Raw genomic sequence first — 57,671 nt, 5'->3', positions numbered from 1 at the left:
GATCCTCTTCGAGCTCGGCTACCGAATCAATTTGCGCTGGCTGCGCGTCAATCCATGGCTGGGAGCAAGCGGCGTACTCGAAGCGCTGAGTACCTTTCTGGCTGTGTTTGCGCTGGCGCGCGCGTTCTCCATCGCGCCGGTGCCGGCGCTGTTGCTGTCGGCGCTGGCCATGTCGACTTCGCCGGCGGCCGTGCTGCGAGTGGCCAACGAAGTCGGCAGTTCCGGTCAGGTGACCGAGCGCGCCTTGCACCTGACCGCAGTCAACTGCGTCCTGTCGGTCCTCACCTTCAAGGCAGTCGTCGGCTATTGGCTGCTGGCGAGCATCGACAGCGCCTTCGGAGCGATATGGAACAGCCTCGGCGAGTTCGTCGTTTCGGTGGCCATCGGCGGGCTTTTCGGCGTTGCCGTGCCGGCCCTGCTGCGCCAGATCGGCGACGTCGAGCGGCACGCAACGGCCGCCTTCGCCGTCGCTACCTTGCTGCTCACCGCTCTGACGCACGCCCTGGCCTTCTCGCCAATGCTGGCGGCGCTGGCTTTCGGGCTGGTCGCCCGGCACCGGCGGGTGATTCTGTCGAAGGCGCAGAGCAACTTCGGCACGCTCGGCGACCTGCTGACGGTTCTGCTGTTCGTTTTCGTCGCCGCCTCGCTCGACTGGCGACCTGCGCCGACGGCCATCGGCATGGTGCTGGCCATCGTTCTCGTACGCCTGACCGTCAAGACCGCGGCGGTGACGCTCTTCGCGCGGCTCAGCGGCACCACCTGGCGCAAAGGCGCGCTGACCGGACTGGCGATGACGCCGATGTCGGTACTGGTCATCGTGCTGCTCGAACCGACACGTCATCTTCATCTCTACGCGCTCGACCAGGTCACCGGCCTGGTCGCCATCGCCCTGCTGCTCGAGGTATTCGGCCCGCTGGTCAGCCAGCGCGCCTTGATCTGGGCCGGCGAAACGCGTCACCTGGACGCTCCCTGACGATGGCGCTCACCGCCTTCAAGGCCGGCGAAGCTCTGACCATGGGCGTCGAACTCGAACTGCAGCTGGTCAACTGGACCGATTTCGACCTTTCGGGCTCGGCCAGCGACATCCTCCACCTGCTGCAGGCGAAGAAATTTCCCGGCGAGGTGAAGCTCGAGATCACCGAAAGCATGATCGAGGTCGCAACCGACGTGCATCGCCACCACGAGCAGCTCCTGGAGCAACTTCGCCGCATCCGTGACCAACTGGTGGTCGCCAGCGACCGCCTCAACGTCGCCGTCTGCGGTGGCGGCACGCACCCGTTTCAGCGCTGGTCCGAGCGGCGCATCTCGGCAAAGCCTCGCTTCCTGCAGCTATCGAGCTTGTACGGCTATCTGGCCAAACAATTCACCGTCTTTGGTCAGCATGTACACATCGGCTGCGCCAGTGCCGACCAGAGCCTTTACCTGCTACATGCCCTGAATCGCTACCTGCCGCACTTCATCGCCTTGTCGGCCTCGTCGCCATTCTTTCAGGGCGTCGACACGCGCTTCGACTCGGCGCGCCTGAACTCGGTTTTCGCTTTTCCGCTCAGCGGCCGCGCGCCCTTGATCTTCGACTGGCACGAATTCGAGCACGACTATTTCGCCAAGATGGAGAAGACGGGCGTCGTCAAGAACATGAAGGATTTCTATTGGGATATTCGCCCGCAGCCCGAGTACGGCACCATCGAGCTGCGCGTCTGTGATACGCCACTGACCGTCGAACGCGCCGCAGCCCTGGCCGCCTACTTGCAGGCCCTGTGCCGGATGCTCCTGCAAGGCGACGAAGCCGCGCCAATCGAGGACGATTATCTGGTCTATAACTACAACCGCTTTCAAGCGTGCCGCTTCGGACTCGACGGCGTCCTGGTCCATCCAAGAAACCACCAGAGTTTGCCGCTGCGTGACGACATTGTCGCTACCTTGCGCCGCGTGGCGCCACACGCGCGAGTCCTCGGTAGCCAGGCCGCGCTCGACGAGTTGCAGCAGGCGATCTCTTCCGAAGGCAACCACGCCAGCTTTCTCCGGCAACAGTTCGACGCCGCCGGCAGTGTGCAGGGCATGGTCGCGGCAGCGGTGACGCTGTTCCGGAAAGGCCGCATCAGAGCTCGCTGAGACGATCACGCGCTTCTGCTGCTAGAATCGCCGGTTTCCGCAAGGGAACGCTCCCGCTGCCGCCATGCCAACGGACTACCTCGAAAAAATCCTCAATGCGCAGGTCTACGACGTTGCGATCGAAACGCCTCTGGACTTCGCGCCAAGCCTGTCGGCGCGCACCGGCAACCGTATCCTTCTGAAGCGCGAGGACCTGCAGCCGGTTTTTTCCTTCAAGTTGCGCGGCGCGTACAACAAGATCATTCATCTGCCGGCCGAAAAGCTCAAACGCGGGGTGATTTGCGCGTCGGCCGGCAACCACGCCCAAGGTGTCGCGCTGGCGGCGGCCAAGGTCGGCTGCCGCGCCGTGATCGTCATGCCGACGACGACGCCGCAGATCAAGATCCAGGCGGTGCGCGCACGCGGTGGCGAGGTGGTGCTCGCCGGCGATTCCTTCGACGACGCCTACGCGCATGCACTGGAGCTCGAGAAAGCCGAAAAGCTGAGCTTCGTGCACCCCTTCGATGACCCCGACGTCATCGCCGGGCAAGGGACCATCGGCATGGAAATCCTCCGCCAGCACGCGCAGCCGATTCATGCCGTATTCTGCTGCGTCGGTGGCGGCGGACTGATTTCCGGCGTTGCCGCCTACATCAAGCGGCTCCGGCCGGAAACCCGAATCATCGGTGTCGAAGCCAACGACGCCGACGCCATGGCCCGTTCGCTGAAAGCTGGCCAGCGCGTCCGGCTCGATCACGTCGGTCTGTTCGCCGATGGTGCGGCGGTCAAATTCGTGGGCGAGGAAACGTTCCGGCTCTGTCAGATGTACGTCGATGAGATGGTCCTGGTCAGTAACGACGCCATTTGCGCGGCCATCAAGGACGTTTTCGAGGACACCCGGGCGGTGCTCGAACCCGCTGGTGCGCTGGCGCTGGCCGGTGCCAAGGAGTACGCCAGAGCGCACAAGCTGAAAGACAAGACTCTGGTGGTCATCGCCTCCGGCGCCAACCTCAACTTCGACCGCCTGCGCTTTGTCGCCGAGCGCGCCGAGCTTGGCGAACAGCGTGAAGCCGTCTTTGCCGTCACCTTGCCCGAGCGTCCCGGCGCCTACAAGAAGTTCGTCGCGCTGATCGGTTCGCGCAACATCACCGAGTTCAACTATCGCTACAACGACCCGCAAGAGGCGCACGTCTTCGTCGGCATTCAGGTCGCGTCGCGCGCCGAGTCGATGAAGCTGCTCGAGCAGCTGCACAAGCACCATTACGCGGCGCTCGATCTGACCGATGACGAAATGGCCAAGGGTCATATCCGCCACCTGGTTGGCGGCCACTCGCCGCGGGTCGACCACGAAATCCTCTATCGCTTCGAGTTTCCCGAGCGCCCCGGTGCGCTGATGAACTTCCTCAACAGCATGAGCGCCGGCTGGAACATCAGCCTCTTTCATTACCGCAACCACGGTGCCGACTACGGTCGCGTGCTGGTCGGCATGCAGGTACCGCCGAGTGACATGGGAGCCTTTGAGGAATTCCTGAAGAAGCTCGGTTACGCGCATTGGAACGAGAGCCACAATCAGGCCTACAAACTGTTCCTCGCTTGATGTGCCCTGCGCCAGCGCGCTCTGGCTGGCGACGCAGCGAGCACTCGGAACGCCACTTTTCGTGACTAAACCAGCCTGCCCAGACGGCTTTAGAGGAGACCTTCAAGATGACCATGAACATCGCCAACAGCGTCACCGAGCTGATCGGTAATACCCCACTCGTCAGATTGCACCGGATCGCAGCAGACATCGACGGGACCATCGTCGCCAAGCTGGAGTTCTGCAATCCGGCGCATAGCGTCAAGGATCGCATCGCTCTGGCGATGATCGACGCGGCGCAGGGCGCCGGCCAGATCGGCCCGGAAACGATCGTTCTCGAACCGACCTCGGGGAACACCGGCATCGGTCTGGCGATGGTTTGCGCGGCGCGCGGCATCAAGTGTTGCTTCGTCATGCCGGAAACGATGAGCCGTGAACGCCGCCTGCTGCTCAAGGCTTACGGCGCCGAACTGGTGCTCACGCCGGGGCCCGACGGCATGGCCGGAGCGATCCGCCGCGCCGAAGAAATGGCCGCCGCCGACGCACGCTATTTCATCCCGCAGCAGTTCGAGAACCCGGCCAATCCGGCGATTCACCGGGCAACGACCGCCGAAGAGATCTGGCGCGACACGCATGGTCAGGTCGACATCTTTGTCGCGGGGGTCGGCACCGGCGGCACCATTACCGGCGTCGGCGAAGTCCTCAAGGACAAGAAGCCCGGCGTGCAGGTGATCGCCGTCGAACCCGACGCGTCACCGGTGCTGTCAGGCGGCGCCAAAGGGCCACATCCGATTCAGGGGATTGGCGCCGGCTTCGTCCCGCAGGTGCTGAACACCGGCATCTACGACGAGGTGTTGCGAGTCACCGCCGACGATGCCTTCGCCATCGCCCGCCGGCTGGCGACCGAAGAGGGCCTGTTGGTAGGAATTTCGTCCGGGGCGGCGGTCTGGGCGGCGATGGAAGTTGCGCGTCGGCCGCAGAACGCCGGCAAGCTGACGGTCGTCGTCATCCCTTCGTTCGGCGAGCGCTACCTGTCTACACCGCTGTACGCGCATCTCGAGGTGTAAGGGGAGCGCGGCGATGGACGGCTTTGACTTCGAGCAGGTGATCGAGCGTCGCGGCGGTGATTCGCTCAAGTGGAACAAGTACGCTGGCCGCGACGTGCTGCCGCTGTGGGTCGCCGACATGGATTTTGTCGCGCCGCCAGCGATCATCAGCGCGCTCGAGAAGCGCGTCGCGCAGGGCTGTTTCGGCTACGCCGAGCCGTCGCCATCGCTCTACGAGGCGGTCCTCGGCCACCTGCGCCGCACTTACGGCTGGCGCGTCGAGGCCGACTGGCTGGTGTGGTTGCCGGGGATGGTCAGCGGTCTCAATATTGCCTGTCGAGCAGTCGATGGCGATGTGCTGACCGCGACGCCGATCTATCCCCCTTTTCTGTCGGCCCCGCGCTACTCCGGCCGGCAGCTGGCGACGGCGCCGCTGCGGCTGTCTGGCGGTCGCTGGGGCTGGGACCTGGCGGCGCTGGCGGCGGCGGCGACCCCGAGCAGCCGCCTACTGCTGCTTTGTCACCCGCACAACCCGGTCGGCCGCGCCTGGGACGAGGCCGAGCTGGCAGCCATCGCCGCCTTCTGCAAACGCCAGCAGCTGCTCGTCTGCTCGGACGAAATCCACTGCGGCCTGGTGCTCGACGAGCACCGCCGGCACATCCCGCTGGCGATGATCGACGCCGACCTCGCGCAGCGCAGCATCACCCTGATGGCGCCCTCGAAAACCTGGAACATTCCGGCGCTCGGTTGCGCCTTTGCGATCATTCCCGAGGTGGCGCTGCGGCGGCGCTTCAGCGCCGCCATGCGCGGCATCGTGCCACACGTGAATGTCCTCGGTCTGGTGGCCACGGAAGCCGCCTATCGTGACTGCGACGACTGGCAGCAGGCGCTGATCAAGGTTCTGCGAGGCCATCGCGATCGCCTCACGGCGGCGATCGGCGGCATGCCTGGCCTGCGCATGAGCCACGTCGAAGCGACCTACCTGGCGTGGATCGATGCGCGTTCTCTGGGCGTCGCCGACCCGACCGCCTTTTTCGAGGCCGCTGGCGTTGGTCTTTCCAACGGCCTTGATTTCGGTCTGCCCGGTTGGCTCAGGCTCAATTTCGGCTGCCCGCGCGCAACGCTTGAAGCGGCACTGGCGCGGATGCTGTCGGCGTGCGCACAATTGCCGCAGTGAAGTTCATGAGCGGCGAGCACGTTGCTTTCGGTCGGTAGCGCGCCTAGCATGCAAGACTTTGAATGCCGACACGGGCGAGCTCGAACAAATGGCGCCGTTTCCCTTTTTGCATAGGCTGTGGTCCGGTCGCTGGGCGATCCTGTTGGGCGTCGCGCTGGTGTCCCTGTCGATTACCGGCTGGGTCAGCAAATCGCTGGCGGATGCGGCCCGGGAACGGCTTGAGCAACGCTTTCGGCAGGAAGCGGGCGTCCGCAGCGACCTCATCCGCCAGCGTATTGTCGATCAACTCGACAACCTGACGACGCTGCAACGCCTGTTCAGCAGCGTCGAGACCGTCGACTGGGACACTTTTCGGAAATTCGCCGGGCCGATGGTCGGCGACCAGGGCATGCGCGGCTTTGGCTGGTTACCGCTGGTCGAGGCCGCCGATCGCGCCGCCTTCGAAGAGCGTTCCCGGCGAATATGGGGCGAGACTTTCGCGATCAGCGAACTCGACGCCGATGGCTCCCCGCAGGTCGCGCCGGTGGGGCAGCGCCAGCGCTATTTCCCGGTCCTCTACGCGGTACCGCTGGAGCCCAACCAGTCGGCCATCGGCGTCAATCTGCATGCCGCGGCCAATCGCGGGCCGCTGATCGAGCAGGCGATCGATACCGGCCTACAGGTGAGCAGTGATGTCGGCCCGCTGCTGATCGACCAGCGGCAGACCGATATCGTCGTCGTCGTCGCAGCGGTCTATCGCGGCGGCGACATCCCGCCAACCCGCGATCAGCGGCGCGCGGCGATTCGTGGCATCACGATGGCCGTGTTGAACCTGGCGCAGCTTTTCGACGCGGCGAATGCCGATCACTCCGAGACCGGCTTGAAAGTCTCGCTGCTTGACTACACCCAGCCCGAGGATCACCAGGTGATTCGCCGCTGGCCTCCCGGTTCGGCTGGCGCGGACCTTCCCGAACAGACTTCTGTCGAGGTGTACCGTACCGATCTGGAGGTCGGCCGGCGGCTGTGGTCGATACAGGTCGAAGCGACGCAGGCGTGGCTCGCCGACAACGAGTCGCCGACCGTCCGCTATCTACCGCTGGCCGGAGCGCTGATCAGCGCGCTGCTGTTGATCTATCTGCACGCCCTGCTGAGCCGCCGGGCGATGGCCGAAGATCTTGTTCGCCAGCGCACCAGCGATCTCAGCAAGCGGCAGCAATCGTACGAAACGCTGGTCGACAACCTGCCGGCGATCATCAGTCGCCACGATGCCGAATACCACCACCTGTTCACCAACCGCGCCTTTCAGCAATCGTTGGGATTGCCGACCGGCAGCGTTCTCGGCAAGACCGTACGGCAGGTCTTCGAGGCTTACCCGGGCCTGGACCCGGCCTTGATCGATCAATGGGAAGCCGCCCTCGCTGCGGTCCATCAAAGCGGCCGCTCGCGGCACCTCGAGTTCGGCTTTCCGACCCGGCAAGGACCGCGCTTCTTCGACGGCATCGTCGTCGCCGAAGCCGCGGCGCACAGCGGCGGCGAAACGGTGCTGAGTATCTTTCACGAGATCACCGAGCGCCACACGGCCGAAGCCTGGGCACGCAAATTGTCGCTGGTGGTCGAGCAAAACCCGGCGACGATCGTCATCACCGACACCGAAGGCCGTATCGAGTACGTCAACGCCAAGTTCGTCGACACCACCGGCTACGCCAAAGACGAGGTAATTGGCCAGAAGCCGAGCCTCCTCAAGTCGGGACGAACGTCGCTGAGCACCTATGCCACGCTGTGGGCGACAATCAAGGCCGGTGGCAGCTGGCACGGCGAGTTCGAGAACCGTCGCCGTGACGGTTCGCTGTACCTGGAGCGCGCCCTGATCGCCCCGGTGCAGGATGCGCACGGCCGAACCACCAACTATGTGGCGATCAAGGAAGACATTACCGAACTGCGGCAGATGATCGACCGCCTGCACGAAAGCGAAAGTCGCTTCCGTGGCGTCGTGGCCGCAATGGCCGAGGGCTTGATGCTGTGGTCGGAAGGAGGCGAACTGCTGTTCGCCAACCCGGCGGCCGAAGAGATCTTTGCGGCCTCGCCAACAGACTTGCCGGATGACGCGGCGGGCCAAGCCGGCGCCGAGCGACTGCGCGAAGACGACACGCCCTTCCCGCCCGAGGACCTGCCCTGGGTGGTCACCATCCGCGAAGCGCGCGAGCTGCGCGAAGTGGTGATGGGCTTGCGCTCGGCCGACGGCAGCGTGCGCTGGCTGCTGATCAATGCCTCGCCGTTGAGCACCGGCAATGCGACGCCGCCGAACGCCGCCGTGGCGACGTTTACCGACATTACCGAGCGCAAGGCCGCGCAGCAGCGTGCCGAGTTCCTGGCCCACCACGACGCGCTGACCGGCTTGCCGAACCGCCTGCTGCTGCGCGACCGCGCCGAGCAGGCGATGACCCTGGCCAGGCGATCGCAGGGCCGCGTGGCCTTGATGTTCCTCGACCTCGACCGCTTCAAGACGATCAACGATTCGCTCGGACACCCGGTCGGCGACAAGCTGCTCAAGGCGGTCGTCGAGCGGCTGCGACGCTGTGTTCGCGAGTCCGATACGATTAGCCGTCAGGGCGGCGACGAGTTCGTCGTCGTTCTCCGCGACGCACGCGACGGCGAGGCCGTTTCGCGGCTGGCCGACAAGATTCAACAGCGCATGGCCGAACCTTTCCTGATCGACAAGCATGCTTTGTCGTCGTCATTTTCGATCGGCATCGCTCTTTTCCCCGACGACGGCGAAGACTTCGACGTCCTGACGCAAAAAGCCGACACGGCGATGTATCACGCCAAGCACGCAGGTCGCAACGCGCACCGCTTCTTCACCGAACAGATGAACGTCCAGGCCGTCGAGCACATGCATCTGGAAACGCGCCTGCGACAAGCGCTGGACCGCGGCGAGTTCGTACTCCACTACCAGCCGCAGGCCGACCTGAATTCGCTACAGATCACCGGCGTCGAAGCGCTGGTGCGCTGGCAAACCGACGACCAGGGCTTGGTCCCGCCGGCCAAGTTCATCCCGATTGCCGAAGAAACAGGCCTCATCGTGCCGCTCGGCAAGTGGGTCATGGCCGAGGCCTGCCGGCAGGCGCGCGCCTGGCAGGATGCCGGCTTGCCGCCATTTCCGGTGGCGGTGAATCTTTCCGGCGTGCAGTTCCGCCGTAGCGATCTGGTCGAAACGGTGATCAATTCGCTGGTCCTCGCCGACCTCGATTCGGAATGGCTGGAACTCGAGCTGACCGAGTCGATCATGATCCAGGACGCCGAGGTGACGCTCGATACCGCCCGCCGCCTGAAAGCGCTCGGCGTCAAGCTATCGGTCGACGATTTCGGTACCGGCTACTCCAGCCTCGCCTACCTGAAGCGCTTTGCCGTCGATAAGCTGAAGATCGCCCGCCCCTTCGTCCGCGACCTGCTCAGCGATCAGGGCGACGCCGCGATAGTGGGCGCGATCATCCAGATGGCGCACGGTCTCAAGCTGCGGACGATTGCCGAGGGCGTCGAGGACGCTGACATCGCCGAGGAGCTGCGCCGTGCCGGCTGCGATGAAATACAGGGCTTCTGGCTGGCGCGGCCGATGCCGCCTGACGAGCTGGCGGCCTTCGTTCGTGGCCGCCACCCTCTCTAGCGCAAGGGTCGAAAAATACCCGCTTCGGTGACCATCGCGTCGAGCGGCTGATCGTGCGCCTGTGGCGCGATCGACGGCAAACGTGCCAGTTCGAAACCGACGCCGACGACCAGCGGTCGCGGCGACAGCCCGGGCAGCGTGCGGTCGAAATAACCGCCGCCGTAACCGATGCGGTAGCCGGCGGCGTCGAAGCCGTTCACCGGTAGCAGCAGCGCTTGTGGCAGCAGGAAGTCGCCACCGACCGGCGTCGGAATCCCATAGCGATCGGCACGCATCGCGGTGCCCGGCGACCAGGCGCGAAAAGCCAACGGGCGGTTCTCGTCGATGACCACTGGCAGCAGCGCCGTGAAGCCCTGCCGCCCTTCGCTGGCCCACTGTTCGAGCAATGGCCGGAGGTCCGGTTCCTGCTTCACCGGCCAGCAGAAAGCCACGCGCATTCGCGAAAGTTGCCGAAAGCCGTCGTGCAAATGCGCACGGATGGCTCCCGAGAGGTGCTGCCATTCGCTCTCCGGCAAGGCCAGGCGGCGCGCGAGTAGTGTTTTGCGCAGCGCGCGCCGGTCGGCCAGGTGGCTGCCAACCAGGCCTTCAGCAGTGATTCCCGGGGTCGTCCGGGTGGCCATGTGATATGCTCAAAACAAGTTTTTTCAGAAAGTCCAGCTTATCATGAAGTTCCGCGACAGCGTCTTTATTGTCCTCGTCAGCTACCTTCTGGTGCCGTTCGGCGCCGCTGCCGTGACCGCCGACGAGCAGTTTCTCGCCGCGCGCGACGCCGCCCGCGCTGGCGACAAGGCCAAGCTGGAGCGCCTGGCGCCAACGCTGCAAGACTACGAACTCGCCGCTTATGTCGACTACTGGCAGCTGCTGCTCGACCTGAAGGACGCCGACCCAGCAAACGTTGGCGCCTTCCTCGAGCGTCAGCAGGGCACCTACGTCGCCGAGAAGTTGCGTATCGACTGGCTCCGACAGCTCGCCAAGCAGCAGCAGTGGGCGGCGTTTGATGTCGACTATCCACGTCTGGCACAACCCGACCAGAGCCTCAGCTGCTACGCCCTGCAGAGCCGACTGGCGCGGGCTGATCCGCGCGCGCTCGACGACGCCTTGCCACTGTGGCTGACGCTGCTCGAACCGCCTGAGCCGTGCTACCCGGTGCTCGAAGCGTTGATCGTCGGCAAGCGCGTCCTCGCCGACGCCGTCTGGGCGCGCATCCGCAGGCAGTTCGAGGCCAACAAGATAGCCGCCGCCCTGTACACCATGAACTACCTGCCACCCAGTCAAACGCCAGACAAGAAACTGGCGCAAACGATCACCGACAAGCCAATGCCCTGGCTGATCAGACTGCCGGGTGACTTCTCCGGCAATCGCCTGCAGCGCGAACTGGCGGTGCTGGCAATTCAGCGCATTGCGCGCAACGACCCGCGCATGGCCGCCGAACAACTGCAGCGGATTTCTGCTTCGCTGCTGGCCGCTGAAAAAGGCTGGGCGTGGACGCAAATCGGCCGCCAGGCCGCGCAGCAACACCTGCCGGAGGCGATGGCCTGGTACCAGCAGGCCGGCGACGCGCCGCTCTCCGACGACGCCGCCGAGTGGAAGGTGCGTGCCGCCCTGCGTACCCAGGACTGGGGAGCTGTCCGCTCGACCATTGAAAAGATGCCCCCGGAACTCGCCGCACAGTCGGCCTGGGTCTATTGGCTGGGGCGCGCGTATCGTGCTGGCGGCAGACTGGGCGACGCCGACGCGCTGTTCGCGACGATCGCCGGGCAGCCGGACTTTTACGGCAACCTGGCGAGCGATGAGCTGGGGCGGGCAATCACGACGCCGCCGAAGGCCGCGCCGCCAAGCCAGGAGCAGTTGGCTCAGGTCCAGGCCAACCCCGGCGTGCGCCGCGCGCTGGCCTTCTTTCGCCTCTCACTGCGTTCGGAAGGCGTCAGGGAATGGAACTTCGCCTTGCGGACAATGAGCGACCGCGACCTGCTGACGGCGTCCGAAATCGCCGTGCGCGCCGACATCTTCGACCGCGCGATTGCCGCCGCCGACCGCACCCGTTCCGAGCACGACTACTCCTTGCGCTACCTGGCGCCGTTTGCTGATCAGGTGCGCTCGGCAGCGCGCCAACAGGCGCTTGACGACGCCTGGGTCTACGGCCTGATGCGCCAGGAGAGCCGCTTTGTTGCTGGCGCCCGATCGCCTGTCGGCGCTTCCGGGCTGATGCAACTGATGCCGGCCACCGCCAAATGGGTAGCCGGCAAGATTGGCCTCAAGGATTACCAGCAGAGCCGGGTCAACGACACCGAAGTCAATTTGCTACTCGGTACCAGTTACATGCGCCTGGTCCTCGAGAGCCTCGACAATCACCCGGTATTGGCCTCCGCGGCGTATAACGCTGGCCCCGGTCGAGCGCGCAAGTGGCGCGCCGACGCGCCTCTGGAAGGCGCCATCTACACTGAAACGATCCCCTTCAGCGAAACTCGCGACTACGTCAAGAAGGTGATGAGCAATTCGGTGTATTACTCGGCGCTGTTTGATGGCCGGGCACAAACGCTCAAGAGCCGACTCGGAGTCATCGCGCCGCGCACCGGCGGCGAGGCCAAGGGCGAGGATTTGCCTTAAAATGTCGCTTTCCAGACACTCATTTCACCGGTAGGACGCTATGGAACTCAAGAACGTGCTGTTGATCGGCGGCAGCGGTTTTGTCGGCGGCTGGATTGCCAGCAGCCTCTCGCAACGTGGCGTCGCGGTGACCATACCGACCCGCCATCGTGACAACACCAAGAAACTGATCATGCTGCCGACGGTCAGGATGGTCGAAGCCAACGCTCATGATCCGCAGGTTCTTGGCGAATTGATGCAGGGCCAGGACGCTGTCATCAACCTGGTTGGCGTTCTCCACGACAACGATTCGCGCTTGCCATACGGCAAGGGTTTCGCCGCCGCGCACGTCGATCTGCCGCGGACGATCATCGACGCCATGAAGGCCAGCGGCGTCCGTCGCCTGGTGCACATGAGTGCGCTCAACGCGGCCCTCAATGGACCATCCGAATACCTGTGTTCGAAAGGCGAAGGCGAAGCGATCGTTCGCGCCGCCATGGGTCAGCTGGAGATCACGATATTTCGCCCGTCGGTGATCTTTGGACCCGACGATGCCTTCTTCAACACCTTTGCCAAGCTGCTCAAGCTGTTCCCGATCCTGCCGCTTGGCGGTGGCGCCGCGCGCTTTCAGCCGGTCTTTGTCGGCGACGTGGCGCGGGTTTTCGTCGACTGCCTGACTCTTGGCAGCACTTTCGGGCAGACCTACGATCTCTGCGGCCCCAAGGTATATACCCTGCGCGAACTGGTCGAGTACACCGGCCAACTTCTTGGCAAGTCGCCGCGGATCATCGACCTCGGCGACGGCGGCTGGGCTTACCTGCAGGCTGGCCTGCTGTGGCTGTTGCCGAACCCGCCGATGTCGCCCGACAACCTGCGCTCGATGGAAGTCGACAGCGTCAGCGATGGCTCGCACGACTATCCGAACTGGCAGCCGACGCCGCTCGAAGCGGTCGCCCCCGGCTACCTGTCGCCGACCGAGATCGGGCAGCTGCGCCTGGATCGTTATCGTCTCCGTGCCGGCCGCTGAGCAAGCAGCCGCTCAAGCACTAGCGCGGCCACCCGGCCGGCGGCAGCCGGCGCGCTGATGCAGATCTTCACCGTCGGCGGAGCCATCCGCGACGAATTGCTCGGCATGCCGGTTCAGGATCGCGACTACGTCGTCGTCGGCGCTTCGCCGGCGGCTATGCTGGCGCGCGGTTTCAAGCCGGTCGGCAAGGACTTCCCGGTATTTCTGCACCCGCAGTCGCACGAGGAGTACGCGCTGGCGCGCACCGAGCGCAAGACGGCCCCCGGCTACAAGGGGTTCGCGTTCAACGCCGCACCGGCGGTCACCCTGCGCGAGGACCTGGCGCGTCGCGACCTGACGATCAACGCTATGGCGCGCGCTGCCGACGGCACGCTGATCGATCCCTACCATGGTGTCGACGACCTGGCGGCCGGAGTCCTGCGCCACGTTGGCCCGGCTTTCGTCGAGGATCCGGTGCGTGTCCTGCGCCTGGCGCGCTTTGCCGCGCGCTTTGCCCGCTTTACGGTGGCGCCGGAAACGCTGGCGCTGATGCGCCGCATGGTCGCCGACGGCGAAGTCGATCATCTGGTTGCCGAACGCGTCTGGCAAGAGCTGGCCAAGGGCCTGCTGGAAGAGAGGCCGTCGCGGATGTTGGCGATTCTCCGGGAATGCGGCGCGCTGGCCCGATTGCTGCCCGAAGTCGACCGTCTGTACGGCGTTCCGCAACGCGCGGAATGCCACCCGGAGGTCGATACCGGCGTGCATGTGATGATGGTCGTCGACGAGTCGGCCGCGCGCGGCTGCGCGTTACCGGTCCGTTTTGCGGCTCTGCTGCACGATCTCGGCAAGGGAACGACGCCGGCCAGCGAGCTGCCGCGTCATCCCGGTCACGAAGCGCGCAGCGTTGAACTGGTGGATGAGGTCTGTAAGCGGCTCAAGGTTCCAGCCGATTGCCGGGAAATGGCCATCCTGGTGGCGCGTCATCACGGCGAAATCCATCGCGGCCGGCAATTGAGCGCAGCGGCGATCGTCGCCGTTCTCGAGAGCTGCGACGCGCTGCGCCGCCCCGGCCGCTTCGAACAGTTGCTTGAAGCCTGCGCCTGCGACTTCAACGGTCGTCTCGGCTGGCATGACGTCGCCTATCCGGCGGCGGCGCTCTTTCGGCAGGCGCTGGCGGCGGCGAGCGACGTCGATGTGGCAGCCATCGCGCGCCGCTGTGCCGATGCGGTGCAGATCGGCGCGCAGGCGCGCGTGGCGCGGGTGGCCGCCGTCAGCCGGCTGCTGAGTTCGCCTGCCGATCCCGCTTGCTAGCGCTCCCGCGGGTCAGCTGAAGACGGTAGCTGGCGTATCGGAGATGGCCTTGCCGGGCATCGGCGAGGGGGCAGTACCTTGGCGCGCAAGCGCAGCGCCGGAAGATAGCGAACTGCCAACTTTGCCACGGAAGGCATGAGTCGGCGCTTGCCATCATCGGACGATGATCGGATACTTGCCCTTCGCTAGGCCGCCGATGCGTGCATGTGCTCAGCAAACGATCGCCTCTTGCACGTCGGCACCAGGCGCAACAACAGCTCTGAGAGCCCGCGCTAACTGCTCTGCGTTGCCTGAAGGATTTTTACCATTGATTGATAGCAAGGCCATCGCCACTCCTATGGACAATAAACTTGCCGCAGCTCAGCTTGGCGCGCGCGCAACCCCGGCGAACGAACAACGCGGCCACATCCGCTTCCGCGATTTCGCGACGCTGGCGCTGCAGCTGGGTCTGATCCTGCTGCTGCTCCGACAGTTTCAAATCGAGAGCCCGGCCTTCAGGATGCTCGCCATGCTGGCCTTTGCCGGCTTTGCAGTGCACGCCTTTCTGCCACTGCCGGCGCGCCTGCCGTTCTTTTGCGCACTCAGCCTGGTCTCCATTCCTCTGACCCTGGGTCTGATCAACGGCGTCTGGCTGATCGGCATCGGCCTGGTGCTGATCGGCGCGTGTCATCTGCCGGTGTCGTTTCGCATGCGCGGCGTGATCCTGCTGGGGCTGGCAACGGTGTTGGTCACGCAGCGCGCCAGCCTACTGCCGACGCCGTGGTCCGAGGCCATCTGGCCGATCCTCGGAGCGATGTTCATGTTCCGCTTGATCGCCTACTTTTACGATCTGCGCCACGACAAGGCGCCAGTCACCCTGGCGCAATCGCTGAGCTATTTCTTTATGCTGCCGAACGCGTGCTTCCCCTTGCTGCCGGTCATCGACTTCAAGACCTACCGGCGCAGCCACTACAGCAACGACGCCTATCTCACCTATCAGAAGGGCGTCGACTGGATCGTCCGCGGCATCGTGCACCTCATCCTGTACCGCTACTTCTACTACTTCGGCACGCTGGCGCCGTCGGAAGTCACCGGACCGGCCGAGTTCCTGCAGTACGTGGTGGCGAACTTCATGCTCTACTTGCGCGTTTCAGGGCTTTTTCACCTCGTCGTCGGGATGGTCCATCTGTTCGGTTTCAACCTGCCCGAAACGCACAATCGCTACCTTCTGGCGTCGAGCTTCACCGACTTCTGGCGGCGCATCAACATCTACTGGAAAGACTTCATGCAGAAGATCTTCTACTTTCCAGCGGTGTTTGCCTTGAAGCGCCTGGGCACCAACAAGGCGATCATCATTGCCACGCTATACGTTTTCCTGCTCACCTGGCTGCTGCATTCGTACCAGTGGTTCTGGCTGCGTGGTAGCTGGCTGCTGGCGTGGCATGACATGCTCTTCTGGGCCGTACTCGGCGTCCTGGTGGTAGCCAATTCGCTTTACGAAATCAAACACGGCCGCAGCCGCTCTCTGGGCAAGACCAAGAAGACCTGGCGAAGCACCGCGCTGACTATCGCCAAGACCTATGGAACGTTCTGGTTCATCTGCATTCTATGGTCGTTCTGGACCAGCGAATCGATCACCGACTGGCTCGCTCTGTGGTCAGCCCTGGCCGGGCCGTACACCGCCGAGGTCCTGCTCTTTCCGGTGCTCAGTCTGCTGGTCATTACCCTCGGCAGCGTCAGCCTGCCGGGCAGCGCGACTGCCGCGCCGGCCAGCGAGAAGCGCCCCTGGGCCCGTGATCGCGCGGTCACCGTCGCCTGGGCGCTGGGACTGGTTCTGATTTCGATCGAAAGCGTGCACACCAGCGTCGGCAACGACTTCGGAAACCTGGTGCATTCGCTGCGCACGGCTCACTTGAGTCGCCTCGACAACGCCAAGCTCGAGCGCGGCTACTACGAAGGTCTGCTCTCGGTCGACCGTTTCAACTCGCAACTGTGGGAGGTCTACTCGAAAAAACCGGCCACCTGGCTCGACGTCGAGAACGCCGGCCTGAAGCGCTTCGTCGGCGGCTTCGCGCAGACCGACCTGATTCCTTCCTTCGTCTCGACGACCAAGTACGGCACGGTCACCATCAACCGCTGGGGGATGCGCGACCAGGACTACACGCAGGAACGACCGGCCGACACCCTGCGTGCTGCCGTGCTGGGTCCGTCGACGGTCATGGGCTGGGGCGTCGACGACGGCGCCACCTTCGAGGCCTTGCTCGAGGATCGCCTGAACCGCGAACCGCTGAGCACGGCATTCAAGCACGTCGAACTGCTCAATTTGGGCGTCCCCGGCTATCAGCCACCACAAGACCTGGTCTCCTTCGAGAAGGCGCTGACTCTTCAGCCCAATGGCGTGATCTACGTTGCCGCCGGCCGCGAAATCAGCCGCGCGGCGGATTATCTGGCCGAGGTGCTTGAGAAGCGTTTGCCGATTCCCTACCCGACCCTGGCGGCGATCGTCGAGCGCTCGGGGGCGACGGCTGGAATGGACAAGACCGAGGCACTCAAGCTCTTGAAGCCATACGGCGCCGAGATTTTGCGGACCGTCTATGGGCTGATTGTCGACCGTGCCGTCGAACGCGGAATTAAGCCGCTGTGGGTCTTCCTGCCGCAAGCCCGCGGCGGCAGCTGGCAGGAAGAAACGCCCGAAACCGTAAGCATCGCCAGCGACGCTGGTTTCGCCGTGATCAACCTCGCCGACGTCTTCCAGGGCCACGACCTCGAAGCGGTGCGACTTGCCGAGTGGGACGACCACCCCAACACCCTTGGCCATCAACTGGTTGCCGAAGCGCTGTACCGTGCCTTGCAGAAGAACCCAGACGCCCTCTTCGGCAGCGTCCCTGCTGCCAGGTAAGCCACGCCAGCAAGTTTTACGCCCACCCCCACCCTTTCAGGAGCCTACCCATGCCCGACCAACTCATGCAGAAAATCAAGAACTTCATCATGGAGGAATTCCTCCCCGGCGAAGACGCCGATGAACTGACCGAAACGACACCGCTGATCAGCGGCGGCATTCTCGATTCGATCGCAACGCTCAAGCTGGTAATGTTTGTCGAGGAGCAATACGGCGTGAATTTCGAGCCGCACGAGGTCGACAAGGAGAATCTTGACAACCTGGTCAGCATCGTCCGGCTGATTCGCGCCAAGAACCCGTCCGCCGCGTAATGGGCACCCACGTCTGCCTGCATGAGCTTTTCATGGCCAGCGCGCGGCGCAGCCCACAGGCGGTGGCCGTCGTCGAACCCGGTCAGGGTTCGATCAGCTATGGCCAGCTGGACGCCCTGTCCGACCGCCTGCGCGACCGTTTGGCCGAACTCGGCGTTGGCCGTGGCGACTGCGTTGGCCTCTTTCTGCGCAAGTCGATCGACTCGGTGGCGACGCTGCTGGCGGCGCTCAAGGTCGGCGCCACCTATGTGCCGATCGACGCCGGCGCGCCGGCAGCGCGCGGTGCCTACATTCTGCACAACTGTTCGGTCAAGGTAGCGGTGGTCGAAGCGGCACTGGCGGACAAGCTCGGCGCCGCACTCGCCGACCTCGGCGCGGCGCCGACGCTGCTCACCGTTGACGCATCGCTGGCGGGTGGCGCCGGCTTGCTTGCGGCGCTAGCCGAGGCCGACCAGCGCGCCAGCGCGCCGGTCGTCGATAGCGCCGCAAGCGACGCCGGCGATCTGGCATACATCCTCTATACCTCTGGATCGACCGGCCAGCCCAAGGGCGTGATGCTCTCGCACGAGAACGCGGTAAGCTTCGTCGACTGGTGCTCGGAGACGTTCGCGCCGACAAGCGCTGACCGATTTTCGTCGCATGCGCCGTTTCACTTCGACCTCTCGATCCTCGACATCCACGTCTGCCTGAAGCACGGCGCGACGCTGGTGCTGATCGACGAGGACATCGGCAAGGACGCGCCGCGGTTGGCGCAGCTGATCGCCGACGAGCGAATCTCGATCTGGTACTCGGCGCCGTCGATTCTCGCCTTGCTGGCGCAGTTCGGCGGCCTCGCCAAACACGACTACGGGGCCTTGCGACAAGTGCTGTTCGCCGGCGAAGTTTTCGCCGTCAAGCATTTGCGCGCGCTCTGCGAACTCTGGCCGACGCCGCGCTACTTCAATCTCTATGGTCCGACCGAGACCAACGTCTGCACCTGGCACGAGATCCCCTTGCCGGTGCCACCTGAACGGAATACGCCGTACCCGATCGGCCAGGTTTGCTCGCATCTGCGCGCCCGCGTGGTCGACGAAAGCGGTGCGGCGGTGGCCGCTGGGGGCGAAGGCGAACTGTGTATTGCCGGAGCGGGCGTGATGCGCGGTTACTGGGCACTTCCCGAGCAAACCGCCAAGGGCTTTTTCAGCGATGCCGACGGCAGCGCCTGGTATCGCACCGGCGACATTGTCAGCGCCACCGACGACGCTTGTTACACCTACCGCGGCCGCCGCGACCGGATGGTCAAGCGCCGCGGCTACCGCGTCGAGCTGGGCGAAATCGAAGCCGGGCTGTACCGCCACGCCAAGGTCAAGGAAGCAGCGGTGCTAGCCTTCGCCGACGAACAGGCCGGCCTGAGCATCACCGCCTTCCTGAGCAGCGACGACGCCAAGCGGCCGTCGCTGATCGAGATCAAGCGCTTCTGCGCGGAGAACCTGCCGCTGTACATGATCCCGGACAAGTTCAGCTGGCTCGACAGCCTACCCAAGACGTCGACCGACAAGATCGACTACCAGCGCCTGAAGGAGCTACGCTGATGGATTTCAATTTAAGCAGCGAGCAGAAGCTGCTGCGTGACAGCATTGTCAAGTTCGCCCGCGGTGAGCTCAACGATCAGGTCGTCGAGCGCGACCGGGGGCAGGTTTTTTCGCGCGAACTGTGGCGCCAGTGTGCCGCCGTCGGTCTGCTCGGATTGCCCGCGCCAGAGGAATATGGCGGCGTTGGGGCCGATCCGCTGAACTGTGCGATCGCCCTCGAGGCGCTTGGCTACGGCTGCCGTGACGGCGGTCTGGTGTTCTCGATCTGCGCGCATGTCCTGGCTTGTGTGGTGCCTGTCTGGCAGCACGGCAGCGAGGCGCAGAAGGCTCGCTATCTGGGCGGCCTGTGCGACGGCACGCTGGTCGGTGCGCACGCCATCACCGAAGCCGATTCGGGTTCGGACAGCTTCGCCATGCGGTTGCGCGCCGAGCGCGTCGGTGCGGGCTGGCGGCTCAACGGCAGCAAGACCTTCATCTCCAACGGACCGGTGGCCGACGTGGCCGTGGTATTCGCGGTCACCGACCCCGCCAAGGGCTTTCACGGCGGTGTCACGGCGTTCCTGATCGAACGTGGTGTGGCGGGATTCTCGGCCGGCCAGAAGCTCGCCAAGATGGGCCTGCGCACCTCGCCGGTTGGTGAGTTGGTCTTCGAGGATGTGTGGCTCGCCGACGATACCGTTCTCGGCACCGTCGGCGGCGGCGCCAGCGTCTTTGGCACGGCGATGGACTGGGAACGCTCGCTGCTCGTTGCGGCGCACGTCGGCACCATCGAGCGCCTGCTCGAAACATCGATTGCCTACGCGCGTTCACGTTCGCAATTTGGCCAGATGATCGGCAAGTTCCAGGCTGTCGCGCACAAGATCGCCGACATGAAGGTTCAGCTCGAGGCGGCGCGCTTGCTGGTCTACCGCACCGCTTCGCGACTGACGGTGTCGCGCAGCATCTCGCTCGACGCCGCGGTCACCAAGCTGTTCGTCAGCGAGACGCTGGTCAAGACGGCGCTCGACACGGTGCAGGTGCATGGCGGCTACGGCTTCATGGAGGAGTACGAGGTCGAACGCGCGCTGCGTGACGCGATTGGCTCGACGCTATACTCGGGGACCAGCGAGATGCAGCGCAACATCATCGCGCGCTGGCTTGGGCTGTGACTTTCCGACTTGCCGAGCGATCAGATCAGCGAAGAAGACGCACCGTCTGGCGCGAGCGGGTCAGAGCGCTGCGCTGCGGTCGCCGCTGAGAAAACCCAGCAGCGGTTCGCTGATCCCCTTGCCGAGCGCGACCACCTTGAACAGTTCGCCCATCTCCGCCGGTGAGACGAGTTGGTTTACCGCACTGGCCACGCGAGTTGTAAGTATTCGGTGAACCCGTAGCCCCGGTTTTTTTGGTGGGCGAGCTTCCGTCAGCGATTGGCGGGCAGCCCGGAGATCTGAACTGGACACAGCAGCGGAAATCCGGCACCATGCGGCGCATGGGCACGGCTACGGACATTATCTGCGGAGGATCGGCGGCAAGTCACCGCCAAGTGGCGCCGTTTGCCGAGGTGTTGGTGACGTTGACCAAGGAGCAGGAAATCAAGCTCCGTTGGGAGGCCAACTTCTGGCGCAGCCAACATCGGCAAGCGCTGGTCCGTTTGGCGGAATCGGAGGCCGCTCATCGGGTGGAAATGGCGCGTGCGGCGGAGCAAGCGGCGGCGCGTGAGGCGGCCTTGCGTAGCGAGCTCGAGCAGGCCCAGGGCCGGATCCGCGATCTGCAAAAACGCCTGTTTGGTCGCAAGTCAGAACGCTCTTCGGGAGCCGAGAAGAACCCGGCAGCAGACCAGAAGTCGTCGCGGGGTCGAGGTCATCAACCGGGAGCAGCGGGTCACGGGCGGAACCCGGAAAGTCACTTGCCGACGCAGATCGAGGTCATCGACATCGACTGCCCGCATTGCCCGGACTGTGGTCTGGGCTACGTCGACTTTCCCGGCACGGAAGACAGTGAAGTCCTCGAGATCGAGGTCAAGGCCTACCGCCGGAAGATCTGCCGGCGGCGCTACCGGCGGACCTGTCAGTGTTCGGGCGCGCGGGGTATTCTGACCGCGCCACCGCCGGCACGATTGATCCCGCGTGGAAAGTACGGCGTGTCGATCTGGGTGCACCTGCTGCTGTCGAAGTTCTTGTACGGCCAGCCGACGCATCGGCTTCTGCGAGACTTGTCCGACCACGGACTGACGCTCTCGGCAGGAACGGTGGCCGGCGGACTGCGTGCCTTGGCACCGCTGTTCGAGCCGCTTGAAGAAGCACTGCTTGGCCAACTACGCAGCGAGAAACAGTGGCACGCAGACGAGACCCGCTGGCGGGTCTTTGCCGAGACCGAAGGGAAGGTCGGACATCGCTGGTATTTCTGGGTGTTCCACGGCCCATCGGTCATCCACTTCGTGCTCGACCCGAGCCGCTCGGCGGCGGTGCCGATCCGGGAGCTCTCCGGTAGCGCCGGAGGAGTCATCATCTGTGATCGCTATTCGGCCTACAAGAAGCTCGCGCGAGTTCTTGACCACTTCATTCTGGCTTTCTGCTGGGCACATCAGCGGCGTGATTTCCTGGAACTGGCCAACGCCCATCCGGAGCTCGCGGACTGGGCACTGGCCTGGGTCGAGCAGATCGCTCAGCTCTACCACTTGAATGGACGGCGCCTGGAAGTCCGTAGCGACCCAGTACAGTGGGCCGAACGCGACCGCGCCTTGCGGCAGGCGATCACGCAAATGGCCAGTCAACGGGAAAGCGAACTGGCGAACCCGGCGCTCAAAATGCCGGCGAGCAAGGTGCTGCGAAGCATGCGCAAACATTGGTCCGGCCTGACCGTCTTTGTCGACCGCCCCGAGGTGGCGATGGACAATAATGCCGCCGAGCGCGCACAGCGCACGCCGGTGGTCGCACGCAAGAACTTCTATGGGTCGGGCAGTCTCTGGTCCGGCGCTCTCGCCGCGACGATGTTCAGCCTGCTGCTGACGCTGCGCTTGTGGAAAATCAACCCGCGCATCTGGCTGACGGCTTATCTGGAAGCCTGCGCCGCCAACGGCAACCAGCCGCCAGCGGACTTGAGCGCCTTTCTGCCCTGGGCGATGGCGACCGATCGTCTGGCCCAGATGCGTGCCATCCCGGTCAATCAGACACCTTCCATCGATAGCTCGTGAAGCCTTATTGCGGGCGCCACTTTACCGCCGACGAACTGCAGACGATCCGCGGCCTGATCGAGGCCCCTCCCGGCGCCAGCCGCGCACAACTCTCGCGTCAGGTGTGCGAGCTCTTCGACTGGCGCAAGCCCAATGGTGAGCTGAAGGATATGACCTGCCGGGTGGCCATGCTGCGCATGCAAGCCGACGGCCTGCTCACCCTGCCGGCTGCACGACGGACCGCTCCTCGCCAACCCGAGTATCGGCCCACGCACGCCACCGATCCACAACCCTTGCTCACTCAGCCGGTGCATGAACTGCCGCCTCTCTCGGTGCGACAGGTCGTCGGTTCGGCGAACTCGCGTCTGTGGAACGAGTACATCGCTCGTTACCACTATCTCGGCCACACGCCCATGGCCGGCAGTCAGAGCCGATACTTCGTCTTCGCCGGCGAGACACTCGTCGCCTTGCTCAGCTTCGCCGCCAGCGCCTGGAAACTCGCCGCGCGCGAGCAATTCATCGGTTGGCACGATGAGCAGCGACAAAGGAACCTGCAACTGGTGGTGAACAATGCCCGCTTTCTGATCCTGCCCTGGATCCAGTGCAAGGGCCTGGCCTCCAAGATCCTCTCGCTCATGCAGCGGCAACTGCCCAAGGACTGGCTGGCGCGCTACGGTTACCGCCCCGTGCTGCTCGAAACCTTCGTCGAGACCCCCCGCCATCGCGGCACCTGCTACCAGGCCGCCAACTGGATCAAGGTCGGCCAAACCGCCGGCCGAGGCAAGAAGTGCCCCACCCGCAAGCCCATCCTCCCGATCAAGGATATCTGGCTCTATCCCCTTCACCGATCCTTCCGATCAGTCCTCTGCCGCTAACCGGCTTCGCCAACGGCGCTGGCTCACTACGGGTTGGCCGAATACTTACCGCGAGTTCGACAGACAAGCCCGCAAGCCATTGAATATGCGCAATTCACGTAAGTGAAATTGGCACTACAAACGCTTGGCGGACGGCTCTGGCAGGGCGACGGTCTCGAACAGTTCCTTCTGTTGTGGCGTCATGGCCGACAGGCCTGACGCTGACTGACGTTGATGCAAGGTGATCTGGTGAAACTGGATGCGACGGGCGATTTCCAGCGCACGCTCGGGCGAGAGCTGGCTTTCCCTGGCCTTCAGGCGCATGCGTAGCACCCGATAGAGCACCAGTGCCAGGAAACAGATCAAGGCATGCGCGCGAATCCGGTTCGGCAGGCGATGGAACACCGGCGCGATCTCGATCTCCGACTTCAGGACACGGAAACCCCGCTCGATGTCGGCCAGCGACTTGTAGCGCGCCACGATCTCGACAGGCGTGTGATCCGGCATGTTCGAGACCAGGATCAGCTTGCCGTCCATCATCCGCGCGCGGCTCAGGGCCCGCTGGTCGATCTCGTAGGTGAATACCTCCGCCGCCAGATTGACCTTGACGACGTTCGCCAGATGGGCCTCCGCGACAGCACGGTAGAAGCGGGCCGTCGTGCCGGCATCCGACAACTTCCGGCCACGGTGGGTCTGGCCGGAATCCTGGCCATCGAGCTTGCCCTCCCACCTTGCCAAATCGGCCTCCAGCGCCGCGATGCGTGCATCCCGCGCCTGACCCTGTTCGCTGGCGATGTCTGGGCGATGCGCCACGATCAGACGAAAGCCTTGCCACTCTACTTCCCCGACGACCTCTTCGGTCGCCGACAGGCAGCGCTGCTGATGGAATTCGGCCAGCAGGGTATCGAAATCCGCGTAGCGGCGGGCCGGGACGGCCAGAATGAATTCCAGTGGCTGACCGGCCACCCGAATCGGCTGGATGGCTTCCAGATTATCCAGGCTGAGCAAGCCCCGATCGGCAACCAGCACCACCCGCTTGATCGGGTAGCGCGCCAGGACCTTCTCGATCGTCGGCACCAGCGTCGTCGTCTCGCCGCTGTTCCCGGCGAAGACCTCGTGATGAATGGGTAATCCTTCGGCGGTTTGCACCACCCCCAGCATCACTTGCCGCACGATCCCGCCATCCTTCGACAGGCCAAAGCGTCGAACCTCGCCCGAGAGTTCCGTGCCGCCTTCCGTGCGGATCGTCGTCAAATCGTAGAAGACGATCGACAACTCCTGATCGATCAAGGGGCGCAGGAGACCCGCCAGAGTGCGGTCCATCGTCTCGGCGCAGTCCGCGAGCGTATCCATGGTGCGCAACAAATGCTGATGGGTGACCGATTCGCTGGCGACTTCGGGAACGCGGGTGCCTTCCAGCCAGCGCAGGATGCCCAGCTTCGATTCACCATCGCACAGACGGTTGAAGACCATCACCCGCAACAGGCGCTCGGCGTCGAACTGGCGGCGGTTGCGCAATACCCGGCGGAAGGCATCGGTGAAGCCCAGTTCCTGCCACAGGGCGGTGAGCAACCAGGTGTCGCCGACCGATAGCGCCGGCGCGAAGGACACGTCACCGGTACCCTCTTCAAGGGACGGCTTGCCTGCCGCGCGCAGCAGGCCGTTGACCAGCGAGTCGGCTTCGCCGGCGCGCACGGCTTCGATCCGCCCGAGGGTGGCGATGACCCGTTGGCGGGAGACGCCACCGGTGTCGCGGTAGGCCTCGACGAGCTTCACGTAGCGCCGCGGCCCCGACGTGGTGATCTTCACAAACATGTCGCTACTGTAGCGGCCAGATCGGTTACAGGCAATACCATAAAAGAAATAACGTGTCACTACACGATGGTTTCAGGCAAAATACTAATGTCTTGTTTTTTCGAGCATTGCGGTGTTATTTATGCGTTTGGCACGCGAAAAGTGTCGGACTCGTGAGATCGGCGCGCAGGCACGCGCGGCGCAAATGGCGGCCGTCGCGACGATGCTGGGCGCACCAAGCGGATCGGACTGATCGGCCAGTCGGCTGATCTCCGAGATCTCGCGGCTCCTACGCATGGAATCCCGGTCACCCGCTGGTTTGTAGAAGGATCTGTGACGGATTCGACACCGCAGGCATCGCAGTCGGAGCTATAAATAGATCGCTGGCTTGTTCGCCGGCACTGGACAATAATAACCGTGGATGTACCGTAATGCTGTTCAACTCATACTCGTTCTTGCTGCTTTACCTCCCGATAACGGCTCTGGTCTTCTTCCGGCTCGGAACCCGCAGCTCAAAATTGGCAGCTTTGTGGCTTGCTGCAGCCTCGCTATTTTTCTATGGGTATTGGAATGCCGCATACGTCGGGCTATTGTTGCTATCCATTATTTTCAACTACGGCATTGGTTTTGCGCTTGCACGAGAATGCGACCTTGGGAACGTCCAGCGCAAGAACGTGATCTTGGCGATAGGCGTGACGGCCGACCTGACACTTCTCGGTTATTATAAATACGCAAACTTTTTTCTGACTACGGCTAATGCATTGTTTTCGACTGATTGGTCACTGCAAAATATTCTGCTGCCACTGGGCATTTCGTTCTTCACCTTCACACAAATTGCCTTTCTTGTTGATACCTGGTCGGGCAAGGCCCGGGAATACAATTTCATTCACTACCTGCTATTTGTTACCTATTTCCCACATCTGATCGCCGGCCCCGTGCTGCACCACAAGGAGATGATGCCACAGTTTGCGCGTCGTGAAACATACCGACCATCCTGGGAAAATTTCGCCGTAGGACTGACCATCTTCAGCATTGGCCTATTCAAGAAAGCTGTTCTTGCCGACGGTATCTCGCCGTATGCCAACGATGCGTTTGCCCAAGCAAATGCCACCCAAAGCATGGATTTCCTGGCAGCCTGGGGCGGCGCATTGGCGTACACCGCGCAACTATACTTCGACTTCTCCGGCTACTCCGACATGGCCATTGGGCTTTCGCGGCTGTTCGGCATCGTACTGCCGCTCAACTTCAACTCGCCTTACAAGGCGACCAGCATCAGTGATTTCTGGCGCTGTTGGCACATGACTCTATCAAGATTTCTTCGTGATTATCTATACATTCCTTTGGGTGGCGACCGCAAGGGTCGCTTTCGGCGACAGGTAAACCTTATGACAACGATGCTTCTAGGTGGTCTATGGCATGGAGCTTCGTGGAATTTCGTCCTTTGGGGAGGCTTGCACGGACTGTATCTGGTGATTAACCACGCTTGGCGCTTGGCGCGCGAGCACGTATTCAGTTCCGGAGCAGCACCTGGACGCGCCGAACGCTTGGCCGGCTGGGGCATCACGTTTTTCGCCGTGGTGGTCGCTTGGGTCTTCTTCCGTGCGACGACACTGCCGGGCGCTCTGAATATGCTGAAGGGGATGTTCGGAATGCAGGGAATCAGTTTGCCTGCCGCATTTGTGCCCATGCTGGGTGGTGCAGCCGAAAGACTAAGTAACTTGGGAATTGAGTTCACGCTGGGAGGCGGCAAGCAGTTTCTTCTTACTTGGGCCTGGGACCTGGCTCTTTTGTCTATCGCCTTGTTTCTGCCAAATACTCAACAGATCATGTATCGCTACCGGCCTGGTCTTGATTTTTGTCCCGGCGAAAACGCCCGGGCTCTGGAATGGAAGCCGAGTGGCGTCTGGGCCTGCGTAGTTGCATTGATAGCAGCTGCCGGCGTTCTGTCTCTATCCCAGGCTTCTGAATTTCTCTACTACCAATTCTGATGGAAAAATACATTCGACTATGGTCTGTCGCCTTGCTGGTGACTTTATTAACCGCCATTGCGTTCAACTTCTGGGTTGACCCCTATGGTCTTTATCAGACGAACGTGGGCGCGGAGTGGAAGCCCCACGCTGCAAACCAAGGGGCTCTGATCAAACCCTACCAAGCTCTCCGTGCCGAGCCAGTTACTCTCATTCTCGGTAACTCGCGAGCCGAGATGGGATTCGACCCGGACGATCCAGCTTGGCCACAACAACTGCGTCCGGTATACAACTTGGCCCTACCGGGTAGCGGTACCCTTACCGCGAAGCGACTCTTTAACCATGTGCTGGCTGCCACCGAGCCGCGAATGATCGTACTTGGCGTTGACTTCATGGACTTTTTGGTCGCCTCGGACGCGCGTGAGGGCGACCCAGGCAAGTCAGATCGCCTGTTGGTGACGGCCGACGGGCAGCCAAATAAGTGGCGCTGGGTATCGATGCTGCACGATGGCGTATCGACCCTGGCTTCATTGGACAGTGTTCTGCACAGCTTGGATACGCTCCGTGTACAAGGCAAGACCGGCGTCGAGCATTTAACCCCGGCCGGCTTTAACCCGGGTCACAACTACTTGGCGATGGCCCGACAGGAGGGATACTTCAATTTATTCCGGCAACGAGACACAGAAAATATCCACTCGTACCAGCGCCGCCACCGGAACCTGTTCACCGGCAACTCAAGAACATCGCCAGAATTCGAAAATGTGGCAAACATCCTGAGCATGGCGCATCGCAGGCAGATTCGAGTTATCGTATTGATCTATCCCTATCACGCCCATCTGTTGGAAATACTAAGGATGACCAATTTTTCGGAACTCTTCGAGGACTGGAAGCGAAAGCTCGCCGATCTGGTCGCGAGCGAAGGGCGGGGTGACGCAACCCTGTGGGACTTCAGCGGCTACCACGAATTTGCGCGCGAGCAGGTACCCGAACGCGGTGACAGAAGCACCGAGGTCCACTGGTACTGGGAAGCAGGGCATTTCAAGAGCGTCTTGGGACATGAAATGCTTCAGCGCGTTCTTGGCAGCAGCACAGCCGACTTTGGCGTGATCCTGACACCCGAAAACGTCGAAAAGCATCTCCAGACCCAACGGATAGCAGGCGAATCGTACCGTTCGAACAATGTCAACTCTGTGCAACAACTGGAGCACGGTAAATTTGTTCTCGTGCCGGGATCAAGGTGATACGTGGCCTGTAGAATTTTTGGTCATGCGCAGGTAGTCGAAGACCAATCGGATGTTGCGGTTGAGGTGGCGCATTTTTTCGGAAATGCTGGTTTTGCCGTCGGAGAAGTGGTGCAGGATTCCGACGGCAAAGCGGCGCAGGCGTGACATGTTCTCGGGTCCGTAACCAGTCCGAATACGGCTACGGTCCTCGTCGTAGTTCCAGTCGATGACGTAGTGACAGCGGTTCTCTATCGACCAATGGCCGCGATTGATGGCGAGGATTTGCTGTGGGCTGGCCTGTTCTGGAGGGCGACTGGTGATCCCGAGAGCGATTTCGTGCGTCCGCTTGCCGCTCTTCTTGTGCAGCACTTCGCGCTCGATCAAGAACACCTGGCCGACATACGGGAAGTCGAGATAGGCGTTGAGGGCATTGCTGCACCAAATACGCCGAGTCTCGATCCGACCATGGTCAGGTGGCGAAACCGCCACGAAGTCTGCCCCCTTCCGATCCTGGAAGAGGAGCGCGATATCGGCTTGCAGTGTTGGCTGATTGCCTTTGACCGTGAAGTGATAGTGCGCCTTGCGCTCCACCAGGTAGGTCGCCAGCTTGCGCTGTGTCAGTAGCGCGTCGGCGGTGATGTCCTTGCCCTGAATATCGATCGCATCGAGCAGGGGTATGAACATCCCGATTTCATTGGTCTGCTTGAGCTCGTCCCCGCCATTTACGGGCAAGGTGCCGACTTTTTTGGGTGTGACACACGCCGGTCTGATGCCCGACCACGCTCATGATGTGTGCTTGCTGACCGTGCTCGTCATGGGCATTGCGCATGGTCTTGCCGTCGACCGCCAGACTGGGGTCGTCTTGAGCATAGGCCTTGTTCCACTGCTGACACGCTTGATCGAGCGCCATGGGATCGACACGGATCAGGACGTCACGAATGATGAACTCGCTGGGTACGCGGTAAACGCCCTTCTCGCGACGACAGCGGAAACGCTCGCGTGCTTTCGGTGTGAGGTCTTTGGCCCACCCGGCGATGGCTTTGTAGCCCCGCATTCCGCACAAGACCGCCGCCGTGGCGATGGCCAGAACGGCAGGAAGGGGGTGACGCCTTCCTTGCGCGCGCCGCGGGTAGGCGATGCCGGCAAAGAAATCGGGAAGCGTGCGCATCTGTTCGGCGGTGAGCATCATCCTGGGCGCTCCTGTGCGATAGCGGGGGTTGAGTATCGAGCGGGAAAGTTGGCCGCGAGCGTCCGCCTGCAAGGGGCGAACAAAGACAACTTTGGGCGACGTCGGGTGGGCGCTGTAGCCTTCTCGGGTGCGGCGAAAGCCTTGCGTCAGCCCCAGAGGCGTCCAGTTCGCGGCGCGATAGACGGTCCCCTGGAAGCGCGAGGGGTCCACAAAGGTCTCCAGCAGTAACAGCGGCTTCCCGAAATGCGCCTGCCAATCCTCGGCGACCCGTCGCTCGCACAGCGAGAGCACCTTGGAGCCGAGATTGGGGTAATGCCAATCGGGAAGGATCAGAAAGCGACTGTTGTTGGCGACCAGGCCCAAGCGATCGTACTGATGCCGATAGTCCCAGCCGATCCAGCGGTCACGAACGCCGCATTTCCAGGCCGCCGCAGAGAAACTCAGCAGGGCCGTCCACTTTTCGCCGTAGGTGGCCACGTACCAAAGCGTGTGCCCGATCTTCGCCAGGTCGCCCAAGTAGTGATGCTCTGCCATCAACTCCCGATAGCGAGCCTCTTCGCTCTTGCCCACCAAGCGAACACGCAATGCACCAAGAACGCTTTCCATGCGCCATTTATACGGACTTCCGGCGCAGATGTCCAGGGGGAAGAACTAACTGCTTGATTGCCCGTGCGTTGCCTGAGAGGACAAATCCACCCTGACAACTGGAGCAATTGACGCATTGAACAGCGCCCGGGGCAGAGAAGCGTTCCCGTTGTCAGCCCCCTGTGATGCGGCCTACGGCCGGACGGGCACAACCCCAACCTTTGGCTGAGGCGACCTTGAGTGGAAAGCGCGCCAAGGTACGGACGAGACGAGGCCAGTCACCACACTTCCTCAGAGCGTTTTGCTGCGGTCGCCGCTGAGAAAACCCAGCAGCGGTTCGCTGATCCCCTTGCCGAGCGCGACCACCTTGAACAGTTCGCCCATCTCCGCCGGTGAGACGAGTTTGTTTACCGCACTGGCCAGTGGCAGGTAGCGCAATGGCTCATCAGCCGGCGTTCGTGCCAGCACTTCGGTCAGCCCGCAGTTGAACAGGAAGCTCGCCTGCGTGCTGTAGCCGAGCAGTTCCAGGCCGGCCGTGCAGCCGCTGTCGACGACAGCAGTAAAATCGACGTGCGCGGTGATGTCCTGCAGACCCGGCAGGTAGAAAGGCTCGGGATGCGCGTGCTGACGATAGTGGCACATCAGCGTCCCGGTAGCGCGCTGCCAGTGGTAATACTCGCGCTGCGGAAAACCGTAGTCGATCAGCAGCAAGGCGCCGCGGCCGACAATCGCGGCGCACGCAGCGACCCAGGCGGCGGCCGTCAGCGAGATCTCACTCAGGTAGCCTGCCGGCAGCGCGCACTCGGCGGCCAACGCTTGCGCGCGTTCGAGCAAGTAGCCGCTGGCCGGGCGGTCGACCCAGGTGAACTGCCCAGAATCCCTTGATACGCCGCGCTCGGCGATTCCCGAGCCGTCCCAGACCAGCAGCTGCACCGGCATCGCATCGAGGACTTCATTGGCCAGCAGCAGCCCGTCAAAATGTTCGGGCAAACTTTCCAGCCAGCTGACGCGGCCGAGCAGATGCGGGACTCTGCTGGCAATCGCCTGGCGTTGCCGCGCCTGCAGCGCGCCGGACAGTTCGAGGATGCTGTAACGCTCGGGCAGCGCGTCGCGTCGCTCGAGTTCCAACAGCAGGTCGACCGCCAGTTGGCCGCTGCCAGCGCCAACTTCGAGCAATTGCGGCGCGCTCAAGGCCATGATCTGCGCGACCTGCGCGGCGAGCGTCTGCGCAAAGATCGGGCCGAGTTCCGGTGCTGTGACGAAATCGCCAGCCGAGCCAAACTTGTGGGCGCCACCTGCGTAGTAGCCCTGTCCCGGTTCGTAAAGCGCCAGGTTCATGAAACGATCGAAGCCGATCCAGCCGCCAGCCGCGGCAATTTCCCCGGCGATCCGGCCGGACAGCGCCGTGCTGCAGGCGAGTGCGTCGCGGCCTGGCGCGGGCAATTGCGCGCGCTTGATCAGCTCTAGCTCAGCAGGCCGGGCGCTGGACGTTCTAGTCCTCGCCGATCTCGAAGCAGACCTGACCGTACAGGTCAGGGCGCGCCGTCGCCAGCCAGTGTTCGGCCTCGGAGCGGGCGCGCTCCGGGGTCGCCGCGCGCAAGGCGACGAATTGCGGACGGCCATCGTCTTGCGGCCATTCAAGGCTGTAGGAAGCGAAACCAGCGCGTCGCTGCAGGTGAATCTTGCGGGTCAGACTCGGCAACTCGCGACGCAGCTCGGCAGAAAGGTCGTCAAGTGGCCGCAAGCGAAAGCGCGGCCCTTTGCCCTGATGCTGAACAACGCACTCCTGCAGATCGGCGACTTCCTCAATGATCTGCCAGTCGCTGCAGCCTTCGATGATCGCGCCCAGCGCTAGCCCGGCTTCGTCGCGAATGATCTCGGCGCTGACCTGATAACTGCTTGTCGTATTTTCGAGGAGCTCGTGCCAGGGCAGGCCGTGACGCGTTGGCGGCGGAAACGGCAAGGCGTGTTTGCCCTGGCGGATGCGAGCGAACAGCGATGACCTCCTGACGTCTTCCAGGTCGATTCTGGGAAACGCCGAACGCGGTTGCGAGCGAAAGCTGCCGGCACCCATGTAGCCGACGTCCCACAGGGTTCGCAGCCATTCGGCGGTGTCCAGAGCAAGCTGCGCCATCCGCCCGTCAAACTCGCCTTCACCGCTGGCTCCCTCGTCGCGCTTACCGGCTTGCTGAACGAGCAATTCGGCCTCGGCTGCGCGCGCGCGCAGCAGCTCCTGCAGCAGGCGCTCAACCCATTCGGCATCACTGCTCGGTAGCTCGGCGACGCGCTCGGCCAGAATCAGCAGATCATCAGCGTCCAGTGGCTTGTCAATCGTACTCATCACGGATTTCCGAATGTCAACCGTTCGCAGTTTAACGCGGCGGCGGCGGGATGGGTTGTTTTTCCCGATCTGGATGCAAAAATCCGATAAAATCAAGTTCTTGTTGAATCTGGCCTGGAACTGGCGATGAACAGGAAGACGATATTGGTGACCGGCGCTGCCAAACGACTGGGCAGCGCAATCGCCCGCGAGTTGCACGCGACCGGTGCCAACGTCATGCTGCACTATCGGCAGGCGGCGACGGCGGCCGAAGCGCTGGTCGACGAGCTGAATTCGATCCGGGAATCGTCAGCGGCGTGCCTGCAGGCCGACCTGCTGGATGTCGGCGCCTTGCCGCAGCTGGTCGCCGACACGGTGTCCTGCTTCGGTAGCCTGGATGCGCTGGTGAATAACGCGTCAAGCTTCTTCCCGACGCCGTTCGGCGAAATCGACCTGGCGACCTGGGACGACTTGATCGGCAGCAACCTGAAAGCCCCCCTGTTTCTGACCCAGGCCGCCGCGCCACACCTGCGGGCGGCGCGCGGCGCGGTGGTTAACATCACCGACATTCATGCCGAACGTCCGCTCGCCGGCTATCCACTGTATTGCGCGGCGAAAGCCGGGCTGCTTGGTCTGACCCGCGCGCTGGCTATCGAACTGGCGCCGCAGGTACGCGTCAACGCGGTTGCGCCGGGGCCAATCCTGTGGCCGGACAGCGGCGATTTCGACAGCGCAGCGCGCCAGGAGATCGTCGCCCACACCCTGTTGCAACGCGCCGGTTGTCCGCAGGACATCGCCCAGGCGGTGCGCTACCTGATCGAGGACGCGGCCTACGTTAGCGGCCAGGTCATCAATGTTGATGGCGGCCGCACCGCGCATCTGTAATCGCTCAAACTGTACGAGAGGGTCCCGGTGGAACAATCAAACACCCTGCAGCGCCTGCGCAAACGCCTGGAGAGCAAGGCTGGCAAGGCGATTGCCGACTACAACATGATTGAGGATGGGGACACTGTTCTGGTCTGTATTTCGGGAGGCAAGGACTCCTACACCCTGTTGTCGGTGCTGCTGGCACTGCGCGAACGAGCGCCGGTCGATTTCCGCTTGATCGCCATGAACCTCGACCAGAAGCAGCCTGGTTTCCCGGCAGACGTGCTGCCCGCTTATCTGGCGACGATCGGCGTCGATTTCCGGATCGTCGAGCAGGACACCTACTCGGTCGTCAAGAGCAAGATCCCGGAAGGCAAGACGACCTGCTCGCTGTGTTCTCGCCTGCGCCGCGGCGTCATCTATCGTACCGCCAAGGAGCTTGGCGCCAACAAGATCGCTCTTGGCCACCATCGCGACGACATCGTCCATACGCTGTTTCTCAATCTCTTCTTTGCCGGTCAGCTCAAGGCCATGCCACCCAAACTGGTTACTGACGACGGCGCGCATGTGGTCATCCGACCGCTGGCGTATTGCAGCGAGAAGACTATCGCGCGTTTCGCGCGCGGCATGGCCTACCCGATCATTCCTTGCAATCTGTGTGGCTCGCAGGACAACCTGCAGCGTCAGAAGATCCGCGAAATGATGGCCGACTGGGACCAGCGCTTTCCCGGGCGCACTGAGGTGGTTTTTTCTGCGCTGCAGAAAATCGTGCCGTCGCACCTCGCCGACTCTGCCTTGTTCGACTTCAAGGGCCTGCGCCCGGGCAAGGATCTGGCGACGATGGCGGGTGGCGATGCGGTGTTCGACCCACCCGCGCAGTATGGAAACTGGCCGTCGTTCGCCGGCTTGCCGCTGGCGGTGCTGCCCTGATGAACGGCACGGCCATTGACCACGATCGAGCGCCTGCTCGAATACCGGCACGGCGTTTGCCCCGGGCCAGCGGCAGCTCAGCGGCGAGGCTCGCCGGATGAGCGGTAAGGAAAGAATGCTGTCGGTACTCGCTGCGGCGGTCGATGGCAGCTCGCGATTGTTCGAAAAACGTGGTGGCGCCGAGGCCTCACACGCCGTCGAACGCTATCGCAAACGGATGACCCGTGCGATCGACGCTTTTCGCGGCCGCGTCCTGCGGACCAGTCGTGATGAAATCATCGCCGCCTTCGAACACGCCGACGAGGCGTGTCAGGCGGCGATCGCCATGCACCAACGGGTCGTCGACTTGCCGCCCGTTTCCGGTATCCAGCTGGCGATCCGGATTGGCTTCCAGCACGGACCACTGTTCGAGGACGGCGCCGAACTCAGCGGTAGCGGACTGCTGGTCGCCGAAACTCTGGCCGGACTGGCCACCGCCGGGCAGTCGCTAACCAGCGGTGCGACCCGAGCGCTGCTGTCGCCGCAGCTGCGCTTGTCGACCCGCGGCGTCGAACCGGCCGCGGCCAAGCGAGCAGATCTGGCGGGCGAGCACGAGCTGTTCGAAGTACTCTGGATCGAGTCGAAGGTGGCCGGCAAGGCGATCATCGAGACGCCGGCGTTGGCGCCGCCCCCGGTGGCAAAGCCGGCGTCCGCGCCAACGCCGAACAAGGAACGCAGCTTACGCTTGTGTGTGCGCTATGGCGGGCAGGTGAAGCTGCTGGACAAGATCCGACCGCGCGTGGTGATGGGGCGGGATGCCGCCTGCGAGATCACCATTCGCGACCGTCGTGCGTCTCGCCAGCACGCGCGCATCGAGCGGCGTGGCGAGTGTTTCGTCCTCAGTGATCTCAGTACCAATGGCACATTCGTGACCGTGAACGGCGAGCAGGAGCTATTTCTGCGCGGTGAGGAGTTTGCTCTGCGCGGTAGCGGCATCATTGCCTTTGCGGCATCGGCGAACAGCCCCGAGGCTGACATCGCCGAGTTCGAGCATCTTTGACCGATCCGCGTACAGCGGCTGCCGAAGCTCTGTGCGCGTTTCGCCGGCGGACCAGCGAGGGCTGAGCGCGCGACCGCGACGGCTGCCCGCGAACGCGTCAGCTGAACGGCAAGGCGCGCGCCAGCACCAGCAAGGTGACTTGCGCGGCGCCGCAGCGCTTGACGGTCAGCGCCAGTTCGTTCAGCGAAGCGCCGGTAGTCATCACATCGTCGACCAGCAGCAAGCGCTGGCCAGTGAAGTCTGCCTCGCAGTGGAAGGCGCCACGGACGTTCTTCGCGCGCTCGCGCCAGGGCAGATCGGCCTGCGCGGCGGTGTGGCGAATTCGCCGGCAGCTGCGCGCGTCGATCGGCGTTCGCCAGGCCTTGCTGACCGGACGTGCCAGCTCCAGCGCCTGGTTGAAGCCTCGTCCGCGCAGGCGCGAAGGGTGGAGCGGCAGCGGCACGATCAGATCGGCCTGGCTGGCGGCAGCCAGCGCGGCCAGCTGTTGGCCAAAGTAGTCGCCGAGAACGAGGCGATGTCCGTACTTGAAAGACTGGATCAGCTTGTCGAGCGGGAAATCGTAACGAAAGGCAGCCAGCGTCAGGTCGTAATGCGGTGGCTTGGCCAGGCAGCGACCACAGCTTTCGCCGTTTGCCGTCGGCAGCGCACAGCGACGACAACGTGCTTCCGGAAGGCGCGGCAATTCGGCTTCGCAGGCTGGGCAAATAACGCGGCTACCGCTGACCGCCGCGCACAGCAGGCAGTCCTGCGTCAGCAGTCGCGCGCACGAGCTGCGGACCAGTCTGGCAGTTTGAGTTAAGATTGGCATCCCTGACGGGCTCGCGACAAATCGATGACGACGGGCCTCACCTTACCCCAACCCATAGGTCTCGCCCATGAATGCAATTCCTCAAGCTGCCACACTCACCCCGGAGCGTTCGCCATCAACCGTTACAGCAGCACGCTGGAGTGTCGCCGAAGTTGAGGCACTTTACCAGCTGCCTCTGATGGATCTCCTCTACCGCGCCCAGCAGGTGCACCGCGAAAACTTCAACGCCAACGAGATTCAACGCTCGACGCTGCTGTCGGTCAAGACCGGCGGATGTTCCGAGGACTGCGGCTACTGCTCGCAAGCGGCGCGCTACAGCACCGGCACCGAGCGTGAAGCCTTGCTGCCTCTCGACGAAGTAATCGCCGCGGCGCAGGCGGCCAAGGACAAGGGCGCCTCGCGCTTCTGCATGGGCGCCGCCTGGCGAGGTCCGAAAGACAAGGACCTGGCCAAGGTCACCGAGATGATTCGCACGGTCAAGGAGATGGGTCTGCAGACCTGCGTCACGCTGGGCATGCTCAAGGACGGCCAGGCCAACGAACTCAAGGAAGCCGGCCTCGACTACTACAACCACAATCTCGATACCGATTCGTCGTTCTACGGGCAGGTGATCACCACCCACAAGCATGCCGATCGGATCGACACCCTGGGGCAGGTGCGCCAAGCGGGGATCAAGGTCTGCTCCGGCGGTATCATCGGCATGGGTGAGTCGCGCAAGAACCGTGCGGCGCTGATCGTCCAGTTGGCAAACCTCAATCCGCCGCCCGAATCGGTGCCGATCAACAATCTGGTGCCGATTCCCGGTACACCGATGGCCAACGTCGAGCGGGTCGACAGCTTCGAGTTCGTACGCACGCTGGCCGCCGCACGGATCACCATGCCGACCAGTTTTGTCCGCCTGTCGGCCGGCCGGCAGGAGATGTCCGATGAACTGCAGGCACTGTGTTTTCTGGCCGGCGCCAATTCGATCTTCTACGGTGACAAGCTGCTGACTACCGGCAATCCGGAAGCAGACCGCGACGAAGCGCTGTTCGAGCGGCTCGGACTGCAGCCAATCTAGTCGATGCGGCCTCCAGGACCGCAAGCGGTGCGCTGGCCGTGCCACAGCCAGCGCGGCGACGGCGGTCGCCCAGCTTCAGGCCAGGCTTTGCCGCTGCCGATGGCGCGCGCCAGCCGTCGTTCATGAAGACGTCGGCACCCTTCGTCGATCAGCGTCAGGTGCGCCGGAATTTTGCCCGCGCCGCGCGCACCTACGACGAGGTGGCGGTCCTGCAGCGCGAAATCGGCAGCCGCATGCTGGAACGACTCGACTACGTACGCATCGAGCCGAAATGCGTTCTCGACCTCGGTTGCGGCACCGGCGCCAGCCTGACGGCGCTGCACCAGCGCTACCCCGACGCGCTGCTGATCGGCGCCGATCTCAGCGCGCCGATGCTGCAGATGAGCCGAGCACAGCGCTCACGACTGCGCTGGTTGCTGCCCTTCGTGCGCGGCCATCGCGCACCGCTGGTGGTGACCGACGCGGCTTCGCTGCCGTTCAAGCCGCAATCAATCGGCCTGCTCTGGTCAAACCTGATGCTGCACTGGCTGGACGACCCGCTGGCGGCATTTCGCGAGGCCTACCGGCTCCTCGAGGTCGGCGGCTTGCTGATGTTCTCGGCCTTCGGACCAGACACCCTGAAGGAGCTGCGCGCCAGTTTCAGCGATGGCCAGATCCACACCCAACGCTTCACCGACATGCACGACTACGGAGATATGTTGCTTGAGTGTGGCTTTGCCGATCCGGTGATGGACGCCGAGGTGCTGACCATGACCTATCCCGGACTCGATGAGCTGCTCGCCGATCTGCGCCAGAGCGGCTCGGCGTGCGCCATGCAGGCACGCCGCCGGGGGCTGAGCGGGCGGGCGCAGTGGGCGGCGGCGCGCGCGGCGTATGCCCGACTGGCGTGCGACGGTCGTTTGCCGGCGACGATTGAAGTGGTTTACGGCCACGCCTGGAAAGCGCAGCCGAAAGCGCTCGCCGACGGGCGGGCGATTGTCCGTTTCAATCCGCAGCAACGTGGTCGCTGAGGCGGCAACAAGCAAGCCTCCACTCCGGCGCGGCGTGCTCTCGCGAGACGCCGCGCGGATCAGCCGTCGCGCCGGCCGCTCAAGCGCTAGCGGAAGAACTCTTCGAGGCGGACAAAAACCTCGTGCTCGGCGCCGTGCCGGCGTACCGCCAGGACGTCCTCGAGCTTTTCCACCTGCTTGACCATCTGCTCGAGGCGTTGCTCCTCATTGACCAGCAGCCAGATGCGACTGGTCACGCCGCTACCCACCGGCATCACCAGAATGCCTTCGACGTTGTAGGCCCGGCGAGAAAACAGGCCGACAACGTGCGACATGACGCCGGCGTGATTGTTGACGTCCAGTTCGAGCACCGTGCGAGCGACCGCCTGGTTTTCCATTCGTGAAATCGAGTTCATTCGTTCAACCTCCGATCATGTCCTTGTTGGCGGCACCCGGCGGCACCATCGGCAACACCTGTTCGTCGATGGCGATGCTGGCGTGGATCAGCATCGGGCCGCGGCTCGACAGTGCCTTGGCCAGCGCCGCGCGCGGATCGCTCTCCTGGTCGAGATCGATGGCGGCTACCCCGAAGCCCTCGGCAAGCCTGACGAAGTCGGGCATGCCCTTGAACTTCGAGGCGTAGATACGTTCGCCGTAGAACATCGTCTGTTGCTGGAAAACCAGGCCGAGAGACGAATTGTTCATCAGCACGATCTTGACGTTGACGCCCTCTTCGGCGGCGGTGACCAGTTCCTGGATGTTCATCAGAATGCTGCCGTCACCGCTGAAGCAGACCACCGTCCGCTGCGGCTCGGCGAGCGCTGCACCGATCGCCGCCGGCATCCCAAAGCCCATCGTGCCAAGGCCGCCGGAAGTCAGCCATTGCCGCGGCCGACGCAGCGGGTACGCTTGCGCCACCCACATCTGGTGCTGACCGACGTCGGTAGTGATCGTCGCTTGATCGTCTAGGCAATCGGCGACGGCGCGGATCAAGCCGTAGGGCGTGCGCGGGTCGTCGATCCCCGGCAGGCGCAGCGGATGCGCCGCCTTCAGGCTGGCCACGCGCGCCAGCCAGGGCAGGCGCTGCTGCGTCTCGACACGCGGCGCAAGCAACTCCAGGACCGCCTGCACGTCGCCGGCGATACCGACGTGCGCGGTCTTGATTTTGTCCAGCTCCGAGGGGTCGATGTCGATATGGACAATCTTCGCTTGCGGACAAAAGCCTGCCACCTTACCCGTCGCGCGGTCGTCGAAGCGTGCGCCAACGGCGATCAGCAAATCGCACTCGTCGAGCGCCAGGTTGGTGTAGCGCGCGCCATGCATGCCGAGCATGCCCAAGGACAAGGGATGGTCGACGGACATCGCGCCAAGCGCCATCAAGGTCATCACCGTCGGCAGCGCGGCTTTTTCGGCCAGGGCCACGGCGCCATCGCTGGCACCCGAGTGCACGACCCCGCCGCCGAGGTAAAGAATCGGTCGCGCGGCGTCGTTGATCATTGCCGCCGCGATGGCGATCGCTGCCGCGGCTGGCGCAGGAAGCGCCGCGGCGACGCCCGGTTCTGGCCACTCGCCGACTTCGACCAGCTGATTCTGGACGTCCTTCGGGATGTCGATCAGGACCGGCCCGGGGCGACCCGAGGCGGCGATCTGAAAGGCGCGCGGGATCACTTCCAGCAGATCGTCGGCGCTACCAACCAGAAAGTTATGCTTGGTGATCGGGATACTCAGGCCGTAGGTATCGACTTCCTGGAAGGCGTCGGTACCAATCATCGCGCGCGGCACCTGCCCGGTGATGGCCACCAGCGGGATCGAGTCGAGCTTGGCATCGGCAATCGCCGTCAGCAGATTGGTCGCTCCCGGACCCGAAGAAGCCAGACATACCGCCGGCACACCGCTGGCGCGAGCCATGCCCTGGGCGATGAAGCCGCCGCCCTGCTCGTGGCGGGCCAGGACGTGATGAATCAACGCCGACTGCGACAAAGCGTCATAGATCGGCAGAATCGCGCCGCCCGGGATGCCGGCGAGAATGCGAACGCCCTGTCGTTCGAGGAGGCGTACGACAATCTGTGCGCCAGTGAGTGTTTCGGGTGCTTGCTTGGACAAGGGATTCTCCTTCAAAAAAATTGCTGCGATCGCCAGGCGGTGGTCCACAAAAGCAAAACCCCCGCCGGCTTGCACCGGCGGGGGTTTCTGGAATCTGCTGTCGCTTGTTGTGCTTCGACTTATCTTCTTCCGGCCCTCGACGGTACCTCTGGTAGTACGCGTACGACAACGCCTACTACCCCTACCGAGCGGCGATCGACGGCCACCAGCAGCGCAACTGCTGCAGGCTGAAAGGCACCAAGGTCGTCGGAGAGCGGCATCGTTATCGGCTCGAAGTCACGAAAGCGGAGCGCCAATTAGAACCGAGCACAGAGAAAAACGCAAGGCCACTGATTGCCGGCGACTGCCAGCCTGACGACGGACAGCTTGCCCGCGCGGCGTTTCGTGATGCCCGCCGTCGCGCGTCGCAGACCCGCTCAAGGTCGCTCGTGCGACTCATCAGGCGCCGCATCGGTAGCCGGCTCGCCTGGCGTTCCGGTGGGGCACGGCAAGGACCGCACCTGGCCTGGAGCATGCGCCGACAACCTGCGACCAACCTGAAAACTGGCAATCAGAATCAGCGCCGACGACGCCAGTACGACCAGCATGATCGATCCATTGAGGTAGCTCGGCAGCGAAAAGGCTTCCCGGACGTGCAGAAACAGCAGCACGGTGATCAGGCCACGCGGTGCGATCCACGTCAAGGGCGCAGCCGCCGCCGCGCCCAACAGCAAACGGAGCATCGCCCAGCGACTGGCAAAGATGACCGTCAACACCAGCGCCGCGGCTATCCACGCCGCTGGCGAAGCGAGGTCGGACAGGTCGGTCCAGTAACCCAGAAGCACGAAGAAAAAACCGCGGACCACAAAGGTCAACTCGACCACCAGGGTCCTGAATTCGGACAGGGTCGATTCGTAATCGCTGCTGATCCACGATCGGAACGGCCGGAAGCGACAAAGCAACGATGGCTTGTTCAGCAGCAGGCCAAGGAACAAGACCATGATCAGGGGTGAGAGGTGCAGCAGCTCACCAGTCGCGTAAAGCGCAAACAGACCCGCCAGCAGCGGCACGAAGCGGATCGGCCCAGACACGCGCAGCAGCAGCACCATCAGCGCCAGGGCGCAAAGCATCGACAGCAGCAGTGACAGGACACCGCCGCCCAACAGCGCCAGGACCGCGCCCTTGACGCTGCCGTCCGAATGCAGCAGCGAAAAGAATACGAGGACGCCGATGATGTCCGACATTGAACTCTCGTAAATGATGAACTCGCGCGCTTTGGGCGGCAGGAAGCTGCTGCCGGGAATCGCTACGGCGCTGCTGATCACTGCCACCGAAGTCGCCAACAGGACAGCCTGCACGGCGCTGAGACCGAGCACCAGGCGGCCGACGGCGGCGAAGGCGAGAACGCAGACGACGTAACCGGCGGTCGACAGAAAGAGGGTCGCGCCGATCAGCCGCAAGCGCTGGCGCCGCAGTTCGATGTCCAGGGCACCTTCCAGCACGATCAGCACCAGGCCGAGGGTGCCGACAATGGGTACCAGCGTGCCGGCCCAACCAAGCGTCACGCCGATCGAGTCCAACATCGGCCGCGCCAGGAGACCGCTGGCTACCAGCACGATTACCGAGGGCACTCCCCACAGCCGGCACAGGCGCTCGACACCGAACACGATGAGCAGGAAAATGGAAGCGCTGAGGATGGTGGGATAAGTCATGGATCGATTCGAGGGACAACGACTAGCCGCGGCTCGGTGGGCAGGGAAACGTGACGCCGACGGTCCACGAGAGCGCGGTAGCGGATATGATTTGGCGACGCCACGGCAAAGGCCGTCGCTGTCGCCCGGCAAGCCGAGGCAACGCAAAAGGGCTGTGCCGCAGACAGTATCAAGCGATGAGCATTGCCGACACCGAGAGTCGCACTTGGCGTCGCTGGCGTCGAGGCGAGCTTGCCGTTGAACGAGCTGGAATTGCCCGCGGCAGCAAGCGTAAACCACCGCCAACCGCGAGGATGTCAACGCGTCGGATGCGCCGCGGCGGCAGCCCAATGCCGCCGCCACGACCGCCAGGCCGCATCAAACAGGGCCGCGTCAATTCAGATTACAGCCTGACCACAGCAGGCGGCGCAACTAGTCCGGGAGAATGGGCTCAGAAATCGCCGAGCCGCTGATGTACTTTCCCAACTGCTCGATGATGAACTGCTGCGCGCTGATCGTTTCCTTGACCACGTCGCCGATGGAAACGACGCCAACTACTTGGCGATCCTCGCCGAGAACCGGTAAATGGCGGAAGTGCCGTTCAGTCATGATCGCCATGCACTCGTCGACGGTCCGGTCGAGCGTCACGCATAGCACCTTGTCACTCATGATGTCGCGCACCCGAGTCTCTTTCGACGACTTGCCGAAGAGAATCATCTTGCGTGCATAATCTCGCTCCGAGAATATGCCGAGCAACTGTCCATCGTCAATCACCAAGACCGCGCCGACGTTGTGCTCGGCCATCACTTCCAGGGCTTTGAAAACTGCGTCGTCCGGCGAAACAGTTACCAGCGGCCCGCTCTTGCTGTCGAGGATTTGCCTGAGTGTCGTCATGGAGCATCCTTTCCGGTCATCAAGTGACCTTCACCATACTAGAACGTCTGCCGCGCCTTGCCAAGCTGTCTGGTGGCCGGTCTGCCGAGCACCAGCAGCGAACCCCGCCGCCGGATTCCCTTACCCGGGCAGCCTCTAGCGCAGACCGGCAACGTATTCCGCGACCGCATGTATCTGAGGGTCCGACAGCTTGCCCGCGATAACGCGCATCATTTTTTCCGAATCGTTGGCCCGCTCGTGGCTTCGGAAGGCCATCAACTGACTCACCGTGTACTCTGCGTACTGGCCAGCCAGCCGTGGATACTGCACCGGCAGGCCGGCACCGTTCGGGCCGTGGCAACCGGCACACGCCGGAATACCCTTGTCGAAGTCGCCCTTGCGCCACAACGCCTGGCCTTCAGCCAACAGCTTCTCATCCTTGGCCACCGACGGTTTCATTTTTTGCTGCGAGAAATACACCGACAGGCTCTTCATGTCCTCGTCGGACAGCGCCGCAACCATGCCGCCCATGATCGGGTTGCTACGCAGCGGCGGTTTCCCATCCACGGACTGGAAATTGCTGAGCTGCTTGTAGAGGTACTCGGAAAATTGTCCGGCAAGGATCGGATTGGGCGCTGCCGGGCTGTTTCCGTCGGCACCGTGGCAGCCAACACAAACGCCCTCGGCAATCTCCTTGCCTTTGGCTGGGTCAACCGTGGCTTTCGCCGGTTCTGATGCGAGGGCGGGAAAACTGGCGGCCAGGAGAACCGCAAGTGCCATTGTACGAATCATGTCCAAACTCCCATTGACAACGATGACTTATCTTTGGCCGGAGATAGCAGGCAACAAACCTGATATTCTATATCAGTTTGCCATCTGCACGTGCCTGTCCCATCCTCTCTCGGGTTCCTCGATGCCGCTCTTTCAAAAAGCCGTTTTCAGCACGACCGTCGCCGACTTGCGCGATCTGCCGACCGATTCACGGTGCGAAGTCGCGTTCGCCGGGCGCTCGAACGCCGGCAAGTCTTCGGCGATCAACACGCTAGCCAATCACACCAGGCTGGCCTTCGTCTCCAAGACCCCGGGACGCACCCAGCATTTGAACTATTTCCTGCTCGACGAAGGCAAGTACTTCGTCGACCTGCCAGGCTATGGTTTCGCCAAGGCGCCAGAGGAAATCCGCAGCCAATGGGAAGGTTTGCTGGCGCCGTACCTGCGCTATCGCGAAGCGCTCTGCGGTCTGGTCCTGATCATGGACAGTCGCCATCCCCTCACCGAACTCGACCTGCAGATGCTCGGCTGGTTCGCCGCGACCGGCAAGCCGATCCACGTCCTGCTGACCAAGGCCGACAAACTTAACCGCCAGCAACAGGCGCTGACGGTTCGCGAGGTGCAAACGGCGCTCACGGAAATCGGCAGCAACTGCACCCTGCAGCTGTTTTCGAGTCTGAAGAAGTCGGGAGTTCAGGAGGCCGAAGCAGTCCTCGGCGCATGGCTGGGCCTGGCCAGCAAGGAAGAGCGGTCGCCGAACACCACTACAGCGAGCGCGAAGACCGCCGGCCCGAAGAAGCGCAGCGCCATCGGCTGGAGCGCGCGCCGCTCTGGCAGCACTGGCAACTGACCGCCAAAAAAAAGCCCCCGGCAAAGGGGGGGCCGGGGGCAATATGCCTTACAGGAATAAGGCACCCGCTCAGGGAGGTGAAGCGGGGGATGGCCAGGCCATCCGTAGCTTAGGGGCCAGGCGATTGCCGATAGTTCCCGCAGCGATCGTTATTTTTACCAACTGTCTCTACCTGATGCGAAGCGAACACCATGAACTGCACCGCAAGCTTCCCCGATACGCGCATGCGTCGCATGCGCCGCGACGAATTCTCGCGCCGCCTGATGCGCGAATCGCGCCTGACCGCCGATGACTTGATTTACCCGGTGTTCGTCCTCGACGGCAGCAAGCGCCTCGAACCGATCGCCTCGATGCCCGGCATCGAGCGGCAAAGCCTGGACCTCTTGCTGAAAACCGCCGAGCACGCTCTGACGCTGGGCATCCCCGCTCTGGCCCTTTTTCCGGTCATTGACGCTGCCGGCAAGACGCCGGGCGCCGAAGAGGCCTACAACCCCGATGGCCTGGTACCACGCGTGGTCAGCGCACTGAAGAAAGAGTTTCCCGAGCTCGGCGTGATTACCGACATCGCGCTCGATCCCTACACCAGCCATGGGCAAGACGGTCTGATCGACGCCCAGGACCGCGCGGCTTATGTGCTGAACGATGAAACACTCGAAGTCCTCGCGCGGCAAGCGCTGGTGCATGCTCAAGCGGGCGCCGATGTCGTCGCACCTTCGGACATGATGGACGGTCGGGTCGGCCGCATTCGCCGTGAACTTGACGCAGCAAAGCAGGTGCATACGCGCATCCTGGCGTACTCTGCCAAATACGCTTCAAGTTTTTACGGCCCCTTCCGCGACGCCGTAGGTTCGGCTGGCAACCTTGGCAAAGGCAACAAGCACACTTATCAGATGGACCCGGCCAACAGCAACGAAGCGCTGCGCGAGGTCGCACTTGACCTAGCCGAAGGTGCCGACATGGTGATGGTCAAGCCGGGGATGCCTTACCTCGACATCGTCCGCCGCGTCAAGGACGAGTTCAAGGTGCCGACCTATGTCTATCAGGTCAGTGGCGAATACGCGATGCTCAAAGCAGCAGCCCGGAATGGCTGGCTGGACGAAAAAGCGTGCGTTCTCGAGAGCCTGCTGGCCTTCAAACGCGCCGGTGCCGACGGCATTCTGAGCTACTTCGCGTTGTCGGCAGCCGCGTGGCTCAAGGCGTCCGGGTGAGGCCCGGCAGCCGCTCGCGGGCGCTGGAATAGCCGCTGTGACGGGCTTTCAACGAGCCGGTAGAGCAGGCCGCCGGCCGCCAGGCTAGCCAGCCAGGCGGTGATTACGCCGGCCATATTGACCCACGGATCGGTAGACGCGAAGCGGGCGAAGAGACCGTTGACAAGCAGGCAGATCGGGAAGTGGATCAGGAAGACCGAATAAGAGATCTGCGCAAGATAGGCGATCACGCGCGACCTCGGCCAGCTCTCCAGAAAACCGTTGCGGCGCGCCAAGCCGAGCGCCAAGGCCGCAAACAGCGCTACAGCGATGCGTGAGCGGTAGTCAAACAGCAGCGCTGCGGCCACCGCGGCGAAGATCAGCAGCAGCCAGCCGGCCGCGCGCTGCGGGTTGGTCGACCAGTAAGTCAGCGCGCCCAGCGCGTAGGCGCCGAAGAAGTACAAGGCCCAGACGTCCCACTCCGAATGACGATTGAAGTGGTACAAGGACGCCAGCGCCAGCGTCGCCACCAGCACGACGCCGACGACGGCGATCCGGGCGCCACCGCCGACGCTTCCCCGTGCCAGCCACAGCGTGCCGAGCAAGAGCGCAAACAGCTGAAAGTCGATAGCCACGTACCAGGCTCCCGCCGACAGTCCCTCGTAACCGAGAACGCCCTGCAACAGCAGCGCGTGCGCAATGAATTGCGGCAAGGTCGGCGGGCCGGGAATCGACTCATGGACCATCAGCGAGCGAGCGATAGCCGCACAAACGATACCGATCAGGACCGCGGCCAGGTAGGGCATGACCAGCTTCAGGTAACGCTTCTTCAACAACAACAGCGGCTGCGGCGCGCGCAGCGTGCCGGCGGGAGCAAGGCTCTGGGCGGCGAGGAATCCGGCAATCACCAGAAACAATTGCACGGCGCTGCGTGCATCCTGACTCAGCCAGGAGAACAGAGCAGGCGTCAAGGCGTAGGCGTGGTCGGACATTGGTCCGTAAAAAGCCAGGTGGTGCAGGATAATCAACTGCAAGGCTGCCGCCTTCAGCGCATCAACAAACGGCAACCGTGACCTTGTTTCAGCCATTTTTGCTCAGCCCTCGAGGAAACGTTTTTGGTAGTCGTCGAGGGGCATCGGCCTGCCGCACAGGTAACCCTGCATCTCGTCGCAATCTTCGTCAGCCAGGAATTGCCGCTGCGCCTCGGTCTCGACGCCTTCGGCGATGACCGTCAGCTGCAGGCTGTGGGCCAGCGCAATGACCGCTCGGCTGATCGCCTGGTCTTCGACGTCCGCCGGCAAGCCACGGACGAAGCTCTGGTCAAGTTTCAACTTGTTCAGCGGCAGCCGTTTCAGGTAGGCGAGCGACGAATAGCCAGTGCCAAAGTCGTCGATCACCAGGCTGAGCCCCATCGCCCGCAAATTGTCGAGAACCTGGACGCTGCTCTCGGCATGACTCATGATCGCGCTTTCGGTGATCTCCAGCTCAAGAAACTGCGCTGGCAGTCGCGACACGTCGAGCGTCTTGCGGGCCGTTTCCTGGATGCGGCCGCGCGCAAATTCGACGCCGGAAACGTTGACCGACAGGACCCCCGGCCGCAGGCCGGCGTTGACCCACGCCGCCCACTGACAGCAGGCCGTACGCTGAACCCATTCGCCAATCGGCACGATCAGTCCCGATTCCTCGGCCAGCTTGATGAATTCCCCAGGCATCACCAGTCCCTGCTCGGTGTGCTGCCAGCGCACCAGCGCCTCGGCACCGACCACTTTGCCGGTGCTCAGCGAAAACTGTGGTTGCAGGAAGACGCGCAGCTCGTCACGCTCGATCGCCCGTCGCAGGTCGGTCTCCATTTGCAGACGCGCCAGCAACGACTGCGTCAGTTCCTTGGTGAAAAACTCATAAGCGTTACGGCCGCGCTCCTTGGCCCGGTACATGGCGACGTCGGCATTCTTCATCAAGGTTTCGGCGTCGTCGCCATCCTCAGGAAAAAGGCTGATGCCGATGCTGGCGCCAATGAAAAACTCTCGCTCGACGGTTACCGGTGAATTCTGCAGCGAGTTGAGAATCTTGTCGGCGACGTTCGAGACGGCGCTGGGATCGACCACGTCTTCGATGATGATCAGAAACTCATCGCCGCCCAGCCGACCGACGGTGTCGGCTTTGCGCATCAGTCGGCTGACGCGTTGCGCGACTTCGCAGAGAACGAGGTCGCCAATGTGATGACCGAGGGTATCGTTGATATTCTTGAAGCGGTCGAGGTCGATGAACAGGACCGCCAGCCCCTTCTTGTCGCGGTGCGCGCGTTGCAGCGCCTTGCGCAAGCGGTCGCCCAACAGCAGGCGGTTGGGCAGCAGCGTCAGCGGGTCATGGTGGGCCTGGTGATCGAGCTGATCGTGGGCCTTGCGCAACTCGGTAATGTCGGAGAAGACGCCAACGTAGTGCGTGAGCTGGCCATCGTCACCCTTGACGGCGCTGATCGCCAGCGACTCCAGAAAGGACTGCCCGTCCTTGCGCCGGTTCCAGAGCTCGCCACGCCAGCGCCCACAGCGGGCAAGCGTTCGCCACATCTCGCGGTAGAAATCTTGACCCTGAATTCCAGACTGCAGGAGTCGCGAGTTGCGTCCGACGACTTCGTCTTCGCTGTAACCCGTGATCTCGCTGAACGCGCGGTTGACAGCGATGATGCTGCCGTCCGGCGAGGTAATCGTGATTCCCTCGGCGCTGCTGTCGAAAACCGTCGCCGCTTGCTGCAGGCGCTCCTCCATCCGCTTGCGATCGGTGATATCGAGCATGATACCCACCAGACCGCTATCGCTTTCTCCAGGAACCCCATACGTGGCCTTGTGAAAGACGACGTCGCGGGACTCGCCGTCGGCGCGCAGCACCCTGGTTTCGTACACCTGTGAACGGCCATGCCGAAACACTTCTTCGTCGGCCGCCAGGTAACGGTCGGCGAGCTCGCGCGGCGCCAAGTCGTAGACCGTCGCGCCAACCACCGTCTCGCGCGACTTGCCGATCATCTCGACGAAGGCCTGATTACAGCCAAGATAGCGCCCTTCACGGTTCTTGTAGAAAACCGGTCCCGGGATCGCCTCGACCAGTTGGTGCATGAAGTGCAGCTGTTTCGAGAGTTCGCGGGTACGTTCGACGACGCGTCGTTCGAGTTCGAGATGACTTTGCCGCAGCGCCCGCTCGGCAGCCCGGCGCGCGGTGATGTCCTCGAACAGCCAGACGTAGCCTTCGTCCGCGTTGTCCGGGTTGAGCAGGCTGCCGGTAACCTGGCAGCAGATGCTCGTGCCGTCGGCTTTGCGGTACTCGATGTCGCCAAGGAAGCTCCCCGACGCGGCAATGGCCGAGTTCGCTCGCTCGCCGGCTTCGAGCCACGCGCTTTCAGTGGCAAAACAGACCCGCGAGGACTGGCCAAGCAGTTGCCCCGGCTGATAACCGAAAAGCCTTTCGAAACGCGGATTGCAGCGCTGAATGATGCGCTCGCGCAGAAAGGCGATGCCGATCGGCGCGCGGTCGAAGATCAGTGTCTGCTCGCGCAGCAGAGCATCCATTGCCCGACTCGCCTGGCGTGTCTCGGTAATGTCTTCGTACAGCCAGATGTGGCCTTCGTCGGGCTTCGCCGGGTTGATCATGCTGCCGACAATGTGGCTCCAGATCACCTTGCCGTCGCGCCGATAGAACTTTACATCGCCATGAAAAATGCCGGTTTCGGCAATTGCCGCGTAGGCGCGGCGGCCGGTTTCAAGCCACGCTTCGTCGCTCGGGTAGTAGACGCGCGTCGATTGACCGATCAGCTCTTCTGGCGCGTAGCCCATGATTTCGGCGAAACGGCGATTACAGCGCTGGATGACGCGTCCGCGCAGGATAACGATACCGGCTTCGGCGTTCTGGAAAATGAGTTGCTGCTCGCGCAGCAGCCGCGCGCTGGCCTCGCGCGCGGCGACTTCTCGCGTGATGTCGCGAACAATCCACACCGACCCATCACGGGGTGCCGACGGGTCGATCGCCCGCGCGACGAGATGGGCGACAAAAGTACTGCCGTCGCGTCGCGCCAGCTGTGTTTCCAGATCCAGCATCTCGCCAACGCTCAGCGTCGCTCGTGCTTGTCGGCGCAGCGCGTCACACGCCTGGCTATCAGGGTAGAAGACGGTGTCGGGCTGGCCGACGAGCGCTCCCGTCGGCCAGCCAAAAAGCTCCTCGGCGTACGGGTTGCAGCGGTAGACGCGGCGGTTACGAGCGCACACCACGGCGATTCCCGAATGATCGAGAATAGCTTTGTATTCGAGAAGCTGCTGTTCCAGTGAAGCGGAATCTCTCATGTCGAGCGGCCCAGGTTGCTGCGCGCGCAGTGTACAGGACGACGGCAGCTCACGGTAGCGCGACGGCCACGCCACTGACCACAAGACCGCAGCCAAGGCCGCGGCCACGACCTTACAGCAATCGCCACGCTCGCCTCAAGGCAGCGAACGTCGCCGCCACAAGCGCGGCAGGTGGCGCGGCAAATCGAGAATCGAAACCAATCTGACGTCGACCCACGCCGGCTGGCGCGTCGCGGCGCTGAGCCATACGGTCTTCATCCCGAGCCGTTTGGCGGTGCGCAGATTGGCCGGCACGTCTTCAACCATGATGCAGCGCCGAGGGTCCAGGCATTCACTGTGCAGCACGCGGCGGAAACCGCTGACCGCCGGCTTGGCTTGGAAGCGGAGGCGTTCGACGGCATAGACCGCGTCGAAGCAGGTCCTGATCCCGGTCAGTTCAAGTACCGCCTCGGTGTAGTGCGCCGGCGCATTCGAGAAGACGATCTTGCGTCCTGGCAGTCGCCTGAGCATGGCCGGCAGGCCGCGCTCGAAAACCAGCATCCGCTTGAGGTCGGGGAACTGATGCGTATGCCACAGGAAATGCTGTGGATCAGTGCCGTGATGGCGCATCAGCCCGAGCAGCGTCGCGCCGTAACGTTGCCAGTAGTCCTGGCGGATACGCGTGGCGTGCTCCTCGTCAACCTCCAGCAAGGCACGGATGTAGCTCACCATCGAGCCGTTGATGTGCGGGAAGATGTGCGCCGAGGCGTTGTGCAGCGTGTTGTCGAGGTCGAACAGCCAGACCGGTGCGCTGCTGCTCAGCCGGGTCTCCCGATCTCAGTGCGACTTGATCATGGTGCCGACGCCGTGATCGGTGAGAATTTCCAGCAACAGCGCGTGCTCGACGCGACCATCGACGATGTGCACGCTCTTGACGCCATTGCGCGCGGCGTCGAGTGCCGAACTGATCTTCGGCAACATGCCGCCAGACAGCGTACCGTCGGCGACCATATCGACAATCTCGTTCGGCGTCATGCCGGTGATCAACTGGCCGCTCTGGTCAAGAACGCCCGGCGTGTTGGTCAACAGCACCAGTTTCTCGGCCTTGAGGATTTCGGCAATCTTGCCGGCGACGACATCGGCGTTGATGTTGTACGTCTCGCCGCCCTTGCCGACACCGATCGGCGCGACGACCGGAATAAAGCCACCCGCCTCGAGATGTCCGATCAGCGACGGATCGATCTGCGTGATATCGCCAACCTGGCCGACGTCGATCAGGTCGCCGAGATGATCCTGGTTCTCCAGCAGCAGCTTCTTGGCGCGAATGAAACTGCCGTCCTTGCCGGTCAGACCGACCGCCTTGCCGCCGGCCTGGTTGATCAGATTGACGACGTCCTTATTGACCTGGCCGCCGAGGACCATCTCGACGATTTCCATCGTTTCGGCGTCGGTGACGCGCATCCCCTGGATGAAGTGACCTTTCTTGCCTACCCGTGCGAGCAGACTCTCGATCTGTGGGCCGCCGCCGTGCACCACCACGACGTTCATTCCGACCAGCTTGAGGAGCACCACGTCGCGCGCGAAGCATTGCTTGAGGTTCTCGTCGATCATCGCATTGCCGCCGTACTTGACGACGATGGTCCGGCCGTGGAAACGTTTGATGTACGGCAGAGCCTCGGCGAGAATGGCCGCTTGATTGGTGGGGGAGATCAAACGATCGCTCATGACTGGAGTCCTTGTAATGACCGTCGAATTTTACGCGGCGGCGCTGGAAATGGCGAGCGCGGGCGCGGCGGACGGTGGTCGAGCGGATGAGCGACGCATCAGGTCGCGGCCAATCGGTCGCCGAAAAGCGCGATGAGCACTAACGCTGCCAGCGTCGCGACGCAGCTCAGCCCCGCCAGGCCCGATGACGGCAGTAAGCGCCGAGCCTACCGTGGCCGTTTTGCGCCGTCGCCGAGCGGCCCTCTGCACTTTGGCTCGCTGGTCGCAGCGCTGGGCAGCTATCTCGACGCCCGCGCACACGACGGCGAGTGGCTGCTGCGCATTGAAGACGTCGACCAGCAGCGGACGCAGCGCGGCGCCGTGGACGACATCCTGCGGACGCTCGACGGCTTCGGCTTTGCCTGGGATGGCGAGCTGGTGCTGCAGAGCCGGCGCCTCGATTTCTATCACGCGGCGCTGGTCCGCCTGCAACTCGACGGCGACGTCTACCCCTGCGCGTGCTCGCGGCGCGAGATTGCCGAGCTTTCGCCCCGCCGATCAGTAGACGGCGGCCAGGTCTATCCCGGAACGTGTCGCGGCGGTCTCGCCGGTGGACGCGCGGCGCGCGCCTGGCGCTTGCGCCTGCCGGACCAGTGCCTCGCCTTCGACGACCGGGTGCAGGGGCGGCACGCGCAGAACCTCGAGTGCGCCGTCGGCGACATCATCCTGCTGCGCGCCGACGGGCAGTATGCCTACCAGCTGGCAGTGGTCGCCGACGACGCGGCGCAAGGGGTCACCGCAGTCGTCCGCGGCGTCGACCTGCTCGACTCGACGGCGCGTCAGATCTGGCTGCAGCAGCGGCTGCGCTTGCCGACGCCGACTTACGCGCACCTGCCGGTAGTGATCAATGCCGCGGGCGAGAAGCTTTCCAAACAGACGCGGGCGGCCGCCGTCGACCCGGCCGCGGGCAGCGCGCTACTGGCGGCGGCACTAAACTTTCTCGGCCACCCGGTACCGCAGGAAATCAGCGCCGGTTCGCTGACCGATTTCTGGTCCTGGGCGATCGCTGCCTGGTCGATCGAGCGCGTACCGGCGCGGCGCGGCGTCTTTCCCGGTGAGGCAATTGCCGGGAAATGACGGCAATCGCCCTAACGCTTGCCGCCGTAACCGGCGATGCCGACCAGCACGCGCACCAGGTTGTAACTGGCCCAGCGCAAGACGCGCGAATGCCACGGCAAGCGCTTCCAGCTATCGATCGGCAACTCGCGGGCGCCATCGCGCATCGCTTGATCAAGACTCCGCCGCAGCGTTTCGGCAAACAGCGCATCCTTGACGACGATGTTCGCCTCTCTCGCCAGCAAGAGGCTGAACGGGTCGATATTCGACGAACCGACGGTCGCCCACTGGCGGTCGACGACCGCCACCTTGGCGTGCAGGAAGCTGCGCCGATATTCGAAGACACGGATCCCGGCACCAAGCAGGCGGCCGTAGAGCGCCTGCGTGGCGTAGTGCAGCAAGCGATACTCGACGCGCCCCTGCAGCAGGATGATCACCCGTACGCCGCGTCGCGCAGCGCCGTGCAAGGCCTTGCGGAAGCGCCGCCCGGGCAGAAAGTAGGCGCTGGCGAGAACGATATCTTCCTGTGCGGCGTCAATCGCCTCGAGGTAGGCGTCCTCGATGTCGCGGCGGTGGCGGATGTTGTCGCGCACCAGAAATGCCGCGCTTTGTTCACCGCGCGCCGCGCTTGCGGTCGGCGAGCCGTGCGGTACGCGGTAGCGCCGGTTGAGCTTGGCCCACAGGACGATTTCCCACAGACGGTGCAAGGCCTGCTGAACGGGTGCCAGTAGCGGGCCTTCGACGCGCACGGCGTAGTCGTAGCGCGGCGGCAGCTGATGCGGGGTGTTGAGATCGTCGATGATGTTGATGCCGCCGATGAAAGCGATCTCACCGTCGATCGCCGCGAGCTTGCGATGCAGCCGCCGCAGGCGATGGCGACGCAACTGGAAGCTGGCAATGTCGGGCCGGTAGATGATGGCCTGCACACCCGCCGCGACCAGCGCCGGTTGCAGGCGGTCGGCGAACTCGCGCGCGCCGAAACCGTCGACCAGGACGCGCACCGTAACGCCACGTCGCGCGGCCTTGCTCAGGGCGTCGGCGACGGCGCGGCCGGTGGCATCATCCTCGAAAATATAGCTTTCGAGATGGACGTCACGCTGCGCCCCGTCGATCGCCTTGATCAGTTCCGGGAAGTACTCGACGCCGCTATTCAGTAGCGTCAGCCGGTTGCCGGGAAGAAACTCAGGGGCCATTGGCTCGTTGCCAGGACGCACCGTTCTTGGTGACCATCATGCGCCAGTGAACTTCGAAAAACCTTCATGAAAGGACGGGCCGTAGCGGGCGACGAAGGCGCCATCGACGCCAACGGGCCAATCGCCTGCCGACAACAGTTGATGAGCGCCCGCCCGGCCCCGTGCGTGGTCAGCGGCGCCAGGCGAGTCGCCCGGCACTGTATCATGTGCGGCTTGATCCACGTCAAGGCCAGCTCGCCAGGCGTGTTCTCTAATGGCCGATTTCCTTCGGGGAGTGCACGATGTTTCGGATTTCCCAGTACATGCAGGAACTTTCCGCGCCCAGGCAGCCGGGCCCCAAGCAGAACCCACCGGCACCGGTGGTGATCTGGAATCTCATCCGCCGTTGCAACCTGACGTGCAAGCACTGCTATTCGATTTCTGCCGACAAGGACTTCCCCGGCGAGCTGAGCACCGACGAGATCTTTGCGGTGATGGACGACCTCAAGCGCTTTCGTGTGCCGGTGCTGATTCTCTCCGGCGGCGAACCACTGCTGCGGCCCGATATCTTCGACATCGCCCGGCGCGCCAAAGGAATGGGCTTCTACGTCGGACTGTCGTCGAACGGTACGCTGATCGACGCCTCGAACATCGATCGCATCGCTGACTGTGATTTCGACTACGTCGGGGTCTCTCTCGACGGCATGGGCGAAACGCACGACAAGTTCCGGCGTATGCAAGGGGCTTTCGAGGCGTCGCTGAAAGGCATTCGCCTGTGCCGGGACCTCGGACTGAAAATCGGCGTGCGCTTCACGATGACCCAGGACAACGCCCACGATCTGCCACGTCTGCTCGAACTCGTCGAAGACGAAGGCATCGACCGCTTTTACTTCTCGCACCTCAACTATGCCGGTCGCGGCAACAAGAACCGCAAGGACGACGCGCAGCACAAGCTGACACGCTGGGCGATGGATCTGCTGTTCGATACCTGCTTGGAATACCAGCAACGGGGCCGGCACAAGGAGTTCACGACGGGCAACAACGACGCCGATGGCGTCTACTTCCTGCACTGGGTGCAGAAGAAGTTTCCCGACAAGGCGGCCAATATCCGTGCCCGCCTGGCACAGTGGGGTGGTAACTCGTCGGGCGTCAACGTCGCCAACATCGATAATCTCGGCAACGTCCATCCCGACACCATGTGGTGGCATTACAGCCTCGGCAACATTCGCCAGCGGCCGTTTTCGGAAATCTGGATGGATCTTTCCGATCCGCTGATGGCCGGCCTGAAACAATTCCCGCGGCACGTTTCCGGACGCTGCGGCGACTGTCAGCACTTCGATATCTGCAATGGCAACACGCGCGTACGTGCCCAGCAGTTGACCGGCGACGCCTGGGCCGAAGATCCCGGCTGTTATCTCGACGACGACGAAATCGGCGTCGAGCCCGGCCGCGAACGCCTCACCGTCAGTCCCTACATTCGCCTGCGGAGAGCGTCATGAACTGGCGGCTGGGGATTTCGGCCGGCTGCCTGCTGCTCTCTCTTGGCGGCGGCTCGGCGCTGGCCAGCGCCGCCGAAGCCAGCGGCGCAAGCCGCGTCGACGCGCTCTACAAGGAACACTGCGCCGCGTGTCACGGCGAAGACCGCTTTGGCGGCGTCGGCCCGGCGCTGCTGCCGGAAAACCTCGAACGGCTGCGCAAGCCGGAGGCTTTGAAGGTCATCAGCGAAGGGCGGGTGGCGACACAGATGCCGGCTTTCGGCGACCAGCTGAGCGCTGCAGAAGTGGCGCAACTCGCTGAACTGATCTACAGCACGGTGACCCCGGCGCCAGTTTGGGGCGAAGCACAGATCCGCAATTCGCAGCTGCTCAACGCCGACGCCGCGAAGCTGCCGGCACAGCCCGGCCCCGGGCTGCAGGGTGCCGACCCGCTGAATCTGTTCATCGTCGTCGAGACCGGCGATCATCACGTTTCGGTGCTCGACGGCGACAAGCTCGAGCGGCTATACCGTTTTCCCAGCCGCTACGCGCTGCACGGCGGACCGAAATTCTCGCCGGACGGGCGTTTTGTTTATTTCGCTTCGCGCGACGGCTGGATCACCAAGTTCGACATCTACAATCTGGTCGTCGTCGCCGAGATCCGCGCCGGCCTGAACACGCGCAACGCGGCGGTTTCGGGCGACGGCAAATGGCTGATGGTCGCCAACTACCTGCCGCACAGCCTGGTGCTGCTCGACGCCAGCGACCTCTCGCTGGTGAAGGTCATCCCGACGCTCAATGCCGCCGGCGACAAGACTTCGCGGGTCTCGGCAGTCTATGACGCGGCGCCGCGCAAGAGTTTCGTCGCCGCTCTCAAGGACGTTCCCGAAGTCTGGGAGATCAGTTATGACCCGCAGGCCGAGCCCGTCGCCGAAGGCCTGGTACACGACTACCAGTACAAGGAAGGACACTTCACGCCGGGCATGTTCTACCCACGGCGAACGCTGCTCAAGGACTACCTCGACGATTTCTTCTTTACCCAGAGCTACCACGAGATCCTCGGGGCATCACGCTCGGCGAGCAAGGGACAAGTGATCTTTCTCGACGGTCGCAAGAAGATCGCCGACCTCGACCTACCGGGTATGCCCCATCTTGGCTCGGGAATTACCTGGCAATGGCAAGACCCGAGCGGTCGCCAGCGGACGGTGATGGCCTCGCCAAACCTGAACGAAGGCGTGGTTACCGTTATCGACCTGGAAACCTATGAGACGATCAAGGAAATCAAGACCCTCGGCCCGGGTTTCTTCCTGCGCAGCCACGAAAACAGCCGCTACGCCTTCACCGACTCGATGATGAGCAAGGAGCACAGGAACAAGCTGCAGATCATCGACAAGCAGACGCTCGAAGTCGTCGGTAGAATCGAGGCCGAGCCCGGACAGACGCTGGCGCATGTCGAGTTCACCCGCGACGGACGTTATGCGCTGGCCAGTCTGTGGGAGATGGATGGCGCGCTGGTGGTCATCGACACCCGGACGCTGAAAGAAGTGAAGCGCATCCCGGCCAGCAAACCGGTCGGCAAGTACAACGTGTGGAATAAAATATCGCGCTCCGAAGGCACCAGCCACTGACCTGGCGGGCATCGCGGCTGACGCCAGCCAGCCGCCGCCTGCAGAACGCGAGAATTGCTGAAACGGACGGGTCGGGAACGCTGCCATGAACTGGAACATAAAACCACTGCTGTGCGGACTGCTCGCCGCAGGTTTGTCACTATCCGTGGCGACGGCACAGAAGGTACCGAAAGCGGCCGAGAATGCCGACGCCCCGGTAAGCTTCGGTGACGCCGGAGCCAGGCCAAAGCCGACGGCGAAGCAAGTTACGGTGCCGGTAGCGAAGGCGAAGTCCGGCAAGGCCGCCAGTGACAGCAAGGCGGCATCCGGCAAGAAGACCCCCGGCGCCGCCGGGAAAAAGAGCACGCGGAAGAAATAGCGGACGGCGCACTCTGACGTGTTGCTGCCAGACCGTTTGCCGTACTCGATCGCCGTCCCCAATCCATAGTCCATGCCGGAGTTGTTGATGCCAAGGCCTCTTTTTTTCCTGCTTACCCTGGTCGCCTTGCTGGCGTCGCCGCTGGCGGGCGCGCAACTGGCGGCGATCGAGCTGACCGCCGGTTTTCACCGCATCGAAGCCGAGGTGGCAGCCAATGACGCCAATCGGCAGCAGGGATTGATGAATCGCCGCAGCATGCCGGCCAACCACGGCATGCTTTTTGTCTTTGCCCAGCCGGCGCGCCACTGCATGTGGATGCGCAATACCTATCTGCCGCTGTCGGTGGCGTTTCTCGACGAGGAAGGGCGCATTCTGAACATCGAGAACATGCAGGCGCAAACGGAGAACTCGCACTGTGCGGCGAACGCCGCGCGCTACGCCCTGGAAATGAATCTCGACTGGTTCGCCAGCAAGGGAATCCAGCCTGG

General features: G+C 63.3%; 45 protein-coding genes and 1 pseudogene (2 of these 46 running past the window's edge). 29 read left to right on the top strand and 17 right to left on the bottom strand.

Going from position 1 to position 57,671, the window contains the following annotated elements:
• The 6 genes and pseudogenes from QZ656_RS13165 to QZ656_RS13140 form a co-directional block, all read left to right on the top strand.
• A protein-coding gene (locus QZ656_RS13165) for a cation:proton antiporter (RefSeq protein WP_366522157.1) crosses the window boundary here: on the top strand, positions 1–973 show its 3' portion. 221 nt of this gene lie to the left of the window's left edge; 973 of the gene's 1,194 nt are visible here — the last part of the coding sequence; its start codon lies off the left edge, out of view; the stop codon is at positions 971–973.
• Between the two features lie 2 nt (positions 974–975).
• A complete protein-coding gene (locus QZ656_RS13160; RefSeq protein WP_291993813.1) occupies positions 976–2,112 on the top strand; it encodes a YbdK family carboxylate-amine ligase in 1,137 nt (378 codons plus the stop codon).
• A 58-nt stretch (positions 2,113–2,170) separates the two neighbouring features.
• Positions 2,171–3,688, top strand: a pseudogene (gene ilvA / locus QZ656_RS13155) (threonine ammonia-lyase, biosynthetic); the annotation flags it as partial.
• 113 nt (positions 3,689–3,801) lie between these two features.
• On the top strand, positions 3,802–4,734 hold the full coding sequence (gene cysK, locus QZ656_RS13150) for a cysteine synthase A (RefSeq protein WP_291993853.1): 933 nt from the start codon (positions 3,802–3,804) through the stop codon (positions 4,732–4,734).
• A gap of 13 nt (positions 4,735–4,747) precedes the next feature.
• Entirely contained in the window at positions 4,748–5,890 is a 1,143-nt protein-coding gene (locus QZ656_RS13145; protein WP_291993812.1) for a PatB family C-S lyase, read from the top strand.
• Between the two features lie 58 nt (positions 5,891–5,948).
• A complete protein-coding gene (locus QZ656_RS13140) occupies positions 5,949–9,530 on the top strand; it encodes an EAL domain-containing protein (protein ID WP_291993811.1) in 3,582 nt (1,193 codons plus the stop codon).
• Here QZ656_RS13140 and QZ656_RS13135 read toward each other — a convergent pair.
• The gene (locus QZ656_RS13135) at positions 9,527–10,150 is read right to left on the bottom strand and encodes a 5-formyltetrahydrofolate cyclo-ligase (protein WP_291993810.1); all 624 of its coding nucleotides are present in this window, start codon (positions 10,148–10,150) and stop codon (positions 9,527–9,529) included. The genes QZ656_RS13140 and QZ656_RS13135 overlap by 4 nt on opposite strands.
• Before the next feature lie 43 nt (positions 10,151–10,193).
• On the opposite strand from QZ656_RS13135, the gene QZ656_RS13130 reads away from it, so the two are divergent.
• From QZ656_RS13130 to QZ656_RS13085, 9 genes are all read left to right on the top strand, one after another.
• Positions 10,194–12,137, top strand: coding sequence for a lytic transglycosylase domain-containing protein (locus QZ656_RS13130; RefSeq protein WP_291993809.1), 1,944 nt, complete (start codon positions 10,194–10,196; stop codon positions 12,135–12,137).
• Between the two features lie 40 nt (positions 12,138–12,177).
• On the top strand, positions 12,178–13,143 hold the full coding sequence (locus tag QZ656_RS13125; RefSeq protein WP_291993808.1) for a complex I NDUFA9 subunit family protein: 966 nt from the start codon (positions 12,178–12,180) through the stop codon (positions 13,141–13,143).
• Positions 13,144–13,200: 57 nt separating this feature from the next.
• Positions 13,201–14,433, top strand: a complete 1,233-nt coding sequence (locus tag QZ656_RS13120; protein ID WP_291993807.1) for a multifunctional CCA addition/repair protein — start codon at positions 13,201–13,203, stop codon at positions 14,431–14,433.
• A gap of 307 nt (positions 14,434–14,740) precedes the next feature.
• Positions 14,741–17,311, top strand: coding sequence for a hypothetical protein (locus QZ656_RS13115; RefSeq protein ID WP_291993806.1), 2,571 nt, complete (start codon positions 14,741–14,743; stop codon positions 17,309–17,311).
• 50 nt (positions 17,312–17,361) lie between these two features.
• Complete coding sequence (locus QZ656_RS13110) at positions 17,362–17,622, top strand: acyl carrier protein (RefSeq protein ID WP_291993805.1); 261 nt, start codon at positions 17,362–17,364, stop codon at positions 17,620–17,622.
• A gap of 32 nt (positions 17,623–17,654) precedes the next feature.
• Complete coding sequence (locus QZ656_RS13105; protein WP_291993804.1) at positions 17,655–19,193, top strand: amino acid adenylation domain-containing protein; 1,539 nt, start codon at positions 17,655–17,657, stop codon at positions 19,191–19,193.
• Positions 19,193–20,341: an acyl-CoA dehydrogenase family protein gene (locus QZ656_RS13100; RefSeq protein WP_291993803.1), complete on the top strand. Its 1,149-nt coding sequence runs from the start codon at positions 19,193–19,195 to the stop codon at positions 20,339–20,341. The genes QZ656_RS13105 and QZ656_RS13100 overlap by 1 nt, the downstream gene beginning before the upstream one ends.
• A 311-nt stretch (positions 20,342–20,652) precedes the next feature.
• Entirely contained in the window at positions 20,653–22,365 is a 1,713-nt protein-coding gene (locus QZ656_RS13090; RefSeq protein ID WP_291993802.1) for an IS66 family transposase, read from the top strand.
• Positions 22,362–23,219 carry a DUF4338 domain-containing protein gene (locus QZ656_RS13085; RefSeq protein ID WP_291993801.1) on the top strand — a complete coding sequence of 286 codons (858 nt, stop codon included), beginning with the start codon at positions 22,362–22,364 and terminating at the stop codon, positions 23,217–23,219. The genes QZ656_RS13090 and QZ656_RS13085 overlap by 4 nt, the downstream gene beginning before the upstream one ends.
• A 114-nt stretch (positions 23,220–23,333) precedes the next feature.
• Here QZ656_RS13085 and QZ656_RS13080 read toward each other — a convergent pair whose 3' ends face one another.
• A complete protein-coding gene (locus QZ656_RS13080; RefSeq protein WP_291993800.1) occupies positions 23,334–25,013 on the bottom strand; it encodes an IS1634 family transposase in 1,680 nt (559 codons plus the stop codon).
• Between the two features lie 410 nt (positions 25,014–25,423).
• Here QZ656_RS13080 and QZ656_RS13075 point away from each other — a divergent pair, with 410 nt between their 5' ends.
• Both QZ656_RS13075 and QZ656_RS13070 read left to right on the top strand, forming a co-directional pair.
• Complete coding sequence (locus tag QZ656_RS13075) at positions 25,424–26,980, top strand: MBOAT family protein (RefSeq protein WP_291993799.1); 1,557 nt, start codon at positions 25,424–25,426, stop codon at positions 26,978–26,980.
• The gene (locus tag QZ656_RS13070) at positions 26,980–28,200 is read left to right on the top strand and encodes a hypothetical protein (protein WP_291993798.1); all 1,221 of its coding nucleotides are present in this window, start codon (positions 26,980–26,982) and stop codon (positions 28,198–28,200) included. The genes QZ656_RS13075 and QZ656_RS13070 overlap by 1 nt, the downstream gene beginning before the upstream one ends.
• Here the strand turns inward: QZ656_RS13070 and QZ656_RS13065 are convergent.
• The 4 genes from QZ656_RS13065 to QZ656_RS13050 all read right to left on the bottom strand — a co-directional run bounded on the left by QZ656_RS13065 (position 28,192) and on the right by QZ656_RS13050 (position 32,297).
• A complete protein-coding gene (locus QZ656_RS13065; RefSeq protein WP_291993797.1) occupies positions 28,192–28,866 on the bottom strand; it encodes an ISAs1 family transposase in 675 nt (224 codons plus the stop codon). The genes QZ656_RS13070 and QZ656_RS13065 overlap by 9 nt on opposite strands.
• 7 nt (positions 28,867–28,873) lie before the next feature.
• The gene (locus QZ656_RS13060; RefSeq protein ID WP_291993796.1) at positions 28,874–29,977 is read right to left on the bottom strand and encodes a Druantia anti-phage system protein DruA; all 1,104 of its coding nucleotides are present in this window, start codon (positions 29,975–29,977) and stop codon (positions 28,874–28,876) included.
• Positions 29,978–30,247: 270 nt separating this feature from the next.
• On the bottom strand, positions 30,248–31,399 hold the full coding sequence (locus QZ656_RS13055) for an SAM-dependent methyltransferase (RefSeq protein WP_291993795.1): 1,152 nt from the start codon (positions 31,397–31,399) through the stop codon (positions 30,248–30,250).
• A gap of 49 nt (positions 31,400–31,448) precedes the next feature.
• The gene (locus QZ656_RS13050; protein WP_291993794.1) at positions 31,449–32,297 is read right to left on the bottom strand and encodes a hypothetical protein; all 849 of its coding nucleotides are present in this window, start codon (positions 32,295–32,297) and stop codon (positions 31,449–31,451) included.
• 126 nt (positions 32,298–32,423) lie between these two features.
• On the opposite strand from QZ656_RS13050, the gene QZ656_RS13045 reads away from it, so the two are divergent.
• From QZ656_RS13045 to QZ656_RS13035, 3 genes are all read left to right on the top strand, one after another.
• Complete coding sequence (locus QZ656_RS13045; RefSeq protein ID WP_291993793.1) at positions 32,424–33,161, top strand: pteridine reductase; 738 nt, start codon at positions 32,424–32,426, stop codon at positions 33,159–33,161.
• A 27-nt stretch (positions 33,162–33,188) separates the two neighbouring features.
• A complete protein-coding gene (gene ttcA, locus QZ656_RS13040) occupies positions 33,189–34,073 on the top strand; it encodes a tRNA 2-thiocytidine(32) synthetase TtcA (protein WP_291993792.1) in 885 nt (294 codons plus the stop codon).
• A 97-nt stretch (positions 34,074–34,170) separates the two neighbouring features.
• Complete coding sequence (locus QZ656_RS13035; protein ID WP_291993791.1) at positions 34,171–35,112, top strand: FHA domain-containing protein; 942 nt, start codon at positions 34,171–34,173, stop codon at positions 35,110–35,112.
• 97 nt (positions 35,113–35,209) lie between these two features.
• On the opposite strand, the gene QZ656_RS13030 is transcribed toward QZ656_RS13035, so the two are convergent.
• A complete protein-coding gene (locus QZ656_RS13030) occupies positions 35,210–35,920 on the bottom strand; it encodes a ComF family protein (protein WP_291993790.1) in 711 nt (236 codons plus the stop codon).
• 67 nt (positions 35,921–35,987) lie between these two features.
• Here QZ656_RS13030 and bioB point away from each other — a divergent pair, with 67 nt between their 5' ends.
• Entirely contained in the window at positions 35,988–36,980 is a 993-nt protein-coding gene (bioB, locus tag QZ656_RS13025; protein ID WP_291993789.1) for a biotin synthase BioB, read from the top strand.
• Positions 36,981–37,102: 122 nt separating this feature from the next.
• A complete protein-coding gene (gene bioC / locus QZ656_RS13020) occupies positions 37,103–37,990 on the top strand; it encodes a malonyl-ACP O-methyltransferase BioC (protein ID WP_291993788.1) in 888 nt (295 codons plus the stop codon).
• A gap of 86 nt (positions 37,991–38,076) precedes the next feature.
• On the opposite strand, the gene ilvN is transcribed toward bioC, so the two are convergent.
• From ilvN to QZ656_RS12995, 5 genes are all read right to left on the bottom strand, one after another.
• On the bottom strand, positions 38,077–38,385 hold the full coding sequence (gene ilvN, locus QZ656_RS13015; protein WP_291993787.1) for an acetolactate synthase small subunit: 309 nt from the start codon (positions 38,383–38,385) through the stop codon (positions 38,077–38,079).
• 4 nt (positions 38,386–38,389) lie between these two features.
• Positions 38,390–40,072 carry an acetolactate synthase large subunit gene (gene ilvB / locus QZ656_RS13010; RefSeq protein WP_291993786.1) on the bottom strand — a complete coding sequence of 561 codons (1,683 nt, stop codon included), beginning with the start codon at positions 40,070–40,072 and terminating at the stop codon, positions 38,390–38,392.
• A gap of 416 nt (positions 40,073–40,488) precedes the next feature.
• The gene (locus tag QZ656_RS13005) at positions 40,489–41,763 is read right to left on the bottom strand and encodes a cation:proton antiporter (RefSeq protein WP_291993785.1); all 1,275 of its coding nucleotides are present in this window, start codon (positions 41,761–41,763) and stop codon (positions 40,489–40,491) included.
• A 411-nt stretch (positions 41,764–42,174) separates the two neighbouring features.
• Positions 42,175–42,636: a CBS domain-containing protein gene (locus QZ656_RS13000; protein WP_291993784.1), complete on the bottom strand. Its 462-nt coding sequence runs from the start codon at positions 42,634–42,636 to the stop codon at positions 42,175–42,177.
• A 135-nt stretch (positions 42,637–42,771) separates the two neighbouring features.
• On the bottom strand, positions 42,772–43,407 hold the full coding sequence (locus QZ656_RS12995; RefSeq protein WP_291993852.1) for a c-type cytochrome: 636 nt from the start codon (positions 43,405–43,407) through the stop codon (positions 42,772–42,774).
• Between the two features lie 121 nt (positions 43,408–43,528).
• On the opposite strand from QZ656_RS12995, the gene yihA reads away from it, so the two are divergent.
• Together yihA and hemB are read left to right on the top strand one after the other, a co-directional pair.
• Complete coding sequence (gene yihA / locus QZ656_RS12990; protein WP_291993783.1) at positions 43,529–44,236, top strand: ribosome biogenesis GTP-binding protein YihA/YsxC; 708 nt, start codon at positions 43,529–43,531, stop codon at positions 44,234–44,236.
• Positions 44,237–44,427: 191 nt separating this feature from the next.
• Positions 44,428–45,444, top strand: a complete 1,017-nt coding sequence (gene hemB, locus QZ656_RS12985; protein WP_291993782.1) for a porphobilinogen synthase — start codon at positions 44,428–44,430, stop codon at positions 45,442–45,444.
• Here hemB and QZ656_RS12980 read toward each other — a convergent pair.
• The 4 genes from QZ656_RS12980 to argB form a co-directional block, all read right to left on the bottom strand.
• A complete protein-coding gene (locus QZ656_RS12980) occupies positions 45,399–46,490 on the bottom strand; it encodes an acyltransferase family protein (protein ID WP_291993781.1) in 1,092 nt (363 codons plus the stop codon). The genes hemB and QZ656_RS12980 overlap by 46 nt on opposite strands.
• Before the next feature lie 27 nt (positions 46,491–46,517).
• Positions 46,518–49,751 (bottom strand): PAS domain S-box protein, encoded by a 3,234-nt coding sequence (locus tag QZ656_RS12975; protein ID WP_291993780.1) that lies wholly within the window; start codon positions 49,749–49,751, stop codon positions 46,518–46,520.
• 135 nt (positions 49,752–49,886) lie between these two features.
• Entirely contained in the window at positions 49,887–50,552 is a 666-nt protein-coding gene (locus QZ656_RS12970) for a pyrimidine 5'-nucleotidase (protein ID WP_291993851.1), read from the bottom strand.
• Between the two features lie 15 nt (positions 50,553–50,567).
• The gene (gene argB, locus QZ656_RS12965) at positions 50,568–51,455 is read right to left on the bottom strand and encodes an acetylglutamate kinase (RefSeq protein WP_291993779.1); all 888 of its coding nucleotides are present in this window, start codon (positions 51,453–51,455) and stop codon (positions 50,568–50,570) included.
• Positions 51,456–51,587: 132 nt separating this feature from the next.
• Between argB and gluQRS the strand changes: the two genes are divergently transcribed.
• Positions 51,588–52,571 (top strand): tRNA glutamyl-Q(34) synthetase GluQRS, encoded by a 984-nt coding sequence (gluQRS, locus tag QZ656_RS12960; protein WP_291993778.1) that lies wholly within the window; start codon positions 51,588–51,590, stop codon positions 52,569–52,571.
• A gap of 11 nt (positions 52,572–52,582) precedes the next feature.
• On the opposite strand, the gene clsB is transcribed toward gluQRS, so the two are convergent.
• Entirely contained in the window at positions 52,583–53,743 is a 1,161-nt protein-coding gene (gene clsB, locus QZ656_RS12955; RefSeq protein ID WP_291993777.1) for a cardiolipin synthase ClsB, read from the bottom strand.
• A 281-nt stretch (positions 53,744–54,024) separates the two neighbouring features.
• Between clsB and nirJ the strand changes: the two genes are divergently transcribed.
• The 4 genes from nirJ to QZ656_RS12935 form a co-directional block, all read left to right on the top strand.
• Positions 54,025–55,221 carry a heme d1 biosynthesis radical SAM protein NirJ gene (nirJ, locus tag QZ656_RS12950; RefSeq protein WP_291993776.1) on the top strand — a complete coding sequence of 399 codons (1,197 nt, stop codon included), beginning with the start codon at positions 54,025–54,027 and terminating at the stop codon, positions 55,219–55,221.
• Positions 55,218–56,825, top strand: coding sequence for a nitrite reductase (locus QZ656_RS12945; protein WP_291993775.1), 1,608 nt, complete (start codon positions 55,218–55,220; stop codon positions 56,823–56,825). The genes nirJ and QZ656_RS12945 overlap by 4 nt, the downstream gene beginning before the upstream one ends.
• Positions 56,826–56,910: 85 nt before the next feature.
• On the top strand, positions 56,911–57,183 hold the full coding sequence (locus tag QZ656_RS12940; protein ID WP_291993774.1) for a hypothetical protein: 273 nt from the start codon (positions 56,911–56,913) through the stop codon (positions 57,181–57,183).
• 87 nt (positions 57,184–57,270) lie between these two features.
• A protein-coding gene (locus tag QZ656_RS12935; protein ID WP_291993773.1) for a DUF192 domain-containing protein crosses the window boundary here: on the top strand, positions 57,271–57,671 show its 5' portion. It continues 43 nt past the right edge of the window; the window shows 401 of its 444 coding nt (coding positions 1–401); its start codon is at positions 57,271–57,273; its stop codon lies beyond the right edge, outside the window.

The organism is Candidatus Accumulibacter sp. ACC003, assembly GCF_907163085.1.
GTDB lineage: Bacteria > Pseudomonadota > Gammaproteobacteria > Burkholderiales > Rhodocyclaceae > Accumulibacter.
Note: the sequence above shows the minus strand (reverse complement) of the source record. Positions and strands in the feature narration are given on the sequence as shown.

Bases quoted from the DNA above. Each gene is read 5' to 3' on its own strand.
- QZ656_RS12945 (WP_291993775.1), top strand. From the start codon at position 55,218: ATGAACTGGCGGCTGGGGATTTCGGCCGGCTGCCTGCTGCTCTCTCTT.
- QZ656_RS13130 (WP_291993809.1), top strand. From the start codon at position 10,194: ATGAAGTTCCGCGACAGCGTCTTTATTGTCCTCGTCAGCTACCTTCTG.
- QZ656_RS13045 (WP_291993793.1), top strand. From the start codon at position 32,424: ATGAACAGGAAGACGATATTGGTGACCGGCGCTGCCAAACGACTGGGC.
- QZ656_RS13035 (WP_291993791.1), top strand. From the start codon at position 34,171: ATGAGCGGTAAGGAAAGAATGCTGTCGGTACTCGCTGCGGCGGTCGAT.
- QZ656_RS13105 (WP_291993804.1), top strand. From the start codon at position 17,655: ATGGCCAGCGCGCGGCGCAGCCCACAGGCGGTGGCCGTCGTCGAACCC.
- QZ656_RS13050 (WP_291993794.1), bottom strand. From the start codon at position 32,297: ATGAGTACGATTGACAAGCCACTGGACGCTGATGATCTGCTGATTCTG.
- QZ656_RS13060 (WP_291993796.1), bottom strand. From the start codon at position 29,977: ATGGAAAGCGTTCTTGGTGCATTGCGTGTTCGCTTGGTGGGCAAGAGC.
- QZ656_RS13125 (WP_291993808.1), top strand. From the start codon at position 12,178: ATGGAACTCAAGAACGTGCTGTTGATCGGCGGCAGCGGTTTTGTCGGC.
- QZ656_RS13070 (WP_291993798.1), top strand. From the start codon at position 26,980: ATGGAAAAATACATTCGACTATGGTCTGTCGCCTTGCTGGTGACTTTA.
- clsB (WP_291993777.1), bottom strand. From the start codon at position 53,743: ATGGCCCCTGAGTTTCTTCCCGGCAACCGGCTGACGCTACTGAATAGC.
- bioC (WP_291993788.1), top strand. From the start codon at position 37,103: ATGAAGACGTCGGCACCCTTCGTCGATCAGCGTCAGGTGCGCCGGAAT.
- QZ656_RS13000 (WP_291993784.1), bottom strand. From the start codon at position 42,636: ATGACGACACTCAGGCAAATCCTCGACAGCAAGAGCGGGCCGCTGGTA.
- nirJ (WP_291993776.1), top strand. From the start codon at position 54,025: ATGTTTCGGATTTCCCAGTACATGCAGGAACTTTCCGCGCCCAGGCAG.
- gluQRS (WP_291993778.1), top strand. From the start codon at position 51,588: ATGAGCACTAACGCTGCCAGCGTCGCGACGCAGCTCAGCCCCGCCAGG.
- QZ656_RS13065 (WP_291993797.1), bottom strand. From the start codon at position 28,866: ATGTTCATACCCCTGCTCGATGCGATCGATATTCAGGGCAAGGACATC.
- QZ656_RS12975 (WP_291993780.1), bottom strand. From the start codon at position 49,751: ATGAGAGATTCCGCTTCACTGGAACAGCAGCTTCTCGAATACAAAGCT.
- QZ656_RS13080 (WP_291993800.1), bottom strand. From the start codon at position 25,013: ATGTTTGTGAAGATCACCACGTCGGGGCCGCGGCGCTACGTGAAGCTC.
- QZ656_RS13090 (WP_291993802.1), top strand. From the start codon at position 20,653: ATGCGGCGCATGGGCACGGCTACGGACATTATCTGCGGAGGATCGGCG.
- QZ656_RS13145 (WP_291993812.1), top strand. From the start codon at position 4,748: ATGGACGGCTTTGACTTCGAGCAGGTGATCGAGCGTCGCGGCGGTGAT.
- ilvN (WP_291993787.1), bottom strand. From the start codon at position 38,385: ATGAACTCGATTTCACGAATGGAAAACCAGGCGGTCGCTCGCACGGTG.
- QZ656_RS13110 (WP_291993805.1), top strand. From the start codon at position 17,362: ATGCCCGACCAACTCATGCAGAAAATCAAGAACTTCATCATGGAGGAA.
- yihA (WP_291993783.1), top strand. From the start codon at position 43,529: ATGCCGCTCTTTCAAAAAGCCGTTTTCAGCACGACCGTCGCCGACTTG.
- QZ656_RS13005 (WP_291993785.1), bottom strand. From the start codon at position 41,763: ATGACTTATCCCACCATCCTCAGCGCTTCCATTTTCCTGCTCATCGTG.
- bioB (WP_291993789.1), top strand. From the start codon at position 35,988: ATGAATGCAATTCCTCAAGCTGCCACACTCACCCCGGAGCGTTCGCCA.
- QZ656_RS13135 (WP_291993810.1), bottom strand. From the start codon at position 10,150: ATGGCCACCCGGACGACCCCGGGAATCACTGCTGAAGGCCTGGTTGGC.
- argB (WP_291993779.1), bottom strand. From the start codon at position 51,455: ATGAGCGATCGTTTGATCTCCCCCACCAATCAAGCGGCCATTCTCGCC.
- QZ656_RS13030 (WP_291993790.1), bottom strand. From the start codon at position 35,920: ATGCCAATCTTAACTCAAACTGCCAGACTGGTCCGCAGCTCGTGCGCG.
- cysK (WP_291993853.1), top strand. From the start codon at position 3,802: ATGAACATCGCCAACAGCGTCACCGAGCTGATCGGTAATACCCCACTC.
- QZ656_RS12995 (WP_291993852.1), bottom strand. From the start codon at position 43,407: ATGATTCGTACAATGGCACTTGCGGTTCTCCTGGCCGCCAGTTTTCCC.
- QZ656_RS13100 (WP_291993803.1), top strand. From the start codon at position 19,193: ATGGATTTCAATTTAAGCAGCGAGCAGAAGCTGCTGCGTGACAGCATT.
- QZ656_RS13120 (WP_291993807.1), top strand. From the start codon at position 13,201: ATGCAGATCTTCACCGTCGGCGGAGCCATCCGCGACGAATTGCTCGGC.
- QZ656_RS13160 (WP_291993813.1), top strand. From the start codon at position 976: ATGGCGCTCACCGCCTTCAAGGCCGGCGAAGCTCTGACCATGGGCGTC.
- QZ656_RS13075 (WP_291993799.1), top strand. From the start codon at position 25,424: ATGCTGTTCAACTCATACTCGTTCTTGCTGCTTTACCTCCCGATAACG.
- hemB (WP_291993782.1), top strand. From the start codon at position 44,428: ATGAACTGCACCGCAAGCTTCCCCGATACGCGCATGCGTCGCATGCGC.
- QZ656_RS12940 (WP_291993774.1), top strand. From the start codon at position 56,911: ATGAACTGGAACATAAAACCACTGCTGTGCGGACTGCTCGCCGCAGGT.